The organism is Pedobacter sp. SAFR-022, from assembly GCF_051965375.1.
In the GTDB taxonomy this organism is placed as follows: Bacteria; Bacteroidota; Bacteroidia; order Sphingobacteriales; family Sphingobacteriaceae; genus Pedobacter.
Map to the genome: position 1 here is coordinate 115343 of NZ_JBQCME010000004.1, position 56823 is coordinate 172165.

The 56823-nt window shown below is 44.7% G+C and carries 56 protein-coding genes (3 of these 56 cut by a window edge); 29 read left to right on the forward strand and 27 right to left on the reverse strand.

Going from position 1 to position 56823, the window contains the following annotated elements:
* Positions 1–1962, forward strand: the 3' portion of a protein-coding gene (locus ACTHQF_RS11085; protein WP_440430282.1) for a TonB-dependent receptor. Its footprint begins 297 nt before the window's first position; the window shows 1962 of its 2259 coding nt (coding positions 298–2259); its start codon lies beyond the left edge, outside the window; the stop codon is at positions 1960–1962.
* A gap of 109 nt (positions 1963–2071) precedes the next feature.
* Here the strand turns inward: ACTHQF_RS11085 and ACTHQF_RS11090 are convergent, their stop codons facing one another.
* The 6 genes from ACTHQF_RS11090 to ACTHQF_RS11115 form a co-directional block, all read right to left on the reverse strand.
* Positions 2072–2296, reverse strand: a complete 225-nt coding sequence (locus ACTHQF_RS11090) for a hypothetical protein (RefSeq protein WP_440430283.1) — start codon at positions 2294–2296, stop codon at positions 2072–2074.
* An 84-nt stretch (positions 2297–2380) separates the two neighbouring features.
* A complete protein-coding gene (locus tag ACTHQF_RS11095) occupies positions 2381–3754 on the reverse strand; it encodes an NAD-dependent succinate-semialdehyde dehydrogenase (RefSeq protein ID WP_440430284.1) in 1374 nt (457 codons plus the stop codon).
* Between the two features lie 124 nt (positions 3755–3878).
* Positions 3879–4586, reverse strand: a complete 708-nt coding sequence (locus ACTHQF_RS11100) for a hypothetical protein (RefSeq protein WP_440430285.1) — start codon at positions 4584–4586, stop codon at positions 3879–3881.
* Positions 4583–4966, reverse strand: a complete 384-nt coding sequence (locus tag ACTHQF_RS11105) for a GntR family transcriptional regulator (protein ID WP_440430286.1) — start codon at positions 4964–4966, stop codon at positions 4583–4585. The genes ACTHQF_RS11100 and ACTHQF_RS11105 overlap by 4 nt, the downstream gene beginning before the upstream one ends.
* 1 nt (position 4967) lies before the next feature.
* Complete coding sequence (locus ACTHQF_RS11110; RefSeq protein WP_440430287.1) at positions 4968–5750, reverse strand: hypothetical protein; 783 nt, start codon at positions 5748–5750, stop codon at positions 4968–4970.
* Positions 5751–5754: 4 nt separating this feature from the next.
* Positions 5755–6585 carry an ABC transporter ATP-binding protein gene (locus ACTHQF_RS11115; protein WP_440430288.1) on the reverse strand — a complete coding sequence of 277 codons (831 nt, stop codon included), beginning with the start codon at positions 6583–6585 and terminating at the stop codon, positions 5755–5757.
* A gap of 211 nt (positions 6586–6796) precedes the next feature.
* Here ACTHQF_RS11115 and treZ point away from each other — a divergent pair, with 211 nt between their 5' ends.
* Positions 6797–8644 (forward strand): malto-oligosyltrehalose trehalohydrolase, encoded by a 1848-nt coding sequence (gene treZ, locus ACTHQF_RS11120; RefSeq protein WP_440430289.1) that lies wholly within the window; start codon positions 6797–6799, stop codon positions 8642–8644.
* Positions 8637–12659, forward strand: a complete 4023-nt coding sequence (gene treY, locus ACTHQF_RS11125; RefSeq protein ID WP_440430290.1) for a malto-oligosyltrehalose synthase — start codon at positions 8637–8639, stop codon at positions 12657–12659. Before treZ ends, treY begins: the two co-directional genes overlap by 8 nt.
* Here treY and ACTHQF_RS11130 read toward each other — a convergent pair.
* Positions 12656–13054, reverse strand: a complete 399-nt coding sequence (locus ACTHQF_RS11130) for a hypothetical protein (RefSeq protein ID WP_440430291.1) — start codon at positions 13052–13054, stop codon at positions 12656–12658. The two genes, treY and ACTHQF_RS11130, sit on opposite strands and share 4 nt — an antisense overlap.
* Positions 13055–13171: 117 nt before the next feature.
* On the opposite strand from ACTHQF_RS11130, the gene ACTHQF_RS11135 reads away from it, so the two are divergent.
* The 4 genes from ACTHQF_RS11135 to ACTHQF_RS11150 are packed head-to-tail and all read left to right on the forward strand — an operon-like array spanning position 13172 to position 16421.
* Positions 13172–13786: an HAD family hydrolase gene (locus ACTHQF_RS11135; protein WP_440430292.1), complete on the forward strand. Its 615-nt coding sequence runs from the start codon at positions 13172–13174 to the stop codon at positions 13784–13786.
* A gap of 2 nt (positions 13787–13788) precedes the next feature.
* Positions 13789–14991, forward strand: a complete 1203-nt coding sequence (locus ACTHQF_RS11140; RefSeq protein ID WP_440430293.1) for a DUF763 domain-containing protein — start codon at positions 13789–13791, stop codon at positions 14989–14991.
* A 9-nt stretch (positions 14992–15000) separates the two neighbouring features.
* Complete coding sequence (locus ACTHQF_RS11145) at positions 15001–15738, forward strand: AcvB/VirJ family lysyl-phosphatidylglycerol hydrolase (RefSeq protein ID WP_440430294.1); 738 nt, start codon at positions 15001–15003, stop codon at positions 15736–15738.
* Positions 15735–16421 carry an alpha/beta fold hydrolase gene (locus tag ACTHQF_RS11150; protein ID WP_440430295.1) on the forward strand — a complete coding sequence of 229 codons (687 nt, stop codon included), beginning with the start codon at positions 15735–15737 and terminating at the stop codon, positions 16419–16421. The genes ACTHQF_RS11145 and ACTHQF_RS11150 overlap by 4 nt, the downstream gene beginning before the upstream one ends.
* Here ACTHQF_RS11150 and ACTHQF_RS11155 read toward each other — a convergent pair.
* On the reverse strand, positions 16418–19006 hold the full coding sequence (locus ACTHQF_RS11155) for a phosphatidylglycerol lysyltransferase domain-containing protein (protein WP_440430296.1): 2589 nt from the start codon (positions 19004–19006) through the stop codon (positions 16418–16420). The two genes, ACTHQF_RS11150 and ACTHQF_RS11155, sit on opposite strands and share 4 nt — an antisense overlap.
* A gap of 20 nt (positions 19007–19026) precedes the next feature.
* Complete coding sequence (locus ACTHQF_RS11160; protein WP_440430297.1) at positions 19027–19482, reverse strand: ferritin-like domain-containing protein; 456 nt, start codon at positions 19480–19482, stop codon at positions 19027–19029.
* 156 nt (positions 19483–19638) lie between these two features.
* On the opposite strand from ACTHQF_RS11160, the gene ACTHQF_RS11165 reads away from it, so the two are divergent.
* Positions 19639–20646: an LLM class flavin-dependent oxidoreductase gene (locus tag ACTHQF_RS11165; RefSeq protein WP_440430298.1), complete on the forward strand. Its 1008-nt coding sequence runs from the start codon at positions 19639–19641 to the stop codon at positions 20644–20646.
* Here ACTHQF_RS11165 and ACTHQF_RS11170 read toward each other — a convergent pair.
* Entirely contained in the window at positions 20643–21242 is a 600-nt protein-coding gene (locus ACTHQF_RS11170; protein ID WP_440430299.1) for a hypothetical protein, read from the reverse strand. The two genes, ACTHQF_RS11165 and ACTHQF_RS11170, sit on opposite strands and share 4 nt — an antisense overlap.
* Before the next feature lie 208 nt (positions 21243–21450).
* Here ACTHQF_RS11170 and ACTHQF_RS11175 point away from each other — a divergent pair, with 208 nt between their 5' ends.
* Together ACTHQF_RS11175 and ACTHQF_RS11180 are read left to right on the forward strand one after the other, a co-directional pair.
* Positions 21451–21672 (forward strand): hypothetical protein, encoded by a 222-nt coding sequence (locus ACTHQF_RS11175; protein WP_440430300.1) that lies wholly within the window; start codon positions 21451–21453, stop codon positions 21670–21672.
* Between the two features lie 20 nt (positions 21673–21692).
* Positions 21693–21911: a DUF6965 family protein gene (locus ACTHQF_RS11180; protein ID WP_440430301.1), complete on the forward strand. Its 219-nt coding sequence runs from the start codon at positions 21693–21695 to the stop codon at positions 21909–21911.
* On the opposite strand, the gene ACTHQF_RS11185 is transcribed toward ACTHQF_RS11180, so the two are convergent.
* Complete coding sequence (locus ACTHQF_RS11185) at positions 21912–22679, reverse strand: hypothetical protein (protein WP_440430302.1); 768 nt, start codon at positions 22677–22679, stop codon at positions 21912–21914.
* 283 nt (positions 22680–22962) lie between these two features.
* Between ACTHQF_RS11185 and ACTHQF_RS11190 the strand changes: the two genes are divergently transcribed.
* Positions 22963–23361 carry a hypothetical protein gene (locus tag ACTHQF_RS11190; RefSeq protein ID WP_440430303.1) on the forward strand — a complete coding sequence of 133 codons (399 nt, stop codon included), beginning with the start codon at positions 22963–22965 and terminating at the stop codon, positions 23359–23361.
* A 15-nt stretch (positions 23362–23376) separates the two neighbouring features.
* On the opposite strand, the gene ACTHQF_RS11195 is transcribed toward ACTHQF_RS11190, so the two are convergent.
* From ACTHQF_RS11195 to ACTHQF_RS11205, 3 genes are all read right to left on the reverse strand, one after another.
* Positions 23377–24291 carry a serine hydrolase gene (locus ACTHQF_RS11195; protein WP_440430304.1) on the reverse strand — a complete coding sequence of 305 codons (915 nt, stop codon included), beginning with the start codon at positions 24289–24291 and terminating at the stop codon, positions 23377–23379.
* A 70-nt stretch (positions 24292–24361) separates the two neighbouring features.
* Positions 24362–24688, reverse strand: a complete 327-nt coding sequence (locus ACTHQF_RS11200; RefSeq protein ID WP_440430305.1) for a DUF3276 family protein — start codon at positions 24686–24688, stop codon at positions 24362–24364.
* Between the two features lie 69 nt (positions 24689–24757).
* Positions 24758–26548 (reverse strand): ABC transporter ATP-binding protein, encoded by a 1791-nt coding sequence (locus tag ACTHQF_RS11205; protein ID WP_440430306.1) that lies wholly within the window; start codon positions 26546–26548, stop codon positions 24758–24760.
* Between the two features lie 110 nt (positions 26549–26658).
* On the opposite strand from ACTHQF_RS11205, the gene ACTHQF_RS11210 reads away from it, so the two are divergent.
* From ACTHQF_RS11210 to ACTHQF_RS11245, 8 genes are all read left to right on the forward strand, one after another.
* A complete protein-coding gene (locus tag ACTHQF_RS11210; RefSeq protein ID WP_440430307.1) occupies positions 26659–27747 on the forward strand; it encodes a Glu/Leu/Phe/Val family dehydrogenase in 1089 nt (362 codons plus the stop codon).
* 95 nt (positions 27748–27842) lie between these two features.
* Complete coding sequence (gene nusB, locus ACTHQF_RS11215; protein ID WP_440430308.1) at positions 27843–28736, forward strand: transcription antitermination factor NusB; 894 nt, start codon at positions 27843–27845, stop codon at positions 28734–28736.
* A gap of 5 nt (positions 28737–28741) precedes the next feature.
* Positions 28742–29188, forward strand: a complete 447-nt coding sequence (locus ACTHQF_RS11220) for a DUF1573 domain-containing protein (RefSeq protein WP_440430309.1) — start codon at positions 28742–28744, stop codon at positions 29186–29188.
* Positions 29189–29206: 18 nt separating this feature from the next.
* Complete coding sequence (gene yajC / locus ACTHQF_RS11225) at positions 29207–29524, forward strand: preprotein translocase subunit YajC (RefSeq protein ID WP_440430310.1); 318 nt, start codon at positions 29207–29209, stop codon at positions 29522–29524.
* Positions 29525–29601: 77 nt separating this feature from the next.
* Positions 29602–30549 carry a CdaR family protein gene (locus ACTHQF_RS11230; protein WP_440430311.1) on the forward strand — a complete coding sequence of 316 codons (948 nt, stop codon included), beginning with the start codon at positions 29602–29604 and terminating at the stop codon, positions 30547–30549.
* Positions 30549–31145, forward strand: coding sequence for a dephospho-CoA kinase (gene coaE / locus ACTHQF_RS11235; RefSeq protein ID WP_440430312.1), 597 nt, complete (start codon positions 30549–30551; stop codon positions 31143–31145). Before ACTHQF_RS11230 ends, coaE begins: the two co-directional genes overlap by 1 nt.
* A complete protein-coding gene (locus ACTHQF_RS11240) occupies positions 31142–32083 on the forward strand; it encodes an exonuclease (protein WP_440430313.1) in 942 nt (313 codons plus the stop codon). The genes coaE and ACTHQF_RS11240 overlap by 4 nt, the downstream gene beginning before the upstream one ends.
* Before the next feature lie 22 nt (positions 32084–32105).
* Complete coding sequence (locus ACTHQF_RS11245; RefSeq protein WP_440430314.1) at positions 32106–32291, forward strand: DUF5522 domain-containing protein; 186 nt, start codon at positions 32106–32108, stop codon at positions 32289–32291.
* On the opposite strand, the gene ACTHQF_RS11250 is transcribed toward ACTHQF_RS11245, so the two are convergent.
* From ACTHQF_RS11250 to ACTHQF_RS11260, 3 genes are read right to left on the reverse strand one after another with little or no spacing between them, the layout of a single operon-like run.
* A complete protein-coding gene (locus tag ACTHQF_RS11250) occupies positions 32241–32978 on the reverse strand; it encodes a ZIP family metal transporter (protein ID WP_440430315.1) in 738 nt (245 codons plus the stop codon). The two genes, ACTHQF_RS11245 and ACTHQF_RS11250, sit on opposite strands and share 51 nt — an antisense overlap.
* On the reverse strand, positions 32979–33542 hold the full coding sequence (locus ACTHQF_RS11255) for a phosphatase PAP2 family protein (protein ID WP_440430316.1): 564 nt from the start codon (positions 33540–33542) through the stop codon (positions 32979–32981).
* Positions 33539–34270: a class I SAM-dependent methyltransferase gene (locus ACTHQF_RS11260; protein WP_440430317.1), complete on the reverse strand. Its 732-nt coding sequence runs from the start codon at positions 34268–34270 to the stop codon at positions 33539–33541. The genes ACTHQF_RS11255 and ACTHQF_RS11260 overlap by 4 nt, the downstream gene beginning before the upstream one ends.
* Positions 34271–34411: 141 nt before the next feature.
* Here ACTHQF_RS11260 and glmM point away from each other — a divergent pair, with 141 nt between their 5' ends.
* From glmM to ACTHQF_RS11275, 3 genes are all read left to right on the forward strand, one after another.
* Positions 34412–35800, forward strand: a complete 1389-nt coding sequence (gene glmM / locus ACTHQF_RS11265; protein ID WP_440430318.1) for a phosphoglucosamine mutase — start codon at positions 34412–34414, stop codon at positions 35798–35800.
* A gap of 2 nt (positions 35801–35802) precedes the next feature.
* Positions 35803–36951, forward strand: a complete 1149-nt coding sequence (locus ACTHQF_RS11270) for a cysteine desulfurase family protein (protein WP_440430319.1) — start codon at positions 35803–35805, stop codon at positions 36949–36951.
* Between the two features lie 148 nt (positions 36952–37099).
* Positions 37100–37408 (forward strand): hypothetical protein, encoded by a 309-nt coding sequence (locus ACTHQF_RS11275; RefSeq protein WP_440430320.1) that lies wholly within the window; start codon positions 37100–37102, stop codon positions 37406–37408.
* Between the two features lie 72 nt (positions 37409–37480).
* Here ACTHQF_RS11275 and accD read toward each other — a convergent pair whose 3' ends face one another.
* Positions 37481–38326 carry an acetyl-CoA carboxylase, carboxyltransferase subunit beta gene (gene accD / locus ACTHQF_RS11280; protein WP_440430321.1) on the reverse strand — a complete coding sequence of 282 codons (846 nt, stop codon included), beginning with the start codon at positions 38324–38326 and terminating at the stop codon, positions 37481–37483.
* Between the two features lie 150 nt (positions 38327–38476).
* Between accD and fbaA the strand changes: the two genes are divergently transcribed.
* Positions 38477–39556, forward strand: a complete 1080-nt coding sequence (gene fbaA, locus ACTHQF_RS11285) for a class II fructose-bisphosphate aldolase (protein ID WP_440430322.1) — start codon at positions 38477–38479, stop codon at positions 39554–39556.
* Positions 39557–39628: 72 nt separating this feature from the next.
* Positions 39629–40051: a GNAT family N-acetyltransferase gene (locus tag ACTHQF_RS11290; protein WP_440430323.1), complete on the forward strand. Its 423-nt coding sequence runs from the start codon at positions 39629–39631 to the stop codon at positions 40049–40051.
* Here ACTHQF_RS11290 and ACTHQF_RS11295 read toward each other — a convergent pair.
* The 4 genes from ACTHQF_RS11295 to ACTHQF_RS11310 all read right to left on the reverse strand — a co-directional run bounded on the left by ACTHQF_RS11295 (position 40032) and on the right by ACTHQF_RS11310 (position 45360).
* Positions 40032–40901, reverse strand: coding sequence for a hydroxymethylglutaryl-CoA lyase (locus ACTHQF_RS11295; protein ID WP_440430324.1), 870 nt, complete (start codon positions 40899–40901; stop codon positions 40032–40034). The genes ACTHQF_RS11290 and ACTHQF_RS11295 overlap by 20 nt on opposite strands.
* Positions 40902–41035: 134 nt before the next feature.
* Positions 41036–43969 carry a protein translocase subunit SecDF gene (secDF, locus tag ACTHQF_RS11300; RefSeq protein ID WP_440430325.1) on the reverse strand — a complete coding sequence of 978 codons (2934 nt, stop codon included), beginning with the start codon at positions 43967–43969 and terminating at the stop codon, positions 41036–41038.
* Positions 43970–44083: 114 nt separating this feature from the next.
* The gene (locus tag ACTHQF_RS11305; RefSeq protein ID WP_440430326.1) at positions 44084–44569 is read right to left on the reverse strand and encodes a dihydrofolate reductase; all 486 of its coding nucleotides are present in this window, start codon (positions 44567–44569) and stop codon (positions 44084–44086) included.
* Positions 44566–45360, reverse strand: coding sequence for a thymidylate synthase (locus ACTHQF_RS11310; RefSeq protein WP_440430327.1), 795 nt, complete (start codon positions 45358–45360; stop codon positions 44566–44568). Before ACTHQF_RS11310 ends, ACTHQF_RS11305 begins: the two co-directional genes overlap by 4 nt.
* 251 nt (positions 45361–45611) lie before the next feature.
* Between ACTHQF_RS11310 and ispE the strand changes: the two genes are divergently transcribed.
* From ispE to ACTHQF_RS11325, 3 genes are read left to right on the forward strand one after another with little or no spacing between them, the layout of a single operon-like run.
* Positions 45612–46415 carry a 4-(cytidine 5'-diphospho)-2-C-methyl-D-erythritol kinase gene (gene ispE / locus ACTHQF_RS11315; protein WP_440430328.1) on the forward strand — a complete coding sequence of 268 codons (804 nt, stop codon included), beginning with the start codon at positions 45612–45614 and terminating at the stop codon, positions 46413–46415.
* Positions 46416–46419: 4 nt separating this feature from the next.
* A complete protein-coding gene (locus ACTHQF_RS11320; protein ID WP_440430329.1) occupies positions 46420–46839 on the forward strand; it encodes an OsmC family protein in 420 nt (139 codons plus the stop codon).
* Between the two features lie 4 nt (positions 46840–46843).
* Complete coding sequence (locus ACTHQF_RS11325) at positions 46844–48010, forward strand: trans-sulfuration enzyme family protein (protein ID WP_440430330.1); 1167 nt, start codon at positions 46844–46846, stop codon at positions 48008–48010.
* Between the two features lie 266 nt (positions 48011–48276).
* On the opposite strand, the gene ACTHQF_RS11330 is transcribed toward ACTHQF_RS11325, so the two are convergent.
* From ACTHQF_RS11330 to tgt, 5 genes are all read right to left on the reverse strand, one after another.
* Positions 48277–48549 carry a lipopolysaccharide assembly protein LapA domain-containing protein gene (locus ACTHQF_RS11330; RefSeq protein ID WP_440430331.1) on the reverse strand — a complete coding sequence of 91 codons (273 nt, stop codon included), beginning with the start codon at positions 48547–48549 and terminating at the stop codon, positions 48277–48279.
* Positions 48550–48554: 5 nt separating this feature from the next.
* Complete coding sequence (locus tag ACTHQF_RS11335; protein ID WP_440430332.1) at positions 48555–51362, reverse strand: TolB family protein; 2808 nt, start codon at positions 51360–51362, stop codon at positions 48555–48557.
* A 1085-nt stretch (positions 51363–52447) separates the two neighbouring features.
* Complete coding sequence (locus ACTHQF_RS11340; RefSeq protein WP_440430333.1) at positions 52448–53341, reverse strand: DMT family transporter; 894 nt, start codon at positions 53339–53341, stop codon at positions 52448–52450.
* Between the two features lies 1 nt (position 53342).
* A complete protein-coding gene (locus tag ACTHQF_RS11345; RefSeq protein ID WP_440430334.1) occupies positions 53343–54446 on the reverse strand; it encodes an LptF/LptG family permease in 1104 nt (367 codons plus the stop codon).
* Positions 54447–55577, reverse strand: coding sequence for a tRNA guanosine(34) transglycosylase Tgt (tgt, locus tag ACTHQF_RS11350; RefSeq protein WP_440430335.1), 1131 nt, complete (start codon positions 55575–55577; stop codon positions 54447–54449).
* 128 nt (positions 55578–55705) lie between these two features.
* On the opposite strand from tgt, the gene ACTHQF_RS11355 reads away from it, so the two are divergent.
* A protein-coding gene (locus tag ACTHQF_RS11355) for a glycosyltransferase (RefSeq protein WP_440430336.1) crosses the window boundary here: on the forward strand, positions 55706–56823 show its 5' portion. Its footprint extends 4 nt past the window's final position; only the first 1118 of its 1122 coding nucleotides appear in the window; its start codon is at positions 55706–55708; the stop codon falls past the right edge of the window.
* Positions 56818–56823, forward strand: partial view of a 16S rRNA (guanine(527)-N(7))-methyltransferase RsmG gene (gene rsmG, locus ACTHQF_RS11360; RefSeq protein ID WP_440430337.1) — the beginning only. Its footprint extends 627 nt past the window's final position; the window shows 6 of its 633 coding nt (coding positions 1–6); it begins with the start codon at positions 56818–56820; its stop codon lies off the right edge, out of view. The genes ACTHQF_RS11355 and rsmG overlap by 10 nt, the downstream gene beginning before the upstream one ends.

The following is a 56823-nucleotide window of genomic DNA, read 5'->3' on the forward strand; positions in this document are numbered from 1 at the left end:
TTGCAGTTGCAGGATGTGGTTATTGCTGGTTACGCCGGTAATCCGTACAAAGCGATCAGCGAAACAGATATTCGCATGCGCGGCGTATCCAATTCTCAGGAAGTACTTCGACTGGTACCAGGGCTGTTTATTGGTCAGCATCAGGGCGGCGGTAAAGCCGAGCAAATCTTTTTAAGGGGCTTCGACAATGATCATGGAACCGACATCAGTTTACAGGTTGACGGTATGCCGATCAATATGGTATCCCACGCCCACGGACAGGGTTATAGCGACAGTCACTTTATTATTCCTGAAACCATTGGTAACACTACCTTCAAAAAGGGAAGCGCGGATGCTGAAAAGGGTAACCTTGTAACCTCCGGATTCGCAGAATTCCATACCCTGAACGCCTTAGACAAAAATACCTTTAGGGTAGAAGCCGGCCAGTTTAACACCTATCGTGCCTTGGGTATGCTGAACTTGCTGGGTAAAGATGCATTAGAGCATAATCATTCCTGGTATGCTGCTGGTGAATACCGGTATTCGGACAGCTATTTTGAACATTCACAGCGCTTCAAAAGGGCTAATTTTTTTACCAAATATCATGGTAAAATTTCCGATAACAGTACACTTTCTGCATCAGCCTCCACCTTTTACAGCGATTGGAAAGCTTCGGGTCAGATTCCCGATTATGCGGTAAATGATGGCACCATCGGGTTTTTTGGAGCACTTGACCCTAATGAAGGTGGTGTAACCTCCCGCTCCAATTTAAACGCAATCCTTTTAACCACGACGCCGGGAAACAACTTAGTTAAAAATCAGCTTTTCTACACCCGGTATGCACTTGATCTACATACAAATTTCACTTTCTTCCTTGAAGATCCGGTAAACGGCGATGAAATTAGACAACGTGAAGGCAGAGATTTATTTGGCTACCATGGTAGCTATACCCAAGACGATTATTTCGGAAAGCTGAAGTTGACTTCGCAACTGGGGCTTGACGTGAGGTTAGATGCCACCCAGAATTCTGAGCTATCGCATACCAGAAACAACAACATCTTATTGGACGCCATAAAACTTGGCGACATTACAGAACTGAATTCTGGCGTATTTCTGAGTGAAACACTTCGTTTTAATGAAAAATTCAGTCTCAATGCCGGGCTGCGGTTCGACCAGTTTTATTATCGTTATTACAACAAGCTTGATGAAGATCCGACATTAACTGGTGCAGGTGCGTACAAGGCACAGAACAACATTTTTAGTCCTAAATTCAGTTTCTATTATCAACCGACAGTAAGTACCCAGTTTTATGTAACCGCTGGAAAAGGCTTCCATTCCAATGATACCAGAGCAGTTGTGGCAGCTGAGGGACTTAAAACACTACCCGCGGCTTACACGACCGATTTAGGGACTGTACTCAAAATTTCGGATAAGTTACTGTTCAATGCAGCCATCTGGCAGATCCGACTGGATAACGAATATGTATATAGCGGCGACGGTGGCACGCTTGAATTCAGTGGCAAAACGCAGCGGTTGGGTTTTGACTTCTCCGCTCGCTATCAGCCGGTGCCTGCTATTTACCTGGATGCCGATTTGAATTATGCACATGGGCGATCCGTAGATGATCCTGAAGGTGAAAACTATATCCCGCTTGCACCAGTCTGGAGTAGCTCGGCTGGAATTACCTACATGAATAAATCGGGCTTTAACGGTAGTTTGCGCTACAGATATCTTGGCGATCGCCCTGCGAATGAAGACTACAGTCTTAGGGCTGATGGCTATTTCATTACAGACCTCGTGCTGAACTATACGACCAAGCGCTATGAAGTAGGTGTAACGGTAAACAATCTTTTTGATGTAAGGTGGAAAGAGACGCAGTTTGAAACTTTAACGAAGCTTAGGAACCGCGATGCGGTGAATAGTATTGCATTTACGCCGGGAACAAAGTTCGCTGCATTAGCACACTTTAGTTTGTTTTTCTAAAGGAGCTTTACTTCGACAGGGGGAAAGGAGAGACCAGGGCGTGCTGCAGCAATAAGGCTGCCTCAGCCCTGTATGTTTTTAAATCCAGTTCAAACAGATTTTGCTGCATTTAATTAGCAATAGTTAGTTTATTACTACTGCTCTTAAGGCTGTCGACGGTTGCTTTCAGTATGTTCATCGTCTCTTCCGGACTGTTTACAGGAAAAGTATATTGTTTCTTAGGTCTTGGTTGAACGTCAGGGGTCTTTAATCCGTCAGAAGCAGAGAAGATAAATGGAAATGCAACAATTATAACACCATAGGTAATCTGTTTTAAGTGTGGTAACGTTTTCATAGTATGCTGGTTTATAAATGATAAACCAAATTAAATGCCAAAAACATTTAGTTGCCATTTACAATAAAACCGGCATACTACCCTCTAAGCCATATAAACTGTTTTGATGTTCACAAATTCGTGAATACCAACCAAACCCAGCTCTCGTCCGTAACCCGAACCCTTGATGCCGCCGAAAGGCAAACGTGGATCTGATTTAACAAAGCTGTTCACAAAGCAGGATCCAGCCTGTAATTCCTCTTTTGCGATTTGTTCTGCACGTTCCATGTCACGACTGAATACTGCAGCACCAAGGCCGAATTTGGTATCATTGGCGATATAGATCGCTTCTTCCACACTTGCCGCCCTGATCATGGATGCTACAGGTCCAAAAGTCTCTTCTTCATAGGCTGGCATACCTTTTTTTACACCAGTTAAGATGGTTGGCGTATAAAAGGCATGGTTTCCTGCGTATTCCGGTATTTCACCACCAAGAATACATTCAGCACCTGCCTGAATATTCTTTTGTACTTCCTGATGCAGTTCATCCCTCAAGTCCTTTCTAGCCATTGGACCGAGCTGTGTACCTGCCTCCAATGGATTTCCCGTGATCCTGCTGGCCATCTTCACTTTGAAGATCGCTGTAAATTCATCGGCAATGCGCTCCAGCAATATAAATCGCTTGGCGGCAATGCAGCTTTGTCCGTTATTTATCAAACGGCTTTGCACACAGGTCTCCGCAGCGGCTTCAAGATCGGCGTCCTCAAGTACCAGGTAGGCATCGCTGCCGCCTAACTCCAGCACCGACTTCTTGAGCAGGCCAGCGGCTTGTTGTGCGACCTGCATGCCCGCTTCCGTGCTGCCGGTTAGGGTTACAGCACGTACCAGTGGGTGTTCAATCACTTTTTTTGTGGCCTTGCTGTCGATCAGTAAGGTTTGAAAGACATGCTCCGGAAAACCGGCCTCCAGAAGTACCTCCTCGATAGCGAGGGCACAGCCTGGAACGTTAGAGGCATGTTTTAACAATCCACAGTTACCCGCAATCAGGCCTGGCGCCAGGAAGCGGAAGACCTGCCAGAATGGAAAGTTCCAGGGCATAACGGCCAGTACAATTCCAAGCGGTTGATAAGCAATATAGCTTTTACGTGCTTCAGTTGGAACGAGCTGATCGGATAAATATTCCTCGCCATGCTGCGCATAGTATTCACAAACACCGGCACACTTCTCAATCTCACCTATGCCCTCTTTCAAGGGTTTACCCATCTCGAGTGCCATAAGCATGGCGAGTGCATCTTTACGCGTCCGCAATACTGCCGCAGCTTTCATCAGCAGATCTGCTTTTTGATGTAACGGCACCTGACGCCAGCTTCTCCAGGCTTCCTGCGCCTGTTTGATTTTGCTGTTTACTTCATTTTCGCTGTTTGCAGTATAAATCTGAATGATCTCACCGTTAACCGGGTTAATGGACTGTATAGACATAGGACCTGTTTTAAACAAAAAAACGGAGATATTTCGTCCGAAATACCCCCGTCTAAATTAACGCTCTCAGTTATATAGACGACATTTAAGTCGCATTATTGTATCAGGTGAAAAATAAAGAAAATTATTTCAGAATCTTCAATGCTGTCCCATTTAGTAGTACCGTAGCCTTTTCAGAAACGTTGTACGTAGCCTTCACGATCTCTGGGTTGTTCAAACCCAGGCCGCTTGCGCCAGGGATCGTAAAGTCTGCAACTTTGATCTTTGCATCCTTTTCTATGGTTAAGCCGGCACCACCTTCCTTATTACCGATGTTTGCTACTAAAGTATCTAACTGCACCTGCTCCAGGATCACCTCGCTCGTTTTACCCAGGTCAAGTTGTAAGCTGTTTTGTGTAAAACCTTTGATCAGCACCTGCGTTGCCGGATAAGATTTCTGGAACTTAAGCGGCACGTAAGGACTTGTTTTCAGGTGATCAATTTTGTTGAGCACGAGCACAAAACCCTCGTTCCGGAATGGAGCACCTTTTTTAGCATCTTCCGTGACTTCAAATTTTAATTTCCTTCCATTTTGAGTCCACTTTACATGTTCTTTAAACGATGCGCTGGTGTATAAACCTTCTTTTTCACCTTTTTCAATGGTTACCTGCATTTTATCTGCGTCTGCCAGTTCAATGTCTGTGACGCTTTTGATGGCAATGTATTCCATGCCGTAAAAACGGTTCCTCCAGTCGCCTTTGTTGTAAAAGGCCTTTTGAGTAAGGTTAAATGCAGTAAGTGCAATGACACTTGCCGCTACTGCAGCGATGATTAATATGGTGCTCACTTTCATGATTTCTTAGATTGATAATTTTCAGTTTTAAATTGTTCATAACGTTTCTCAAGTTCTTCCATCTTGATGTCCAGCAGATACATATTGCGGAACAGTTCGGGCAATTCCTGGCCTAAGAAGCGCTCCCTGCTATATAACTTAATTTTCTCGGCAGCATCGTCGGTGATGTAAAAACCAATCCCACGTTTATTATAAATCACTTCTTTATTTTGAAGAAATTCGTAAGCGCGGACCACCGTGTTAGGATTAACTTCAAGTTGTATGGCAAGTTCTCGTACAGATGGAATTTTCTCGTCCTTCGCCCATTTTGCGAGCAGGATATGCTCACTGATGTATGCTGCTATTTGCAGGTAAATCGCTTCATTTTCTCTAAATTCCATCTTACACCTCCCTTTCTTTAAGTTTGAAATACGCGCTTGTCCACAACATCAATGACATCACAATAATCAAGATCCAGGGATAGAATTCTGATCCCGGCGCTGGGTCCAGGGAAATGCCATTCTCACCTTCCATCATCCGGATGGAATCGAATGGAGGTGAAAATTGCGCCTGTCCACCAAAGATGATCTTAAGCAACGGCGCATTGATCAGTATAATACCGAGCACACTGCCAAAGAAGACGAAGCCGGTTTTGATAAAGTGAAGATTCCTGAAGAATATTGCCCCGAGAAAGAATACCGAATGGATAAAGGTAAAAATCATGAGTCCAGGGTAAAACTTAGAGTCTTCAACGGTAATGATGTTGACCACGTCGTTCTTTTGCACGGATGTCAGGTCGGCAATGCTTAATACCGCAAAGTCTACCAGGTAGAAGCACAAAGTATATAGCACTTGAAAAATCACATAAGAATAAATCCAGCCCACCAGGTAACGCTCCAGATTAGATACCGGTAAAGTAAACAGGGGAATGGACTTCTTTTTGTCGCCATAAGCACTGAAAACAATGCTGGTGAACATCGCTCCAGACAATATTTTAAATACAAGGTAGAAGGTTGCCTGTAGGTGAGGGCCCAGATAACCGTCATTTGCATAGGTTACAAAAGTCAAGAAGCTGCATAATATAGCAGCGAGCACGGCCAGTGAAAGCAGGTAGGTGCGGCCGTTTTCTTTGGTATGCTTAGATAGCAATAGGCCGAAGCGCTGTAGATCAAATGTGTTGTTCATGATGTTAGTTTAAATATTCCGTTACAGCCTTACTTTTGTTAGTTATCGCGTTAAAGAGTAGTTCCATATCTACCTTCGAATAGTTTTCAGCATTGTTAATGCTAATCGTATTGACACCGAAGTCCGATGCTTCCTGGTACAGAATACCACCTTTGTTCGCATGTGCTGCGGTACTGAAAAGAATCTTATCCGAGATTTCTTCAAGGCTTTTGTTCAATACAATCTCTTGATCATGTATCACCACTACGGTATCAATTAAGCTATCCAGATCCCGAACCTGGTGGGTGGAAATGATGATGCATCGGTCATCCGTAAGCGCAGCAGCAATAATCTTCCGGAACTGAACTTTAGAGGGGATGTCAAGACCATTAGTTGGCTCATCCATGATCAGCAAGCTCGTGTTGGTTGCAAGACCAAAAGCGATCATCACCTTTTTTTGCTGACCAAACGAGAGTTTGCTTAATATTTTATCGGAGGGTACATCGAATTCCCGAAGCATCTCGAAAAAACCCGCGTGATCAAATTTTGAATAAAACTGCCCGCTGCTGTCTACAAAGCTTCGTGCCGTCAGGCTCGGCAGGTAAACCTCCTCGGGAATAAAAAACAACTCCTGTAGAAAAGCAGGACGGCGTTCCGCAGCGTTGTAACCATTTACGCTGCATTGGCCGCCGGTCGGAAATACCAGTCCGGCCATATTTTTCAACAATGTTGATTTCCCTGCGCCGTTTTTTCCGAGCAGGCCGTAAATGTGCCCAACTTTAAGTTCAAGGTTCAGGTTTTTGAATAGTAGCGACTTTTTGCTGTAGCCAAAATTCAGGTTTGAAAGCTTTATCATAATGCGTGATTATTGGATAAACTGGTGTGTTAGTTATGTAGTACAGTACAAAAGTAACACAAGAAACGAACAATGCAACTTTTTCAGGAAAAATATTTTATTAACCTTCTGAGTGTTTGTACGTAGCACTCGTATCTGCCGCATTAAAATCGGGTATTGTTGGTGTACAGAATTTTAAAACATTTCCCCGGGCTTTGACATTGATGTAGATATGAAAGAAAGCGCTTACCTAAAACAAAGAAGGGTTGGAATTAACTTCAATGATGCACAGCAGGCGGAGATCTGCCTGTGGGCACCAACTGCTGAAAGCGTTGAAGTAGAATTAGAAAATGGATCGCTGCTGCGCCTTCAAAAACAAAACCAAGGCTATTGGCATGCCACAACAGATCAGCTCCAACCCAATGACTTATATAAATTCATTTTAGACGGTACAAAAAAGCTTCCTGACCCAGCTTCTTTGAGTCAGCCGAACGGCGTTCATGAAGCCTCAGCGGCTATAGACCTTAAAGCAGCAGAATGGTCGGACGAAGAATGGGAGAATCCTAAGCTAAATAGTTACATCATTTACGAAATCCACACCGGCACTTTCTCAACAGCAGGGAACTTCGATGGCATTGCAGAACACCTGGACCATCTCCTTGAGCTGGGCATTAATGCGATTGAGATTATGCCGGTGGCACAGTTCCCGGGCGCACGCAACTGGGGTTACGATGGCGTGTTCCCCTTTGCAGTGCAACATTCCTATGGAGGGGCAGCAAAGTTGCAGGAGCTGGTAAACACCTGTCACGCCAAAGGCATCGCGGTGATCCTTGATGTGGTTTACAATCACATGGGGCCTGAAGGTAATTACTTTGGTGAATTTGGCCCGTACTTTACGGACAAGTATCATACACCATGGGGTCAGGCAGTGAATTTCGATGATGAGTACTGTGACGGCGTTAGAGCGTATTTTATTGAAAATGTGCTGATGTGGTTCCGCGACTTCCATATTGACGCCTTACGAATGGATGCGGTTCATGCCATCAAGGATTTAAGTGCAGAGCATATCCTTCAGGCGATCCGGCTTGAAGTAGATGCGCTGATGGAGGTGACCGGACGAACACATTACCTGATCGTAGAATGTGACCTCAATGATCCCCGATTTTTGGATAGCCCGGAAAAGAATGGCTTCGGAATGGACGCACAATGGATTGACGAGTTTCACCATGCCTTGCGCATCAGTGCAGGCGAACCTACAACGGGGTACTATTCTGACTTTCAAGGCATCCGCCACCTGGAAAAGGCTTATCAGGACGCGTATGTGTACGATGGACAATATTCTGAACACCGGAAAAAGAATTTCGGGAAGCCAGCTAAGGATTTGCAGGGTTCAAAGTTCATCGTCTTCTCTCAAAACCATGATCAGGTCGGTAACCGTATGTTAGGCGAGCGGAGTTCGGAATTGTATAGCTTTGAAATGCAGAAGGTACTTGCCGGAGCGGTAATGATCAGTCCTTTCCTGCCAATGCTATTTATGGGAGAGGAGTACGGAGAGACAAACCCTTTCCTGTATTTTGTTAGCCATACCGATCCGGAGCTGAACAAAATGGTGCGCGAGGGACGCAAGGCTGAGTTCGCCGCGTTTCACGCTGAAGGCGAAGCACCAGATCCTGATGCAGAACAAACCTTTCTGCAGTCTAAGTTGCAGTGGGAGCTGCTGAGCAAGCCACAGCATCAAACCATGTTTAACTACTACAAAGCATTGATTGCCTTAAGGAAAGATAATCCGGCATTAAGTAATGGCGATCGTAGTCGCATCACAGCCATTAGTTATCCTGACAAAAATACCCTGGTCCTAAAAAGATGGGAACCACGACAACAGATTGTCTGTATCCTGAATTTCTCCAAAGAGAAACAGGCTGTTCCCGCAGAAGATTCAATTCACAACTGGAAGCTCCTTTTAAGTTCTGCGGATGAGAAATGGGGCGGCCCATGTACCGACGATGGTGCTTGTCAGGAAGTTAACAAATTAATTATTCAACCAGAATCAATATTAATCTACACCCGAAAAGATGCTTAACCCGATAGCAACCTATAGAATCCAGTTTAACAAGGAATTCAGCTTTTCCGATTTCAAAAATATCATACCCTATCTGGCTGATCTGGGTGTTCAAACGATCTATGCTTCTCCAATTATGGAGGCAAGTCCCGGCAGTATGCACGGCTACGATACCGTAAACCCACTCCGGATCAATCCGGAAATCGGAACAGAAGCCGAGCTATTGGAAATTTCCGCCATCCTGAAATCCCAGGGCATGAGCTGGATTCAGGATATTGTACCCAACCACATGGCCTATCACCAGAATAATCCCTGGCTGATGGATGTCCTGGAAAAAGGCGAAGCTTCTCCGTACTACAAGTTCTTCGATCTGAACTGGTCTGGTAAAGGTTTTGAACCGATTATGACACCTTTTTTAGGTGATGACCTTGAAGTTGTTATCGAGCGTGGGGAGCTAAAGGTCGTTAGAGAAGGGGACAAGTTTCAGTTCGACTATTCCGGCAACATTTGGCCTTTAAACGACGATAGCCAAAAGCAACTGCAACAGCAAAACCTGGATCAATTCAACAATGATAAAAATGCGTTGCTGGCCCTTGCCAACAAACAGCACTACAGACTTTGCAATTGGAAAGAAACGGATCGGAAGATCAACTACAGGCGCTTCTTCACGGTAAATAGTCTCATCTGTCTGAATATCCAGAATCCCGAGGTTTTCAAGGCCTATCATGAATACATCTTTGCGCTATTGAAGCGAGGTGTTTTCCAGGGCTTGCGCGTGGATCATATTGATGGCTTGTTTGATCCAAATGTCTATCTGGAATTGTTAAGGGAATCAGCAGGCGAGGATACCTACATTGTCATTGAAAAGATCCTGGAGCAAGGTGAAGAACTCCCGACTGCCTGGCCGGTGCAAGGCACCACGGGATACGACTTTCTTGCAACTGTAAATAACATCTTTACCAATAAGAAGGCAGAAGATGCCTTCTCCGCTCATTACAAAGATATCAGCGAAAGCACGGAAAGCATCGAAGAACAAATATGGGGTAAAAAGGCTGCCATTTTGAAAGACCATATGGGTGGCGAGCTCAACAACCTTGTTGATCTGTACTTTAGCTTAAACCTGCAGGAAGAACAGCCACAGCTTGATCCCGACCTACTGAAAGATGCCATCGCGGCATTACTGATCCATTGTCCGGTATACCGCTATTATGGAGGTACCTTTCCCTTGACCAAATCAGAAGCTGCGGAACTCAATGACCTCTTAGATCATATTAGTACTAAGAAACTTCAACCGGCTGTACAGGCATTGAAGCAAGTTTGGTTTGAAAGACCGAAAGCACTGAACAAAGAATTCAATAAGCGTGGAACGCTATTTTATAAACGTTGTATGCAGTTTAGCGGACCTTTGATGGCCAAGGGTGTTGAAGACACCTTGATGTATACCTATAACCGGTACATTGGAAAGAATGAAGTAGGGGACTCACCTGAGGGTTTTGGCCTAACGCCACAAGCCTTCCATGATTCTATGCAAACCCGGATCAAGTACTGGCCAATGGCATTAAGCGGCACCTCTACCCATGATACCAAGCGCGGGGAAGACGTACGCGCAAGGCTGAACGTGCTGACGGATCTGTCTGAGGAATGGCTAAATCTGGTAAATGAATGGAGCAACATCACCGCAAGGCAGGATAAGCCCGATCCAAATGATCGCTATTTCATTTACCAGACGCTGGTCGGCAGTCACCCCATGCCTGGTGTGGAAGAGCCAGACTACCAGGAGCGGATTGATGCCTACCTGCAAAAGGCCCTTAGGGAGGCTAAGCGGCATACCGGCTGGTCTGAACCTGCGACAGATTACGAGACAGCGGCACAGGAATTCAGCAAAAAGTTCATAGAGGCTAGTGGTCCATTTGTAGAAAGTTTCGGCCCATTTTTCAAAAAGGTAGCGGACTACGGAATTCTCAATGCCCTGGCACAGGCCACGATTAAGTTTACCGCACCCGGCGTACCTGATGTCTATCAAGGTACGGAACTCTGGGACCTTAGCCTGGTTGATCCCGATAACAGACGTCCGGTCGACTATGAAAAACGGTCGGCCTGGCTGGCTGAAATTAAAGAAGGCGCCGCAATGGAGCAGCTATGGGAAAGTCGCTACGGCGGCAAGATCAAACTTTGGCTGCAGTACCTTTTATTGCAGGACAGGAAAAACAACCCTGACGATTATAAAACCGCCGCTTATCTTCCACTGGAAGTGAAAGGAAAATATGCAGATCATATTCTGGCATATGCGCGTAAAGGTCCGCAAACCTGGACCATTGTTGTCGTTCCCCTGCATATTGCTGCAATATGTGAATCGGAAAAATCAGACATTCTCTCCATCAACTGGAAGAATACCCGCATCGAAGTTCCAGCCGGAGCACCTGAAGCATGGAGCCATCTTTTTAGCCAGGAAAAAGGAAAAGTGAAAGGCAGTGTGATCAAAATTGAAGAAATCTTTAAAGCGCTACCCTTAGCAGTGTTAAAGCTGGAGCAGCCGGCAAATAAAAGAGGAGCGGGTATCTTAATGCATATTACATCGCTGCCTTCAGCTTTTGGTATCGGTGATATTGGTAAAGAGGCTTACAACTTTGTTGATTTTCTTAAAAAATCAGGACAAAGGTACTGGCAACTGCTGCCACTAAACCCCATCTCGGAAAGTCAGAGCTACTCTCCATATAGTGCCTTGTCTAGCATGGCTGGAAATGTACTGCTGATCAGTTTAGAAACCTTAAAGGATGAAGGGCTTCTAAGCGAAGAAGAGCTTAAGGCAGAACTACCTTCAGGCACGGAACAGGTCGACTATCCTAAAGTGGAGCAACATAAACTGCCGTTGCTGGAGCGGGCCTATCATAACTTCATCAGAAAAGGTGAGGATGCAGCTTATCAGGAGTTTTGCAGTAAGGAATCCTTTTGGCTTGATGATTTTGCGGCATTTATGTTGCTTAAAGCTAAGTACGAACAAAGACCCTGGAACGAGTGGCCCGCTGAGATCCGCAAGCGAAAGTCAAATGCCCTGGCCAAGGTTGTGAAAAGCGGCCAGGCTGAACTAGATCAGATCAAGTGGCAGCAGTATATCTTTTTCAAGCAATTTGCAGCATTGAAGCAGTATGCACACGAACACCGGGTGCAGCTGATCGGTGATCTGCCTTTTTACATCAGCTACGATTCTGTAGACGTATGGGCGCATCCACAACTCTTCAAGCTGGATGAAGAAGGCAATAACGCCGGCATCGCTGGGGTTCCACCAGATTACTTCAATGAAGAAGGGCAGTTGTGGGGCATGCCCGTTTACCGCTGGGAGGTCATGGCTCAGGAAGGCTATGCCTGGTGGAAGCAGCGCCTCCGGAAGAATATGGAGCTATTTGATCTTTTGCGTCTGGACCATTTTCGAGCATTCGCTTCTTACTGGGAAGTGCCTGCAGGCGAGGAAACCGCGGTCAATGGTACTTGGAAACCTGGTCCCGGTGCTGAATTCTTTGAAGTGATGCGCGAGGAACTTGCTGAGCTGCCTTTTATCGCTGAAGACCTCGGTGATATTGATGATGATGTGTACCTGTTACGCGACCAGTTTGCAATGCCTGGTATGAAAGTCCTGCAATTTGCCTTCGGCGATGATATGCCTTGTTCGATACATATCCCACATCAGTACGACACCGAAAATTGTATCGTTTATACTGGAACGCATGATAATACCACCACCAAGGCATGGTTTAAATCAGAAAGTACCAAAGAGAACAGGAAAAACCTGGAATGCTATCTTGGGCGGCCGGTCACAAAAGACAATGTTCATTACAAGCTCATTCGCCTGGCTTATGCTTCTGTAGCACGACTGGCAATTATCCCCGTTCAGGATGTTCTTGGCCTTGGAAAAAAAGCACGGATGAACACACCATCTTCTATCGAGAACAACTGGGCCTGGCGGCTTGGTCCTGGCGAGTTGAAGCAGGATCATGGCAAAATGTTGCGAGAGCTAAGCAGAATTTTTGGAAGACTTTAGTCTTCCTTTTTCTGTTCCTTGAGTCTGTTTTCTTCCTTTTTGGAGATTAACTTGCCTGTTTTCAGGTCGATACGGATCTTGTTGTATATGCTCATGTAGAAGTTCGCGATCCAAACCAGGGAAAACCCGGAAAGTATATAGCCGCGCCAATCATCATGGTACAACTTGTAATTGGTTAAGAGCAGGATCAGTACGGTAACGTAGTGGCTGAAGCAGAACTCACAGGTGAAAAGGTAGAAAAACTTGCGCTTCAAAAGTCTTGGCGCCTCTTTGGATTGCCTGACGCAATACTCCCTTGGCTCCCGAAATACTTCTTCATGTGTTACGGTCCAGGCAATACTTGCAACGGGTATGGCGAGTATAAAAAGCCAGAATAATTCATGCTCTTGGTTCATAATAGTATTACAAACGGCACAAAGCTTTGTTTTATGAAGCTTGACATTCAGCAGACGGCACTGGCACTGCCAGGATGATAATTGTCGTAATTTTGAGGCAAAAATTAAAACTTACGTATGGAGCAATCCAAATTTGATAAATTATGTGAACTCACTGCAGGTGATTACCAGGCCTTTCTTTATGATTGTGATGGTACCCTTGCTGATAATATGGCAGCACACACGGAATCTTACGTTGATGCTGCTAAGGAACACGATGTAATATTCGATCCGGCGATCATTGATGAACTTGCAGGTTGGCCTATTGCCAATGTGGTTGAAGAAATCAATAGCAGGTATAACTGCAGCCTGGTGCCTGCAGCATTCAAAGCGCGGAAGGCGGAGATCTTCGCCAGCAAGTATCTGGAGGAAATACAACCCGTAGAACATGTTGTTGCGCATCTACGCGCCAATGCAGGTAAAAAACGCATTGCAGTGGTTTCCGGCGGAGATACCGCGGCGATTGAAAGGACATTGGAGGTCCTGGGCATTCGCGACTTGGTGGAGGTGCTGGTTTGCGCCGGAGATACCGAGCGTGGTAAGCCTTATCCCGATCCATTTTTAAGAGCTGCGGAACTTCTTGGCGTAGCAGCTGAGCAGTGCCTCGTTTTTGAAGACGGACGCCCGGGGGTGCAAGCCGCAGAAGCTGCAGGAATGCACTGGGTGCGTGTAGATCAGTTGACCTTCGGATAAAGATGAAACGTTCAGGCTCAGCAGACCTACCGCTACATTATGGACACGTGCCCATGTGGCTGGCGGAGCGTATGTCTAAGTTGGGCTTTGCCATCACTGAAGCGATTGTTGAAGAGTTTGGCACTGCCGCAGTGCTGCAACGGCTAGGTGACCCATTCTGGTTTCAGAGCTTCGGCGCCGTTATGGGCATGGACTGGCATTCCTCCGGCATCACCACCTCCGTCATGGGGGCATTAAAGAAAGCGATAAACCCGCATGCCAAAAGCCTCGGACTTTACGTTTGTGGCGGAAAAGGTAAACAGTCTCGTGAAACGCCTGCGGAACTGATCCGTTACGGCGACTTCGTGGGCATCGACGGAGAAGCACTTGCCAGATCAAGCAAACTCAGCGCGAAGGTAGATAATACGGCGGTACAGGATGGCTTTCAATTGTACCTGCACAGCTTTATCGTAGATCAAACCGGTCAATGGACCGTAGTACAACAAGGCATGCGCCCGGACAGTGCTACGGCTCGCAGGTATCATTGGCATTCTGCAGCGCTAAAATCTTTTGTATCCGACCCACATTCTGGTATTGCCGGTCTGAATCAGGGTCAGATCATGAATTTGGCGGCTAAAGCATCGTTGCCTGCACAGCAGGCCATGCTTTCCATGACCCATGAGGATCCTCAACGTATGCTAGCGGAGATCCGCCACCTGAAAATGCCCGATCACCACGAGGTAACAGCCAAAGACCTGGATCTGAAAAGGCTTGGAGCAATGCTTTGGCTGACGCATGAAAAGCAGCCGGCAGACTTTGAGTCTTTACTAATGCTGGAGGGGATGGGACCACGTACACTACAGTCAATGGCTCTTGTAAGCGAAGTGATTTATGGTACAGCTTCCAGATTTCAGGATCCCGCACGGTTCTCCTTTGCTCACGGCGGCAAAGATGGTCATCCCTTCCCGGTTCCTCTTAAAGTTTATGACGAAACCATCGCTGTACTTGGCAGGGCCCTGCAGAAGGCCAAGGTGGGGCAGTCTGATAAGCTGCAGGCCATCCGCAAACTTTCCGAGCTGTCCAGAATGGCGGAGCAGGGATTTACGCCCAACCAGAACTTTGAGGCGTTGCTGGAAAAAGAACGCCGTGAATCCTGGAAGTATGGTGGCAAGACCGTCTCCGGTGATGCAAAGCCGCCAGTGGATCAGCAATTGAAATTATTTTAACCTATTTACATGAAACGTTGGATACCGGTGCTGGGCATCGCCTATATACTCTTGCTGAGCAGCTGCAGCATCATGAAACGAAATCGTTTCAGTAAACATCAGGGTGAACAAAGCAACGAGCTTGACCTGCCTGTGGTAATATACCCTGCTGAAAACCAGGATTCCAGACGCTTGCTATTGTTGCTATCGGGTGATGGCGGTTGGCTGGAGTTTAATGATCAGCTTGCCGCAGGCTTCGCTAAAGAGGGCTATCATGTTGTTGGATTAAACTCCCGAAGCTACTTTTGGGAACAACGCAGTCCTTCCCAAACCGCAGATGATATCAGACGCCTGATCCTGCATTACGCGGAACGTTATCATGCCAGCCGGATCTATCTCGCCGGCTACTCCTTCGGTGCAGATGTAATCCCCTTCATATACAACAGGCTCCCTGCGCCTACAAAACGTGCCGTAATTGCCATCGGACTCTTTTCTCCTTTTGCAAGCACTGATTTTATGGTTCATACAACCGATCTTCTGAATTTATCGGCTGATGATAAAACCTTCAAGGTGCTGCCGGAGCTACAAAAGATCCGGATCCCTGTTTACTGTTTTTATGGTGAAAGGGAGCAGCCGAAGGCCTTGGCAGAAGTTAAAAGGCGAAACTTTCATTTAACATTGCTCGCTGGAGACCATCATTATGAAACGGCGGAATGCCAAAAAATTATCACTATTTTCACAAAAATACGTTCCCTGAAACTACGATGAAATTATCCCTGACCGCCTTCCTTTGTAGCCTTTTGCTCATCATTAATCCTGCAGCTTTCAAGGCAAGGGCACAAGATGGACTTCCATTGCACACCTTTCCAAAAGCAGGGCACAAGCCGATGTTGGTGTACCTGACTGGAGATGGCGGCATGAACAGCTTCTCGAAGAATTTGATCAAGACACTGAGCGACCAGGGCTATGCCGTGGTGGCACTCGATACCAGGAAGTACTTCTGGGAGAAGAAAACACCGGCACAATTCGCAAACGACGCAGCCCGGTTTATAGATCATTATAGGAAGCAATGGAATAAGCCCAGCTTTGCGCTGTTGGGCTACTCCTTTGGAGCCGATGTAGGTGCTTTTTTACCGCCTTTATTCCCGGAAAATACAGCCGCACAGCTGAAATCGGTAATATTGCTCTCACCCGGCTTTTCCACCGGCTTCGTCACGAAGATCAGCAACATGCTCGGCATGGGGAGTACCGATAAAGATCCCTACAAAGTTTATCCACAACTACTAAGAAGTCCGGCGCCGGTACTTTGTATCTTTGGCGCAACAGAAGGCAGTGATTTTTATCCCGCCATTAAACCTAGTGCAAAGCTCAAGAAAGTGCTCGTGCCGGGCTCGCATAAGTACAATGATGATGTTCATCTGCTCGCCCGGACGATTATTCAGGAACTCTAGTTCCCTTCGGAAACCCGCTTCAAGGCTCTTGGTACCTGCAATAAATGATAGTTGTGGCTGAAGATCAGATATTTCTTTTCCCAGCGCGGCAGGAACTTTTCTTTATAGCGCCTCAGGCCTTTAAATTGGCCAAAAATCCGGAAGTTTTCGTAGGCGTACTTGATCGTTTTTTGCGTAACGTTCACGTCCTCCATACCCGACAATGGTGCCAGTCCCATGTTTACCGTTTGATAACCTTCCTCTTTCAAGTATAAAAAGGTCATGGAAAGCAGCATATCGAGGATGCCATTCGGGGCATCTGTGACTTTCCGGATCAGGTCGTAGGTGGCTTCACCCGGAGCATAGTCCGGGATAAGGTTCAAAAACGCATAAACCTTCTCCTCCTGGTCCTCGATGGTTAGTATGGTTTGTTCTTTCAGTATACTTGCATCAAAAACGCCTTGGGTAAAAGCAACTTCCTTTTGATTGAGCTCCCGTAGCCATTCTTCAGAAACTTTCTCCAACTTCTGCAACATCCCCAGTTTCACTGGCGCCTGATATACTTTAAACTGAAAGCCTTCAGCCACCAGGCGGTTCACCGCACTTCTGGTCGTTTTCATCTTTCCGCCCTGCATGGTGAAGCTTGTGAGATCTAGAATGGCCTCTTCTCCGATGGGGATGGATTTGCGCCCCAGCGATTTGTAAAACTCCAGCGACGATTCCGGAACCCGGTAATATGCGCTGATGAATCCATTTTCCTGGCAGAATAACTCAAACTGGTTCACCATTTCCTTTTTAATCCGGTCGTTCGCCGCCACCGGGTCTTCCAGTACAACGGCAAAGTGCCTGGTGATCTTAAAGCTGAGAAAAGCACTTCGATCATCATTAAAAAACAGCAGCTTATCCGGGTAAGTTTTGAAGTAATCCAGGGCAGACTTGCCGAATTCTTTCAGCAGGCCATTGGCTTTATCAAAGTCGTCTTGCGTGTTATAGGGTTTAGAAAAATAGGGCTTCAGCAGACTAAAAATGATGAAGAGTATCAATGTGGCGCCCGCAATGTAAACGGAATATTCAAACCGTTCACCAAACGGGGTTTTCGGCGCAAGTGCTTTATCATCAATCAGGAACAAGAGTTTCAGTACTGCTTTAACAGCCTGATCAAAGTGGAAGTCAATACCGAAATGGCGTTTGTCTATAAAGTAAAAGCCTAATACACCGTAGGCGAGCACAGCAAGTGCAGCATAAATGATCACCAGATAGTTGAATGATACAAATCTTGGATTCGGCTTCAGCTTATAAAAACTGCGCGTATACCACAAGGTTGCACCAGCAGTAAAAGCAAGGATTGCCTCTTCATAGTCGGCAGCTTTCAGCAAGTGACCGAAAAAAGAAAAGGCGGTGATTGCTACCGCGGCATACCAGGCTCGTTTGGAGCCCTGTAGCAGGAAAACGCTCATCATTACCAGCACCAATCCAAAAACCAGTACCAAGGCATTACTGGTTACGATCAGGTCGTCCGAAATCAGGTTCTGCATCAAACGTAATCTTACGGGAATGGCAGGTGTAATTGCGGAAACTATATTCACGATGCCCAGCATTAATATAATGAAGGCAGGGAGTACCCGTAAAATCAGATTGTCACGCTTGGTGATGAAGCTCAGGATTCCAGCAAATAGCGGTAACCAAAACTCAAAAAATCTAAAAAGAAGTGTTATTGTCGCTGCCGCTACAATCGGAAAGCCAAATTGTTGCAGGATGAAAGTTAATGATAGTTCTATGGTACCTAGGCCCCGCAGAAAAGGGGAGGCAATGAGGAGCACAACCATTACCATATAGCCGATGATGGCTGCTGGCCAACTCGCATCAAGGCCTAAGGCGAGCATGGAGATATAAAGGTGGACAATTCCAATAACCTCTATACCGATCGATACCAGCAGGGTGTTCCAGAACTCTTTCCTGCTCACCTTCTGGTCGATCATATCATCTAAAATGGTGGTAACCGAAGGGCGAATCCTGGAAAGCCATCGGTAGGCATAACCTTTTTTGGAAATAGAATAGATTAATGCAATAAGCGCGACAGTTAATAAGAGCAGGAAAACAAAGGCCAAAAGTTCGGTCTTCCCAAGGCTTGTGAAGAGTAGCGCAATGCCCATAACCGGGATACCCACAAGTACGACGGACAGAATTCCGCAGAAACCGAAAAGGGTAGAGGCCAGGTGGATGTTTGATTTAGAGATCCCACGATCTTCAATTTGCCGGGTGAAGAACACCAGTGAGGAGAAGCCACCTGCGGGCAGGAATATGCTGACGAGGTTTCTCTTTAGAAAAAGTGATAAGGCAATGCCCAGCGGAACATCTTTGTTGAGGGCCCGGAAGCTGTGCACGTACATCTGCGCCTGTGCAAGCACATACACCACGGTCAAAAGGATGCCCGCTATGATGTACACCGGACTGCTACGTTTAAGCTCTTCCTGAATCCGGATTAATTCGATGTGCTGTTCCCGGAAGAAAAAAACTGCCATTCCCAGCATGAACGCAGCAACAAAGAACTGCCAGAAGAACTTATTGTAAACGAGCTTTGAAAAAAACTTTGTAGCGTTCTGCATACTGGCAAAGATAATGGATCTTAGCCCTTTTGCCTGCTCATCATCTCATATACCGATTCCATAGCATCTACAATTCCATCGCGCTGCCTGCGCAGCAGGTCAATGTGATCTGCGTGGTCGTCAAAATCCGCAATTAACCTGTTGTATCTGTCCAGGGCAACACGTTCACCACCAAGCACCGCGTTAAGTATCGCCTTATCTTCCTTGCTGCTTAGCGCTTGTTTGATATCGATCCAGGTGCGGTGCAGTGCGCCTGCAAGGTCGCCCCGTTCATTGTCGGCCTTACCGCCATGTTTCTCGATATGTGCTTTAAGTTCACTGGCATACAACGCGCGCTGTGCAGAAAACCGAAGGAACAATCCCTTAAGTTCAATCTTGTCCGTTGCTTCACTTGATGTTTCAAATCCTTCCTTACCGTCGTTTACAAGTTCCAGAAGCTCTTTGAGTTCATTGATGATTTGCCTGTTGCTTTTCATAATCATTTTTGTTTATAGTCATAACCGTTTCAAATGTATTATAGTTTTAACGCTGCTGTCTGTATTCAATGTCATAACTGGTGCAGGCGGTCAACGGCCAAACTAGATAATCTTTAATTTTGTTGTCAATCAGCAAAAAATGTTGATGACCGATTTATGAGCGATAAACAATTAAAAGATATACCCTATTCCGTTTTAGATTTAGCAACTGTTATTGAAGGTAAAACACCTGCAGACACCTTTGTGAGTAGCCTTGATCTTGCCAGGCATGTCGAGACCTGGGACTATACACGTTACTGGCTCGCCGAGCACCATAACATGATCAGTGTAGCCAGTTCTGCTACCTCGGTGGTTATTGGTCATATTGCCGGCGGTACAAAAAAGATCCGTGTAGGCTCCGGCGGTATCATGCTGCCAAATCACTCTCCTTTAGTGATTGCAGAACAATTCGGGACGCTGGAATCGTTATACCCTGGCCGTATCGATCTGGGTCTTGGCCGGGCACCGGGCACGGATCAGCTTACCGCTATGGCTATCCGTGGCGATCGTTTTGCTGCGGTAAACAACTTCCCTCAGGAAGTTAGGAAGCTGCAGACCTACTTTTCAGCAGAAAATCGCTACGCGAAGGTAAGAGCAATTCCCGGTGAAGGACTAGAAATCCCGATCTGGATCTTGGGGTCAAGTACTGACAGTGCACACCTTGCGGCAGCCATGGGGCTTCCTTACGCTTTTGCAAGCCACTTTGCTCCGGCGCAGTTCCTTACTGCGATTGATATCTATCGTAAAGAATTTAAACCATCGGAGTACCTGCAGGAACCCTATGTGTTATCCTGTGTAAACGTTATTGCTGCAGATACTGATGCGGAGGCCAACAAACTTGCCACCTCCCTGTATCAAATGTTCAGAGGTATCATCACCGGCGAAAGAAACCTTTTGCAACCACCTGTCGATAATATTGGCGATGTACTCAACAGCTACGAGGCGGAGCAGATCAATCAGATGCTTGCCTGCACTTTTGTGGGCAGCAAAGCGCTTGTGAAAGAAGATATGGAGTCGTTCCTGGCTCAAACGCAGGTTGACGAGATCATGGTCAGCGCACACATCTATGATCATCAGGCCAAGCTGCGGTCATACCAACTTTTTGCAGAATTGATGCGGGATTAATCCACCGCAGCAATTCCTGCAACCAAACCTTTCCATTGTGGGTATGAAGCGCCAACCTTGGCGCCTAAGCCCACCATGGTATTGCGAATGTTATCGACAATATGATCCGTGTGTGTATTCGGCGTTTCATTGCGTCCATGTACCTCAGCGGTGACTACATTACCAATTTTCCTTACCTGGAAGGTAGATGTTGCGGCATCATCAAAGAAGTGTGCAACCGCTTCTTCCGGCGATAGCGGGTTATCTGTAGGCCTTACCCGGAAACTCATGGTGTCTGCGCCATCTTGGTGTTGTTCTTTAATAAACTCCACCTTCACCCAATCATAACCATCACCCGTGCTGGTGCCGGGGCCTGGTATATCAATTTTCAGGAAATCCCCAAGTTGAACATCCCTGCTGACAGGCTCTCCCGAAGGGCCGCACAAGATGAAGGTAGAAGAGGGAACCTTAGCGACCTCATCCCATTTATTAACATTCAGGAGGCGCTGCTTAGCAATCTGATAAAATGCATTCGCCTCTTCTGGTGTATTAAAAGTTGCTTCCTGTACGGCATTCATTTCACTGCCGCTTTCCTGAGCCGGTACTGCGTTTTCCATAACTGTGATTTTCTAAGCTAAACAGCTAAAATTCCAACAATGTTGTCAGAATATGTAAAAACCTTTCCCGAACCTTGCTTTGAACCTTGCTGGGCCTGAAATCTGTAGTCTTCAATGCACAGGTGGAACCCCGCGCTGATTTCCCCTGCATGCGGGTGCCAGCAAACAATCGGCTTAAAACGATGTTAAGTACCAAAAAACTACACCTATGGACACATTCGAAATTGAAGTAGCAACTGGTGGATCCAGCATCACCTATACCATTAAACCCCTTGAGGATGGAAGCTTTCAGGTTTCCCAAAAGGATGACCTTGTAGGTATCGTATTCCCGAATACCAGGGAGAAAGGTGTTACCTGGACCACCGATGACGAGATCGATGATGATCTGTTGGAAAATATCGGCAGGGCTATAGAAGCGGAAAAACTGTAATATTCCATACCTTTGCGGCTATGACAGCAGAAGAATTGGAAGGTTATTTCACCGGCATCAACTTGCCATCGCAAGTTGATATTGATAGCGGGGTAACCATCGTTGATGTGCCTTTATTCATCGAATCACACTTAAACTATATCAAAGCCAATGACGGTAAAAAAGGGACGGAAGTTTACTATGACCGTTTGAACCGGCTAGTAGCATTTATGGAATCGAACAAAGAGCAGGAGGCATAGTTATTTTCTTGCCACCTGGTTTTTGTATCCATGTACCATGGTATTGATGACTACGATTGCAGTTACCGCAACCGCGGTGTAAGCAACAAGCTGGTTGGAGCTCCAGTTGTTCATACCGATTGCAAATATGCCCCAGGATCCTGCAATTGCGTACTCCCGCATATTTCTGCTCCAGATCATCACCGTAAATATCAGTCCTGCAATGAGCAGCACCAGCACCGCCCAGAAGCTTTGCGAAAATGGTGCACCATCCCAGCCAAGCGACCGGAAGTATACAGCAAGGTTCGCGATCAGCGCGACATTCAGCCATCCAAAGTAAAGGCTAAAGGGCCACCAGATGAAGAATATGGTTGACTTTGGTGCATCCCAGCGTTCCATATTCAGGTTCACTACGATCTTGAGCAGCGAAACGAAAAACACCAACATCAGGATCACTGATAAGCCGATGAGGTCGTTGGTAAAAGCGACGATCCATCCTGCATTTACAAGGTTAGAAATGATAAACCAGGGACCGATCTTCAAAACAAAATCATCATCAGCCTTTGCCGAAACAAGACTTCTTGCCTGGTAAATGGAAAATAGAAACACCATCAGGTAAATCAATCCCCAGATCGAAAAGGCATAACCGGCAGGTGTAAGCAGGTTTTCGTATTTGTCGGATATTTCCCCGACGGTGTTTGGCGCATTGCTGCCTGTATTGTAGAAGTAGTTGATGGCTACAGCGGCGAGGAATGTGATCAGGTTTAGAATCTGCAATGTTCGTTTCATCTTGCGTCCATTTGAGGTTTACCTTAACAAAAGGATCAGAAACAAAAAAAGTTTCAACTGGTTGAATGTTGAGTTGTTTGAAACCAGGTCCTAACAAGGGGTTGACAGGGGGTTGACCTGGCTTCAGCCTTGTCGGGGCCTTGTCAAGGCCTTGTCAACCCCCTGTCAACCCCTTGTTAACCTCAAACCGAAAGCCTGGCATTTCTGCCATATCAGCGACACAATTACAACTAGGAAAAACAAAGCGGTGCTAAAAAGGCTTTTACTGATATTTAATTATAATATGGACAGATTAGTAATAGAATCAATATTGGCCGACGCAAATGAAGTCGCTCTAGTGGACACACAAAGCTCTGTTCCATGCATTTGCCTTGGCTTTGAAGACGCAAACATGGAACAGGTAAAACATGCCTTTGAAGAATTAAAGAAGTTGACGGCCAACAAGGACGTGTCGTTAGTGATATGTGAAACCCTCGTAAATGGCATTTATGATATGGAAATCGTGACAGATGCTCTAGATGAGCCTGTAAGAATATGCAATAAAGTTGTGGAGCAGCAAACACTTAAGGACATTCGTGAAATCATGGATAAACATCCATCTTTGATCTTGGCGGTGCGCGGCGCAGAGGCGGATACGGAGTTGAAGATTAACACCGCAACCTACAAACCACATCAGTTGTAACGAAGGCTTAAAGCTCTAGTGGTGGAATTTTTCCATGCCTGCAGCAGGTTTCCATCTTGAATCCGGTTCGAAGTAGTTCCAGAGCAACTTGCTTAAAGATTTGATCAATACCCATCCCTCATTGCTTTGTTCCCAGGAAATATCTTTCTGGTTTTTTGTCGCAATGCAGAAAACGTAATCTCCATGGGGTGCATTCACGAGCAGTACTTCTGACCGGGCATCATCTACCGCACCAGACTTAGAGGCTGCCTGAACATAGGGCGGAATTTCCGATAATGCGTGGCTGTCGTAGTATATTCTGATCAGGTTTCGATAGATGCGTTCTGAAGCAGCCGGGCTGATTAGTTCGCCATTACGCACTTTTGTCACTAAAGTCGCCATCTCGTGGGGAGTGGTTTGTCCCCAGCCATATTTCAGCTGTTTTGCGCTGCGGCCCGCGGTTCTGGAGTTTACCCTGGTGTGCTGTAAACCTTCCTGCGCCATAAGTTCATTGATGGCCTGCCCGCCACCAGCAAGCGACTGGCACCAGAGGCTCGCGGTGTTATCACTCGTGGTGATCATCAGCATCATCACCTTACTTAGCGCGATTTTTTCACCATTCTTAAAGCTGCCCAGGATATCTTCGCCGGCATAAAGCAGGCTATCCTTGTAGGTCAAGATACTTTGGTAGTCCAGCTCATTTTTAGCCACCTTATTCATTACCCCGGCTGTAATCGGAACTTTGATCATGCTCGCTGTTGGAAAGATGCTGTCGCCTTTGTATTCCGCAACTTTGCCCGTTTTCAGGTTTTTCACATAGATGCCTATATCACCGTTGAATCCCTGTACCAGGTCATGGATAATTTTATTCAACTTCTTGTCGGTTTTTACCTGTGCTGAAGCACAAAGGCTGAGGTTTAGGAGTATTAAGAATACGCTAAGCTTTTTCATTGGAAATTAGGGACAAAATAAAAGCCTCATAGGTTGAGGCTTGATATTTATAGTTCGGAACGTCTTTTATTTAATAGTTGAATTCGTCTGGTGTTTTACCTACCGGGCTGTCCTGGTTTTCAGCAAACTCATAACGTTTTTCTACCACGTCCTGGTGATTTTTAATGTAGTCGACCGTTTCATTTAGTCCCTCAGCAAACTTTTCGAAATCCTCTTTGTACAAAAAGATCTTATGTTTAACAAAAACCCCATCCTCAAGTCTTTTCTTGCTTTCCGTAAGTGTAAGGTAAAAATCTCCGGAACGGGTGGCCTTTACATCGAAGAAATAGGTTCTTTTACCTGCGCGCACTTTCTTAGAAAAAACTTCTTCTCTCTCTTTGTTGTCAAATTCTGCCATATTATTGGAACTAGTCTGTTTTGGTTTCCGTAAATATAAAGCAATAAAATTCAAACTTCAAAATAGAAATTACAGCGAATGGTTTTCCTCCTCAAGTAATTGGTTTTGATACATTTCGGCATATACACCCCCCTTGTTAAGCAGCTGGTTGTGTGTGCCTTGTTCTATGATTCTTCCTTCTTCCATGACGATGATTTTGTCGGCATTTTTGATGGTTGAAATCCGTTGTGCAATAAGTACACTGGTCCGGTTTTTCATGATGCGGCTGAGGTTGCTGAGAATTTCCTCCTCCGTCCTGGTGTCCACAGCAGACAGGCAATCGTCGAAGATCAGGATCTTTGGCTCGTTGATCAATGCTCTCGCGATTGATACCCTTTGTTTTTGTCCTCCGGACAGCGTTATACCCCGCTCGCCGAGCATGGTTTCGAATTTAAGTTCGAAGTCCATGATGTTGTTGTACACTGCGGCATTCTTTGCTGCTTGCTCCACTTCATCGCCTTTGATTTCATCAAGACTAAAAGCAATGTTGTTTTTAATACTTTCTGAAAAAAGAAATACTTCCTGCGGAACGAAGCCAACCTGGCTGCGGTAGGTGTTAAGGTCAATTTCGGTGATGGGCGTATTGTCTATGCGGATCTCACCATCGTTGACATCGTACATGCGCATGATAAGGTTGGCCAAAGTTGATTTCCCGGAGCCTGTTCTTCCGATGATGGCGACAAACTCGCCAGCTTTCACTTCAAAACTCACCTCTTTTAATGCTTGGATACCGGTGTCGGGATAAATGAAGTTTACGTTTTTAAAGCTGATATCACCTTTAAGGTTGTTTAATTTAACCTCACCGGGAAGAATATCAGGCTGCAGCTGCAAAAATTCATTGATCCGTTTCTGCGAAGCCGAGGCACGCTGAATGAGGGTAGTTACCCAGCCCAGCATGGTCACCGGAAAGGTAAGCTGGTTTACATATACGATGAATTCCGCAATGTTACCTGCTGAGATGGATCCGTTGAGCACCTGCCTGCCGCCAACATATACGGTCAAGATGGTACTTAGGCCAACCATAAGCAGCATGGTCGGGTAAAAGAATGCCTGTACACGCACTAGACTCATGGAGTTGCCTTTGTAGGCTTCGCTTTCTTCTGCAAATATCTTGCGGGTATAACCTTCCCTGACGTAAGACTTGATCACCCGTATTCCGGAAAAGCGTTCCTGTACAAAGGAAGAAAGTTTAGATAACTGTTCCTGGATGCGCTCGCTTCGGACGTTAATTAAGGTATTTACATAGTATATGGTCACTACCAGCACCGGCAGGGGTAGAAGGCAGAAGGTGGCAAGGGTGGCATTTACGGCATACATCGAAGAGATGATCAGCACAAAGAGTACTGCCGTGTTGATGGTGTACATGATGGCGGGGCCTACATACATCCGAACGCGGTTCACGTCTTCAGTCGCACGGTTCATCAGGTCTCCCGTATTGTTCTTTCTGTAAAATCCAAGTGTTAGCGCCTGGTAGTGATTATAGATCTCGTTCTTCATGTCGAACTCAATGTGCCTGGACATCAGGATGATGGTCTGACGCATGAAGAAAAGAAAGAGGCCGCGGATGAGGTACAGCACCAGCACAAGGGCTCCGAAAAGGAACAGGCTTTCGCTGAAAATATTATAAATCAGAGCTTGCTTGTTAAAGCCTTCAAACAGTCCGTAGATCTGGATATTTTCGGTGATCAGGTTGAAGGCATGTCCTATAACCTGAGCAGGAATAACGGCGAATATGTTGGAAATGATGACGAAGAATATGCCTGGAATTATCCACCACTTATATTTAAAGAAATACTTATTTAAAAAACGGAGCTGCTTCATGAATGTGTAAAGTTATGCAAAGGGGCCTGTTTTTTTTTAGAGTTTAGTTACAAGCAGGTAAAAACTTGTTTTTTTGTAGTACTTTTGCGGTACATCTCATAATCAATTTTATGTCTGATAATAGTTCTGCAATAAATTCTGTTTTAGATCAATTAAGTGCGCAGGGACACAAGAAAGTGGTTTTCTGCAATGATCCGGATACAGGACTTAAGGCGATAATTGCAATTCACGATACAACCCTTGGTCCGGCAATTGGCGGAACAAGAATGTGGAACTATGATACCGAAGCAGAGGCACTTGAAGATGTGCTCAGACTCTCCAGAAGCATGACCTATAAAGCCGCCATCACCGGGATTAACCTTGGTGGAGGTAAAGCTGTTATTATCGGTGACTCGAGGAAGGGCAAATCTGAGGCCATGATGCGCAGCTTTGGCCGTTTTATTAAAAATCTTAATGGTGAATTCATTACTGCTGAGGATGTTGGTACAACAACGCGCGACATGGAGTTCATCAGAATGGAGACCAGCCATGTAACTGGCGTACCAGAATCGATTGGCGGTGCGGGCGATCCTTCGCCATTCTCAGCCAAAGGGGTGTACCTGGGCATCAAAGCTTGTGTGAAGGAAGTGTTTGGCACGGATATGCTTGCCGGGAAGTCCGTTGTGGTACAAGGCATTGGCAGTGTGGGTGAACATTTGGTGGAGCTGCTCAGAAATGAGAACATGCAGGTTTACGTGAGCGACATTAATGAAGAACGCTTGCAGCAGGTTGCTGCCAAGTATAAGGCTAAGCCGATCAGTGCCGACAAGATCTTTGGGACTGGAGCAGATATTTATGCGCCTTGCGCCTTAGGTGCAACCATCAATGATTACACGATCGACAAATTAAACTTCTCGATCATTGCAGGTTCTGCAAATAACCAGCTTGCTGATGAAGCAAAACACGGTAAAATGTTGCATGAAAAGAACATTCTTTTTGCACCGGATTACCTGATCAATGCCGGCGGACTGATCAGCTGCTATTCTGAACTTACCGGCTTTGGTAAGAAACGGACCATGCAGCTTACCGAGCATATTTACGATGCGACACGCAACGTTATTAAGATGTCTAAACAAGAAAACATACCAACAATAATCGCAGCCAACAGGATTGCGGAACAACGAATCATTGATATCAAAAAAATTAAATCGTCATTTTAGTAAACCCGGTATTTAATATACCACTCGTTCTTATATAGATGTTAAACAGAAGGCACCTTAGAATCAAAGCTTTGCAGAATATTTATGCATGGCAAATGTCAGACAAAAAAGACTTGGTTAGTTCCAAAAAGAATTTGATGACCAGTATCGACAATGTATACGAGATGTACATCAGAATGCTGGCGCTTTTGTCTGAGATCACAGAGTACACAGCGGTGGACGCCATTGAACGCTCCAACAAACACTTTCCGACCGCGGAAGATTTGAATCCAAATCAGAAGTTATTACACAACAAGTTTATCGTTACGCTGCAGAAGAACCCCGATTTCCAGGCGGCAGTGAACAAGTATCAGGTAAACTGGAATTCCGAGCCTGACTTCTTAAAGACGATTTATAATAAACTTAAGTCGACTCCTGAATATGCTGCATACCTTGCAGATCCGGATGAAAGTTTAGAGTCTTCGAAAGAGATCATCAAGTTCATCTTCCGTAAGATCATTCTTAAAAGCTTGAACATTATCCAGGCTTTCGAAGATAAATTCATTAACTGGTCTGTTGATAAAGAAGTGATGCAGGGAATGGTTGCCAAGACCATCAAGAACTTCAGCTCAGAAGATCCGTTTAAAAACAAGCTTACACCGATCAGTGCAGACTGGGAGGAAGATAGCAAGTTTGTACAAGACCTGTTTGCATACACGTTAAGGAACAATGAGGCATATCAGAAAATGATTGCTGAACGTACCAAGAACTGGGAGTCTGAAAGGATTGCTTTAATGGACACCATCTTGATGAAGATGGCCATTTGTGAATTGTTGAATTTCCCTTCAATTCCAGTTAAAGTTACCATCAATGAATATCTGGATCTATCTAAAGATTACAGTACACCGAAGAGTAATTCCTTTATAAACGGTATCTTGGATAAAATTTTAGGTGATCTGAAAAGAACAGATAGCATCCATAAAATTGGAAGAGGATTAATAGAAGAATAATTACGATGAAAAAAATGTTAGTGATGGCACTTGTTGCCATGTCTTTTGCTTCATGCCAGCAATCTACATCTTCAGCGGCTGGTGCTGCAGATTCTACCGGGACAGAAGTGTCATCCGCAATGGCAGCTACTGATGCTCCGGTTATGACTTTCGAAACCATCAACTATGATTTCGGTAAGGTGAAAGAAGGGGAGAAGGTGCAGTATGAATTTAAGTTCAAAAATACGGGTAAGAGTCCCCTAATTATCAGCGACGCAACCGCAACTTGTGGTTGTACCGTGCCGGAGCCGCCAAAGGAGCCTATTAAACCAGGTGCTGAAGCGGTGATTAAAGTTGTGTTTGACACGATGGGAAAAAGCGGATTACAGGATAAAGTAGTTACCATTACATCGAACGGTAATCCTTCAATTAACGATGTACATTTAACCGGAGAAGTTGTTCCAGCTTCTTAATAACAATAAATAAAAGATATGAATACAGCAGTAATTTTACAAGCCGCGGCAGGTGGCAACATGTTAAGTACTTTGGTGCCTATGGTATTAATCATGATCGTGTTTTATTTCTTCATGATCAGACCACAGGTTAAAAAAGCAAAAGATCACAAAAAGCTTGTTGCAGAACTTGGAAAAGGTGATAAAGTAATCACAACCGCTGGTATACACGGCCGTATCGTGGATATGAATGAAACAACCTTCCTTATTGAGGTTGAAGGCGGTACAAAGATCAGGTTTGAAAAATCAGCGATTTCTTTGGATGCTACAAAAGCAACGACAACTACTAAAGCGTAGTTGAATGAAAATCATGGAGCCGCTTCAGACCTGAAGCGGCTTTTTTGTTTGAGCAATTTTTAAGTAATTTAGACACGATGTCACTTGTTAAACTAACCATACCCGAAAGGAAGCGGATTATGATCCTGATCTCCTGTTTCCTGCTGGCCATTGCCGGATGGTTGTTTATGGCATTGAACAATAAATATGTCTACACCGCTAAAACGGTACTTATCTACAAGAACTTCCCACAGAATAAGGCTTTTCATCCTTTACAATCTGATACGGTAGATCTGCAGGTGGAGGGAACAGGCTGGCAATTACTTTTTGCGCGGCTGCGTGTGAACCCACAATCGATAGACATCAGCCTGGATAATCTGAAAAATAAAAATTACATCCTGTTCTCTGAACAACTTTATAGCGTGAACAATCAGCTGGAAACCTCACAGAAGATTATCTCCGTTAGGCCAGATACCATATATTTCGATTTTTCAAAAAGAACAGTAAAACGTGTACCTGTAAAGCTACTTTCAAACCTGCATTTTGCGAATCAATACGGCATCTCCGGAGATGTGGCGATTACACCGGCCTATGTTACCGTGTCAGGTCCAACAGCGGATCTGGAGCGAATTGAGGAATGGAATACAGATACCCTGAAGCTTGAAAATATGCAATATACGACCACCACGAGGATCACGATGATGCATAATGAACGTAAGAACGTGAGCATTTTTCCGAACAGCGTAGAAGTGAAGATCCCAGTGGATGAGTTTACCGAGAAGACGGTTGAAGTACCCTTGAAGGTAATTAATAACCGGGAATACCATAATGTGAAAATATATCCTAAGAAGGCTAAAATCACATTCCTGGTGCCGCTTTCGAGCTACGATCTTGTGAATGAACGCTATCTGGAGGCCGTGTTGGACTTGAACGAGTGGAAGCAACTCGGGCATGAGACCCTAAGGGTCAACATTACCCGTTTTCCGGATTTCTGCAAGTTTGTTAAGACCAATCCAACGAAGGTGGATTTTATTATAGAAAAATAATGTTAAAAGTAGGAATAACCGGTGGGATAGGTAGCGGCAAAACAACTGTTTGCAGGATATTTGAAGTGCTGGGTGTCCCGGTTTTCTATGCCGATCTGGTTGCTAAAGAGATTATGGTCAAAGACCTGATCCTGATTGAAGGGGTTAAGCAGGCCTTCGGCCAGGAAAGCTATTTCGAGACTGGGGCTTTGAACAATAAGCATATCGCGGCCATTGTCTTTAATAATCAGCAGGATTTAGAGAAGCTAAATGCCTTAGTGCATCCGGCAGTATTTCGAGCTTTTGACCGCTGGGTGGGAGAAATCCCGGCCAATACGCCCTATATCTTGAAGGAAGCGGCTTTACTTTTTGAAAGCGAATCTTATAAAATGTGTGACACCAGTATCCTGGTTACTGCACCCAAACAAATGAAACTTAACCGGGTAACCGCACGCGACGGCGTAAGTGCCGAGCAGGTGCTGGCCCGGATGGACAAACAATTTACCGATGAGCAAAAGCTGGCGATGGCCCAACATCACATTGTGAATGATGAGTCCGCTCCATTGATTTTGCAGGTTCTGGAACTACACCAGACCTTTTTGAATGCTACAGCATGATTTTAGACGACTTCCTGATCCAAAATGAAACCGGGCTCTTTTGTGCCTATGGCAACTTTTACCTGGATCCCAAATCTCCCGTGCCGAATGCGGTGATTTCACATGCCCATGGAGACCACGCTTGCAGCGGCAATCAACATGTTTATTGTACCCGGGCGACCTCCCTGTTTATGTTGCACCGTTACAAGAAGTTCGCAGCAGGGGAGTTCTTTCTTAAGGCCTATCATGAAAGTTTTATGCTCCATGGGGTGAAGATAACCTTCATTTCTGCCGGGCACATGATCGGCTCCGCACAAGTGCTGATGGAATTTAAAGGCGTTAAATACCTTTACACCGGTGACTATAAGCTACAGGCTGATCCTACCTGTGAGCCGATTGAGTTCGCAGAAGCAGATGTGCTGATTACAGAAACGACATTCGCTGATCCACAAACCCAGCATCCAAAAGCAGAGGCAGAGATCAAAAACCTGGAGTCAACTTCAATTAACATCATGCTTGGTGCCTATGCTTTGGGCAAAAGCCAGCGTATCATCAGGCTGATCAATGATCACTGTCCAGACAAGCGGGTGCTCGTTCATCATAGCATTATGCCTTTTGTAAAGCTTTATGAAGCGCTGGGCGTAGATCTGGGCAAGTACGAGCCCTATGATCGTAAGGTGATGAAGCAAAACTCCACAGGCCTGGTGTACTTAGTACCGCCTATGGTATTTAAGAGTTATATCAAAGCGATCAATGTGGTGCGGGTTTTCGCCAGCGGCTGGAAGCACTTGCAGTCTTCCAAGGGTTTACAGCTTTGTATTTCCGATCATGTAGACTGGAACGATATTATAGAAACCATCCAGCAGGTGAAGCCGAAAGAAGTATGGACCACACATGGGAATGGCCTGCAACTTAAAGCCTACTTTGAGGATCAACTGGTTGTAAAAAGTCTGAACTAAAGCTCTTTGTAAAAACTCCAATATGATTGAAGGTATAGACTTTTATTTCAATGAAGATGGGTTGATGGTGTTTACAGAAGCCTACCATCGTAAGCGCGGTACCTGCTGTAAAAATAAGTGCAGGCACTGCCCATGGGGTTATGGGCGCAAAAAAGGATCAGTGCCCGGTGTGCCCACCAGTGTAAAATCCGATAAGGGCGACGGCTAAGCCAACCATAACAGCAATCATCTTTCTGCGGGTGAACTTGTGATCTACACTGCTTTCGAAGAGGATGGTTGTGGAGATATGCAGGAAAATCCCGATCACAATGCCCATCATTTTGTTGAAATACATCTCGATGCCGCCAATGCTGCCTGTGCTGATGCCATAACTTAGCAAGAAGCCTAAGGGAGCCATAATGGCGAAGATGCCTACGTACAGGAGCAGGTTAGCTGCTTTGTAGTGGTTCTGCAACAGGATACTTGCCAGGGCGAATGCTGCAGGGATATGGTGCAGTGCAATGCCGAAAATCAGTTCATTGTGATGTTCTTTAGCCAGGGGCATACCTTCAAGGAAAGCATGCAGGCAAAGGCTGATCATGATGCCATAAGGGAACACCTTGTTATGCCCATGTTCATGATGATGGTGCATGTGGCCGTGTTCCACGCCATGCGAGAACTGTTCCAGGAAAACCTGGATCATAAAACCTATGAGAATATAAATACCAATATCGTGTGCGTCTACACCGCTATAGGCGTCTGGAATCAGGTGGAGTACCGTAATGGCAAACAGGTAAGCACCGCTGAAGGAAAGTATAAGCTTGAGTAATTTCGACTTGTCACTTTTAACAAGAAAAATGGCGCAGCCGCCAAGAAAAGCACAAAAGAATAGTACTAATATTTTCCAGATTTCCATTTAGATGTAAGGTTGTAGCTTATGATAAAGGGTGCCGGTGAACATACCAATAGCAGTGCCAAGTGCGGCGCCCACGATGGTATCGATCGGGTAGTGTACGCCCACATAAACCTGCGAGAAGGAGATGATGAAAGCCCAGGCCAGCCCAAGCGGTAAGATTGGTTTCCAGCGACTATAAAACACAAGGATCAGAAACACAGCGATGGCGAAATGGTTTGTAGCGTGTGCCGAGGGAAAACTGTATCCAGTGCCACAATGTACCCGGTGGATGATATAACTGGAGAGCTGAAAATCATTGCAGGGGCGTATTCTTCCGATAAATGGCTTGATAAGTCGGGAAGCAATCAAATCGCCCATGGCAAATGTCAAAAGGAGGAAACCGATCTGGTACAAGCCTCGTTTTTTGTACTCGCGAATGCAGAAAATGATGATGAACAGGTAAAGGGGCGCCCAGAAGAAACGGTTTCGCATCAGCGGAAACAGCCAATCGAAAAACCCATTGGACATGTCCCGGTGAATTTTAAGAAAAAGCTCGAAATCAAACTCCTGGATACCTAAGATCATGCTTTTTTACAAACTAATATAAGACGGTCTGACTTGATTTCATCATAAGGTTCCAGTGCATAGCTTCCGAAGGTCTGCGCAATCTGGAGCCCACTGTTGTTAAACATGCGTTCGAAATCTGCAAGTTGAAAAGCCTGCACGCGTTCTTCAAAAGCATGTACCTTATTGCGGTGTTCGAAGTTGATGTGTTTAATGATCTTACCCTCTGAAACGAACTTGCTGATGTGGAATTCTATTCCATCGACAGTTTTAATTTCCTGCTTGGTCAGATTCTTCTGAATTTTATTGCTGTTGAAGTAATCCAATACCAGGACACCATCTGCTTTTAAGCCTTTCCGGAAAGCTTTCAGGGCGTTTACGTGCTCTTTTTCAGTTTCGAAATAACCGAAGCTGGTGAACAGGTTGAATGAAAAATCAAAGTAGTTGATGAAGGATAGTTTGCGCATGTCGTGCACAAAGAAGTGTAGGTGCCGCTGTTCAAACTGTCTCGCATACTTAATGCTTTGTTCTGAAAGGTCGATCCCGGTCACGTCATAACCTTTTTTGTTCAGGTAAACGGCGTGCCGTCCGCGTCCACATGCGATATCCAAGATGCGGGCATGGGGAGCAGGCTTAAGGTATTCTGAAAGGTTGTCAATCAGAAATTCAGCTTCCTCATCATTACGCTGACTGTAAAGTATGTGGTAATACGGTGAGTTGAACCAATATTGAAACCATTTACGCTGCATAGAGCTCTATATAATAAATATTGTAAAAAGCACAAATATAGTATTTCTGAAATCAACGATAGGATAATTAAAAAGGCTTTGTGCTTAATTAAGTACCCTAGATATATTTTTCTTATTTTCGCGCAAGCTAATCTTAATAAATTGACCTTAATCAAATCAATCTCAGGAATACGAGGCACAATCGGTGGTAAAGCAGGCCAGGGCCTGACGCCGATGGATGTTGTCAAGTTTACCGCTGCATACGGCAGTTGGGTAATAAAAACCACACAGATCAGGAAAGTCGTAATTGGCAGGGATGCACGCATTTCTGGCGACATGGTGAACAACCTTGTAGCTGGAACCTTACAGGGGCTCGGCATCGAAGTCATTAACCTGGGTCTTTCAACAACACCAACGGTGGAGCTGGCAGTACCGCTTGAGAAAGCAGGGGGTGGAATTATACTTACGGCGAGTCACAACCCGAAACAATGGAACGCCTTGAAGCTGCTTAATCATAAGGGTGAGTTTATCAGTGATGCTGAAGGGCAGTATGTTCTTGAACTAGCCGACAGCGGCGACGTAGAATACGCGGGTGTAAATGATCTGGGGAAGGTTATTCATGATGATTCTTACTTGCAGAAGCATGTGGACCATGTGCTTGCATTGTCATTAGTGGATGTTGAAGCGATTAAAGCCGCCAATTTTAAGATTGCGATTGATTGTGTAAACTCTACGGGGGGTCTTTTTGTTCCTGCTTTGTTAAAAGCTTTAGGCGTGAAAACCATCTATCCCTTATACTGTACTCCAAATGGGGACTTCCCTCACAATCCGGAGCCGCTACCTGAAAATCTGACTGAGATATCTAAGTTGGTGCAGGAGAAGGATGCAGATTTGGGAATTGTTGTGGATCCGGATGTCGACAGACTTTGCTTTGTGTGCGAAGATGGTTCCATGTTTGGCGAAGAATACACGCTTGTTGCTGTTGCAGATTATGTATTGAAGCATACGCCAGGTAATACGGTTTCTAATCTATCCTCAACACGGGCCTTGCGTGATGTAACGGAAAAAGCCGGTATGGAATATCATGCGGCAGCAGTTGGTGAAGTCAATGTGGTAAATAAAATGAAAGCATGCAATGCCATCATCGGTGGCGAGGGCAATGGCGGGGTGATTTACCCAACGTCGCATTACGGCCGTGATGCCCTGGTTGGTATCGGACTATTCCTTACCCACCTGGCAAAATATGGTAAATCTATTTCCATGTTGCGCAGCAGTTACCCGGACTACCATATTTCTAAAAATAAGATCACTTTAACAGCAGACATGGACATTGATGCGCTGTTGCTTAAAGTGCAGGAAAAATATAAAGCTCAGCCACATTCTACCCTCGACGGATTGAAGATCGAGTTTGATAATGAATGGGTTCATCTAAGACGTTCGAATACGGAGCCGATCATCAGGATCTATAGCGAGGCGCAGAATGAAACCGTTGCTGAGAACCTTGCCAGCAAAATCATCTCCGACATAAAAGAAATACTAAAACTAAACTAACCATGGAAAGAATCTATTTGGACAATGCTGCAACAACACCTCTGGATAAAGCGGTCATTGCTGAAATGGTGAAAGTGATGGAAGGCTACTATGGGAATCCATCTTCAATACATGCACAAGGCAGGGAAGTACGTACTTTCATTGAAAAAGCTCGTAAATCTGTTGCCAATCTTTTGAATGCAGTACCTGCTGAAATCTTTTTTACATCTGGGGGAACAGAAGCTGATAATACCGCTATTGTTTGCGGTGTAGGCACCTTCGGACTTAAACATGTGATTACTTCGAAAATTGAGCATCATGCGGTGGAGCATACGCTTGATAACTTGCTGAATAAAGGTGTTATTGATCGCGTGAGTTATGTTGATATTGACGATAAAGGTAATATAGACTATGATCATCTGGAAAAGCTGCTTCAGCAAAATCCAAGATCATTGGTAAGTTTGATGCATGCGAATAATGAGCTGGGTACACTGACCGACATCTATCGTGTAGGCGACCTATGCGAGCAGTATGACGCGATTTATCATTGCGATACCGTACAGACCATGGGCCATTATGTACATGATGTGCGCAAGCTGAAAGTGCATTTTCTAGCCTGTGCAGCCCATAAGTTGCACGGTCCGAAAGGCGTGGGCTTTCTATATGTAAACCACAATATCAAGATTAGTCCGCTAATTTACGGTGGCGCGCAAGAGCGTAACATGCGTGGGGGTACTGAAAATGTTTATGGCATTGTGGGACTGGCGAAGGCTTTTGAAATTGCGCATGAGCATATGGAAGAGCACCGCATCCATATTCAGAATCTGAAAAGCTACCTGATTAACCGCTTGCAGGCGGAAATTCCCGGAGTAATGTTTAACGGCGAGATCGATCCTGATAAGAGCTTGTACACGGTACTGAATGTTTCTTTCCCTGAGATGGACATGGGCGACATGCTCTTGTTTAACCTGGACATCAACGGCATTTCTGCTTCAGGTGGCAGTGCTTGTTCTTCAGGTTCCAATATCGGATCTCATGTATTGAATGAGATCAACGCAAATGCTACGCGTCCATCGGTACGTTTCTCTTTCAGCAAACATAATACCCGCGAAGAGCTGGATTATGTGGTAGAGAAGCTTAAACATATCGTAGAGCAGAACATAAACGTATAGTCTTTCTGGTAGCCGCTGCATAAAGCGATACCGGATTTTAAAAGAAAGGGACCCTGAATGATCTTCAGGGTCCCTTTCTTTTTTTCGAGAAACAAAAGATCGTGCTTACTGTTATTTATGGACATCTATTTACTAAAACCTTTAAGCTATGATAGTTCCAGAAAACAATAACCTGAATCAGGATAATTTAAATGAAAACGAGCTGAACAATCTGAACCAAAATGACATTGATCAGAATGACGGGGATCAGGAGGAAGGAAGAGAAGACCGTGCAAACAGAAAAACGATATACAAGGAAACCGCTGATCCGGTGAATGAAGACAAACCTGACTACGGGGATTCCTCGTCAGTTCCGGAAACCGGTCGTACCGACCTGATCAACCGTCCGCATAGAGATAATCCGTCTTTAGGTTCAGGCCACGAACCGGGAACCATGCCGGGTGGAAACAACTTCTAAGCGTAGAAACATTATGCTTCTATAAGCAAAAAGCCACATCCTTTTAGAATGTGGCTTTTTTATGTTTTTTGATTACTTCTTTAACATTCTGATGAATTTGGCAATTTTAGACTTCATCGCTCTACGATCTACGATGAAATCGAGGAACCCATGTTCAAGCACGAATTCTGCAGTTTGGAAGCCTTTAGGAAGATCTTTCTTGATGGTTTCTTTAATAACACGCGGTCCTGCAAAGCCGATCAGCGCGCCTGGCTCCGCAATGTTGATGTCCCCAAGCATCGCGTAAGAGGCTGTTACACCACCTGTAGTAGGGTCGGTAAGTAAAGAAATGTATGGGATCTTTGCCTGGCTCAATAGGGCCAGCTTTGCTGAAGTTTTAGCCATTTGCATGAGCGAGAACGCCGCCTCCATCATCCTGGCACCGCCAGATTTAGAGATCATCATGAAAGGTATGTTGTGCTCAATACTATAATCGATCGATCTGGCAATCTTTTCACCTACAACAGAACCCATCGACCCACCGATAAAAGTAAAGTCCATACAGGCTACAACCAGGTCTTCACCCTCAATTTTACCATGTGCAGCGCGAATAGCATCATTCAAGCCAGTTTTGGCAATGCTGTCTACCAATCGTTCGGTATAAGGTTTAGAATCTGTAAAGTGTAATGGGTCTCCTGATTTCAGGTTAGGGAATAGTTCAGTAAACTGGTTGTCGTCAAATAGTACCTGAAAGTATTCTTTGGAACCAACTCTTATATGGAAGTCACAGTAGTGACATACGTATTTGTTTTCGGTGAGATCAGCACTGTGTAACGCTTTTTTGCAGTTTGGACATTTGTTCCATAAACCATCGGGCGCTTCTTTCTTTTCTTCGGTTAGTGTACTGATACCTTTTTTTTCTCTTTTAAACCAAGCCATGTTTTTTGTTCAAAAATGCGTGTACAAAGAAACAAAAAAAAATTAGAACAGATAACCTTAGTTTATGGCTAAACTTTAGGGTAAATAAAGGCGCATTCTTTGGCGTAAAAGCATATTTTTCCTAACTTCGGCTGTACAAATACTAAAAATATGAGTTTAAAAGGCTACAAAGGTGTAATTTATGGAGATGCTGTTCAGGAGTTATTTGAGCAGGCTAAAAAGCACCAGTTTGCATTACCTGCAGTTAACGTAACAGGAACCAATACGATTAACGCTGTGATGGAGACTGCTAAAGCGGTTAATTCGCCAGTGATGATCCAGTTATCAAACGGTGGAGCACAGTTTTATGCAGGTAAAACATTAAATAACGACAACCTGAAAGCATGTGTATTAGGTGCAGTTTCTGCAGCTAAACATGTTCATTTGTTAGCTGAGCACTACGGTGTAGCGGTAATATTACATACTGACCATGCAGCAAAAAAGTTGTTACCTTGGATCGACGGTTTGTTGGATCATGGTGAGCAATTCTTTGCAGAGACTGGTAAACCGTTGTTCTCGTCGCATATGTTAGACCTATCTGAAGAGTCTATCGAAGAAAATATGGAGATCAGCTCGAAGTACTTTGAGCGTATGTCGAAAATGGGCATGACCATCGAAATTGAGCTTGGTGTAACCGGCGGTGAAGAAGATGGCGTAGACAACAGCGACGTTGATAGTTCAAAACTATATACCCAACCTTCGGAAGTGGCATATGCCTACGAAGAGCTAAGCAAAATCAGCGACAAGTTTACCATTGCAGCTGCTTTCGGTAATGTGCACGGCGTATACAAACCGGGTAACGTGAAGTTACAACCGGTTATTTTACACAACTCTCAAGAGTTCGTAAAAGAGAAGTTCAACCTTACTGCTGAAAAGCCAATCAATTTCGTATTCCACGGTGGATCAGGTTCTTCACAGGAGGAAATTCGCGAAGCGATCTCCTATGGTGCCATTAAGATGAATATCGATACTGATATGCAATGGGCATTCTGGGAAGGTATCCTTGATTATTATAAAGCCAATGAAGGTTATCTTCAAGGCCAGATCGGTAACCCGGATGGTGAAGATAAACCAAACAAGAAATACTACGATCCACGTGTTTGGTTGCGTAAAGGCGAAGAAACTTTCGTTAAGCGCTTAACCCAGGCTTTCGAAGATCTGAACTGTAGAGACGCTAACGACAAGTTGTAAGCATCTCTTTCAAAAGAAAAGGTCATAGGTATTTGCTTATGACCTTTTTTTGTACTTAGAAAAATGATTCACATGAATAATATTGAAGTAAATAAAGTGACCAGCGAAGATGTGCTGGAAAAGGTATTCAACATCCGAAGAATTGTGTTTGTGGATGAGCAGAACTGCCCGCCCGAGTTGGAGTGGGAGAATGAGGATGTGTCGACACACTTCCTGGCTACCATTGACGGAACGCCTGTAGGTGCCTGCAGATGGCGTAAAACCGATGCCGGCTACAAGTTGGAGCGCTTTGCAGTATTAAAGGCTTACAGGGGCCGTAAAGTAGGGCAGGCCTTAGTTGCTGCGGCACTTGCTGATCTTCCGGAAGATGCATCTTACATTTACCTGAATGCACAGCTGGACGCCATGAGGCTATATGCAAAGTTTGGCTTTGTAGCAGAAGGCGAGCAATTTGAGGAAGCCGGCATTCAGCATTTTAAAATGGTGAAGCACTAAAAACCCTGGCCGAAAATGCCATCGCTTCGTTAAATTTCTCTATGTTCAATCCGGTATGGATCTGCTGCCCCTGAAGGTACTGCAGAACGTCTTCAGTGGCCATATTGCCTGTAAGATCATCGGCGGCCATAGGGCAGCCACCATAGCCCTTAATTGCACTATCAAAACGAGTACAGCCGCTGTCAAAAGCGGCTTTTATTTTTTCAAACCTTTTTTCCGGCCTGCTGTGCAGGTGCAAGCCAATTTCTGCAGCAGGAAAGCTTTTGTTGAGCATAGGCAGCAGTTCAGCGATTTGCTCCGGCGTAGAGACGCCTGTGGTGTCGGAGAGTGCAAGGATCTCCACGCCTTTATCGACCAGTTGTGCTGCCCAGTCCTGCACAATGGCTGCGCTCCATTCGTCGCCATAAGGATTTCCAAAGCCCATGGAGAGGTAAACCACGGCTTTCTTTTCAAACCGGTTACATAAGGCAAGCATTTGTTCCACCGTGTCCAGTGATTGGGCAATACTCGAGTTTGTATTCCGCTGCTGAAAGGTTTCTGATATGGAAAATGGGAAGCCCAGGTATGTGATGGCGGTGTGTTTTACAGCCTCCTCTGCACCTCGCAGGTTGGCAACAATGGCCAGTAGTTTGGTTCGGGTCTGACTTAGATCCAATGCCTCAAGCACTTCTGCAGTATCACGCAACTGCGGGATCGCCTTTGCTGAAACGAAACTTCCGAAATCAAGGGTGTCATAACCCACCTGCAACAGCAGGTTCAGGTATTCAGCCTTAAGTGCTGTCGGAATAAAATTATGGATGCCTTGCATCGCATCTCTCGGGCATTCGATCAGTTTTAGTGGCTCTTGCATCAAGGTAAATATACAGGATATAAATCAATCGGGACAAGTCAACCGCGATGGAGACAAGCCGGTCGTTTTCAAAATGTGGCAAAACGAAAAAAGGTGCCCTTTTGGGGCACCTTTTAGCTGCAAAGCAAGTATTATTATTTGTTCTTTCCTAGATCGACAACGATCGGCGTAGAAATACATAGAGATGAATATGTACCAATTACACGACCAATCAACAAGGCGAAGATAAATCCTCTGATGCTTTCTCCACCGAAGATGAAGATTACAAGGAGTACGAAGAATACCGTTAACGAGGTAAGAATGGTACGGCTTAAGGTACTGTTCAATGCGAAGTTGATCGTATTGTTACGCTCTTCACCATGAATATCTTCTTTACCAGTTTCAGCAAGTTTCTCACGAATCCTGTCGAATACGACAACCGTTTCAGTCATGGTGTATGACATTACCGTTAAGATCGCAGCGATGAAGTCCTGACCAATCTCCAGGGAGAATGGAAGTACACCGTCTAAGATCGTGTAGAATGACAATACCAGCAAAACGTCGTGGAATAATGCGATTACTGCACCCAAGCCATAGTTAAGTTTCTTGAATCGTACGATGATGTAGATAAACATTACTAAACATGAGAACAGGATCGCACCATAAGCGCTGTATACCAAGTCGCTGGCGATAATAGGACCAACTTTCTGGTTACTTTCAATCGTATATTTAGTACCCGTTTTGTTCAAGCCTGCTCTTAATGCATCCTCAACAACTTTATCTGCAGAAGTTGCAACATCTGCAATGTGGTAAGTGGTTGTAATCTTAAGCTCGTTTGCGTTACCTGCAGTTTTAACTTCTGGTGCCTCATTTCCGAATACTGGAGTTAATTGCTCCTTCACAGTTTCGGTATCCATAGGCTTATCGAAGTGTACGATGTAGTAGCGTCCACCTTTGAAGTCGATACCCAGTCTTAAACCGCCGTTTTTGAAGTAGAAGATGGTACCAGCAATGATAATTACCGCGGAGATGGCATAATAGATCTTTCTGCGACCTACGAAGTCAAACGCGATGTCTCTGAAGGCGTGTAAAGTTGCTTTGTTACCGAAAGTGATATTTGAGCTCTTGTTCAACATGCTGTCGAATACCAAACGGGAGATCAATACCGCACAGAACAAGGAAGATAGAATACCGATACAAAGTGTAGTTGCGAAACCTTGAACCGGACCGCTACCGAAGATGTAAAGGATGATACCTAAAATTAAGATGGTAACGTTAGAGTCAATGATTGAAGGCATTGCATGCTTAAATCCTTCTTTAATTGCCAGAGCGGTCGATTTACCATGTAGTAACTCTTCACGCACGCGTTCAAAGATCAGAATGTTCGCATCAACCGAAAGACCGATTACCAGGATGATACCTGCAATACCAGGCAGTGTTAATACTGCACCAAGGGATACCAGGATACCCATGATGAAGAATAAGTTGATCACCAAGGCAAGGTTAGCAACCCAACCAGCTTTGTTGTAGTAAAGCGCCATGAACACAAGGATCACAACGAAAGCAAGGCAGAATGATAATAGACCATTATCGATTGCAGCCTGACCCAATGATGGACCAACTACGAATTCACCTACGATTCTTGCAGGAGCAGGTAATTTACCCGCTTTAAGAATGTTTGCTAAATCTTGTGTATCGTTTACAGTGAAGCTACCGGTGATTGAAGAAATACCATTTGGAATTTCATTTTGAACAGTAGGCGCGGAGTATACGTTGTTATCTAATACGATAGCAATAGATTTTTTGTTGTTTGGATCTGCAGATGCTTCAGCAGTGATTTTTTTCCATTTAGCAGCACCGTCACCAGTCATGTACATGGTTACCTCAGGTCTGCCTTTCTGGTCATAGTCAGCACGGGCATCGCTGATCGCTTCACCACCTAAATCAGGTGCATCGTTCGCGTCAACATCTTTGATGGCATATAGCTCGAATACTTTGCTGCCTTCCATCGGCTTAACGCTCCACATGAATTTGAAGGTTGATGGAATAACTGGTGCAATTTCAGCTCTTTTAAGGTAGCTGTTAACTTTAGCAGTATCTTTTTGTGCAACCCAGCCTACAACTGGACCTGGACGTAGCGCCGGGCCATTTGGTCCCTGGTAAGTAGGGATGGTTAATACAGCGAATAGTGGATTGTTTTTTGCAGCTTCTAAACGTTGAGCGGTTGAATCAGCAGTATTTGCTTTTTTACCCAAGCCAGCAAGCTTACTTCCAGCGGTAGCGGTAGAATCTTTCGCTGCTGCAGTAGAAGTAGTGTCTTTAAGGGTAGTAGCTAAGGTTTTGTTGATGTTTTCTAATAAAGAATAAACTTCTTCATTCTGATATACTTGCCAGAACTGAAGTTCTGCTGAACCTTGTAGTAATTTGTGGATCCTTTCTTTATCCTGAACACCTGGCATCTCAATCAGAATACGGTTAGTACCTTCTTGTTTCTGCATGTTCGGGCTCACCACACCAAAACCGTCAATACGGCTACGGATGATGATGAATGAACGGTCGATAGCACTTGTAGCTTCTTTAGACAAGTAATTTCTTACTTCTGCATTGCTTGCATTCGCTTTAAGTTGCTGTGCATTGTCCTGATTTGCAAAATAATCTGCAAGTTTTACATTAGGGCTTAGCTTTTCGAAGTTATTAACGAAGAGGTTGATAAAATCTTTACCGCCAGCATTAAGTTCGGTTTGTGCATTTGCAATAGCCTGATTGAAGTTAGCATCGTCAGGGTTTCCAGCCAGTGATTTTACCAGTTCAGCTAATGAAATCTCCATGGTAACGTTCATACCACCTTTTAAATCCAGACCAAGGTTGATTGATTTGGATTTACAGAATTCATAGTCAAATCCGAAGATCGGATAAACGGGTACGGCGGACATGGAGTCCAGATAAGCTTTCTCCTTCTCAGGATCGCCTTTCGCGTAAGCTTTCGCATTTTTCTCTACGTTCGACGTAACCAGATTGAACGAGAGGGAATACACACAGACAATACCTAAGAGTATTGCCATAAATTTAATAAAACCTTTACCTTGCATTTGTTGTTTGTAATTATTGTCTATATGCTATAAATTTTTTTTAACAAGTCGGCAAATCTAATTAAATTTTTAATTATTAGGCCACTTATCAAAGTTTTTCTTGGTGGTGCTCAACTATTTACTTTCGAGCGTAATGAAGGAAAAATCAATTGGATTTTTCTCGTCTGCCTGATGATCTTCGCGCGCAACTTCCAGCCATTTTTCCGGGTCTAAATCCGGAAAATAAGCATCTCCCTCAAAGTTCTGATGCACCCGGGTGAGATATATCCGGGATGTTCTATCGAGTGCTGCCTTGTAAATCTCGGCACCACCAATCACGAAAACCTCTGCCTCATCGCTGCATTTTGCCAGCGCCTCATCCAGGCTTTGCGTCACTTCTGCACCGTTGATCTTTAAATTCTCATTTCGGGTGATGACGATGTTCCGGCGATTGGGCAACGGCTTACCCATAGAGTCGTACGTTTTACGCCCCATAATAACCGTGTGCCCCGAAGTGATGGTCTTAAAATGCTTCAGATCTGTCGGAAGTTTCCATAGTAGCTGATTGTCTTTTCCAATAGCATTGTTCGCAGCTGCAGCGACTACAAAAGTTACGATCATACAGCAACCTCTCCTTTAATGTGCGGGTGCGCATCGTAATGCTCGAGGCTGAAATCCTCATAGCGAAATTCAAAGATGTCTTTAACTGCAGGATTGATCTTCATCTGCGGCAGCGGCTTAGGGTCCCTTGTGAGCTGCAGCCTGGCTTGCTCAATATGGTTATTATATATATGCGCATCACCCAGGGTATGGATGAATTCACCTGCTTTCAGATCACACACCTGGGCAACCATCATGGTCAACAGGGCATAGGAAGCAATGTTAAAAGGAACACCAAGGAAGATATCCGCGCTGCGTTGATACAACTGGCAGCTTAACTTGCCATCAGCTACGTAGAACTGGAACAGCGCATGGCAAGGCGGAAGTTTCATATTTTCGATTTCTGCAACGTTCCAGGCAGAAACCATGATCCTGCGGGAATCAGGGTTCTCTTTGATGGTTTTAATTATCTGGGCAATCTGGTCAATGTGCCGGCCGTCAGCAGTGGGCCAGGAGCGCCATTGGGCACCATACACTGGTCCCAGGTTGCCATCGGCATCAGCCCATTCGTCCCAGATGCGGACATTATTTTCCTTTAGGTATTTAATATTGGTGTCGCCCTTTAAAAACCAGATCAGTTCATGGACGATGGATTTAAGGTGGAGTTTCTTGGTGGTGACGATTGGAAAGCCCTCCTCCAGGTTGAATCGCATCTGGTGCCCGAACACGCTTATTGTACCAGTGCCCGTACGGTCGTGCTTTTGTGTGCCATGGTCCAGCACATGTTGCATCAAATCTAAATATTGTTTCATTTCGTTATGGAGAGAACGATGGGAGCATCGTAATCTTATATATTGGAATTAAGTAAATGTTGATTTTTAAAATAAGTAAAGCCGGTTTGTACAAATGTTAAATGCTGTTCTTACAAAACTATCATAAAAAACGTTAATGTGTGCCCTCTATGCTTTTAATTTCAAGAAGGGCAGACATCGTGGAGTTGATTACGCTACAGCTTTAATAGTCTTTTTGTAAGTTTGCTTTATTCAAGAAAAAATCAGAGCTCATGCTTGCATTTGCAAATGCTAAAATTAATATCGGCTTAAACGTGACAGAGAAGCTACCGAGTGGCTATCATAACATTGAGACGGTATTTTATCCCATAAAAATTCATGACGTGGTGGAGATCACCGATGCTCAGCTCATCAGCTGCAAGGTGGCAGGTATCGACATCGAGGGTAATCCCGAAGACAATCTTTGCTATAAGGCTTTCCGGTTACTACAAAAAGATTACAATTTTCCAGCGCAACAAATTACCCTGCTTAAGCAGATCCCAATTGGCGCCGGACTCGGTGGAGGCTCTTCTGATGCGGCGCACCTGATTAAGGTTATCGATCAGAAGTTCAACCTTGGCCTAAGCGTTTCGGAAATGGAGCAGTATGCCGCTCAGCTTGGCGCAGACTGTGCGTTCTTTATCCAGAACAAGCCGGTTTATGCTTATGGGAAGGGAGATCAGTTCATGCCGCTTACCCTGGATCTGTCTGCCTATAACATGGTATTGGTAAAACCGGAGATTCATGTCTCCACCGCGGAAGCCTATGCTGGGATGATTCCGCAGGCTAGTGACGCAAACCTGATTGAATTGGTGCAGCAGCCCCTGGAGCATTGGAAGAATCATATTAAAAATGATTTTGAACGGATGGTCTTCGAGCAATATCCGGCAATACGTGATGTTAAGAATGCGTTATACAGGGCGGGTGCCTTATATGCTGCAATGAGTGGCAGCGGTTCTTCGGTATATGGCATCTTTGATAAAACAATCTCGCTCCCGGAACTTGAACAAGAAAATAAAGTGTACTATAACCTATAATAATATGATGGAGATCAACCTGGTCCGTAAAAACCAAAAGTTCAACTTTGAAGCAGTGAATCCTGCGGGCCAAACGGTAGAAATAGATGCTAAACCGGAGATCGGTGGTGAAGGCAGAGGTTTTCGCCCGATGGAAATGCTGCTTGTCGGTCTGGGTGGCTGTAGTGGTATTGATATGGTAAACGTCTTGCAGAAGCAGAAAGAGCCTTTGACTGATCTGAAGATCAACATCAAGGCGAGCCGCCGGGATGAAGAGATGCCACCGATTTTCGAAGAGATAAACATACACTTCGACCTTTACGGTCCATTGAACCAGCAGAAAGTCGAACGCGCATTGGCGCTGACTTTCGAAAAATATTGCTCTGTTTCCAATATCCTTGGACGCTCAGCAACTTTGAAATATACATACACCATTCATGCCTAATATAATGTCAGAAGAAAACTTCGAAACCATTGCCATCCGCCTGCAAGCGGAACGCAGCCAGTACAAAGAACACTCCGTGCCACTTTATCTAACTTCCAGCTATAAATTTGACGATGCAGAAGATATGCGCGCCCTGTTTGCCGCAGAAAAAGAAGGTAATGTTTATAGCAGATATGCCAATCCAAATACCTCAGAACTCATAGAGAAGATGGCTGCACTTGAAGGTGCGGAGACCGGCTGGGTAACCGCTACCGGTATGGCGGCAATTTTTACCACCATGGCAACTTTCCTGCAAAACGGTGATCATGTGCTTTCCAGCCGCGCTGTATTTGGCTCTACCCACCAGTTACTTACCGGTATTTTTCCGAAATGGGGCATAGATTACGCCTATGCTGATTTGGATAAGCCACAGCAGTGGATCGATGGTATTAAAGCAAATACAAAGATGATCTTTGTAGAAACGCCTTCAAATCCCGGGATCGAGATCATTGACCTGAAATGGCTGGCTGATCTGGCTAAAAAACACAACTTATTGTTAGTTGTTGATAATTGCTTTGCTACACCTTACCTGCAGCAGCCGCTAAAGTTAGGTGCAGATATCTCTATTCACTCGGCAACCAAATATATCGACGGACAAGGCCGTACCCTTGGCGGCATTATCCTGGGTTCTGCCGAGCTGATGAAGCAGATTGAGGGCTTTGCAAGGCATTCTGGGCCTGCAATGTCACCTTTCAACGCCTGGTTGTTATCTAAAAGCTTAGAAACACTTGCGGTGCGGATGGACAGGCATTGCGAAAACGCACTGAAAGTTGCCAGTTTCCTGGAAAGCCAAGCCAACGTTGTCAAAGTGATGTATCCTTTTCTGGAATCCCATCCACAGTATGAAATTGCGAAAAGGCAGATGAAACAAGGTGGCGGCATTGTCACTTTCGTGATTGAAGGTGGTGTGCAGGCTGCTGCCGGCTTCATGGACAAGCTAAAGATGTTCTCTATTTCGGCGAATCTTGGCGATACCAGATCCATCGCAACGCATCCGGCAACCAGTACACACTCCAAACTTACCGAGGCCCAACGCCAGGAGGTGGGTATTGAGCAAGGGACCATTCGCTTGTCCATCGGTCTGGAACATATCGATGACATCCTTAAAGATATTCAGCAGGCGCTTAGTTAAATTTGCGCTCCTTGTTAAAGAAGCTGTTCGGTTTTGCTGAACAGCTTTATTTTGTGCCCATTCAAAATCTGAAAAAAGAAAGCTATGCAGCATAGTTGCAGCAGACCTCAAAAACACCTGACACACATTTTGCGTGGGTGAGGTGTGGACGAGGTGTGCGCCAGGTGTGTCTCAGCTGTGCTTAATTCTTGTATTTTGGTATAAATAAAAAGCGCGTGGATCTCCTGTGAGACGCACGCGCTTGGACGTAATATTGGGTGTAAATTTTAGCTGATGTAATTGCGATCTTCTTCGCTAAGGTGATCCTTGTTCGGGTCATTGGAATCAAAACGATCATCATAGGTTGTGACCGTAGTTCTGGGCTTTGCAACGAAATAGCCCAGTACAAATCCGATAAATGTGCAGACACCAATCACGACCAGCTTCGAAACTTCCGCTGTGGTGAAAATGAAATTGAACTCCACTGCATCGGTGTTGATGACCAGGAAGACTGTAACGAGTGCCGTGAAGGCAATGATGAATAAGGTTTTTGCACGCATGAGGATTAGAAGCTATAATTTAATAATAATTCAAAAATAGGATTATGCCGGTAAGTGTGATTAACAAACACAATTCTTGTGCCCAGGTCTATGTTTGGTTGATAGCGAAGCACATTCATGTCGGCATGAATCTCGACCCCGTAAGTTTTAGGCTGAAAAATGGAAGTTTCTAATCCAATGTTCTCGTAATGCGAGAACACTCCGCCGCGGAGGTTGCGAATATAGGCAATCGGGCCAAGTTCTGCGTCAGGGAAGGCGATAGGGAACCTGTAGTTTAACAGGAAGGTATTTTTCAGTCTGCTCCTCGCCGGGATGTTGTTGTATCCGTAAACCGTGTTGATCTCCGTATTGTATTGCCTTACGCCTGAAGCCTGCTGATGGTTGAAGTTTGCCAGGAAGCTATGATTTCTTCCGATCCCCGGGAAATAGGCGAAAGCTTCGGTAGAGAACAGATCCCCCTGAAGCCTGGAATCAAATGGCTGATGAAAATATTTCAACCGGAGAATCTGTCCCCACCTAGGTGCTACGTCGCGCTCGGCCTGTCTGATGCTGTGCTGTAAAGTTAGGCCGTAGTTTAACGGAAAGTTGAGCCTGGTGTTGAAGCTGGATGGCAGGTTCTCCAGCATGTAACGCTTGGTATAACTGGTGCCGATGTTTGCAGATATGTTGTAGTTGTCGTTAAGGGCACTGAAGCTGATTGGAATCCTTGCGTTCAGTCCGATGTAGTGCTCCCGCCAGTCGCCCTGTCTGATCACCCTGTTCGCGTTATAGAAACTCCGCCTTGGCCTATTTTCATAGTTTACCGTAAACACGGGAAGAAAGCTCTTGATGGATATACCGGCATTGTACTCGAAACGGTTCAAATCCCGGTGATAATCCAAACCGGTAAATAAACTTACGGTATTCAGTAGATTGTCTGACTGCAGCTGCAGTCCTCCGGTATAGCTGTCCTCAATCGTGGGAATTATGCTGTGAAAATTGAAGACATGCTGTAGCTTGCTGAAGGGACGGGACTGGTAATTGCTGTCGGGAATTTCGGCGAATAAATCCCAGATATTTTCCTGTGCTTTGGCTGCCTGGCCAAAGAAAACGAAGTTGTCTGCTTCCACTTTTTTGGGATTAAACGTTTGTGTTGCGACCTCGAACCCCTGCGGATTGTAGTTGTTGAAAACGAAAGTCTCGTCATTTTTACCCGGAGCAAGGTTAAAAGCGCCGAATTTAGAGGCGCTCAGCGCCCTTATCTCCTTCGAGTTGAGGTCTAAGTAGTAAATGTTATCTAAACCGCTGTAATGGGCGTTAAATGCGATTCCTTCCTTGTAAAACACCGGTTTGCTGATCTGTTGCCGTGTTTTTTTGATCAATTCCAGCTTTTTGCCTGATTTTTCCACCAGCCACAAGGACTTGCCTTTTTCTGATACACTAACGTATGTGATGGCATTACCATCGGTATTGTAAGCTGGTGTCTGTAGAATTAGGTTGTCATCATTCTCATGTTTATCGAGAATTTCCCCGGTATTTGCATCCAGTTCCACGAGGTTAAACTGATTACTTAAATCAACCTGAACCGCAATAATTTTCTTGCCATCAGCAGAAAGGGTAGGGGAGAAGAGCCTGGATTTAAAAGTCAGTTGTTTGTAGGTTTTGGTGGAAATATCGTAGCGGCAAATAACGCTGAAACTTTCCTGCCGGAAGCGTGGGTTATATCGAATTTCATCCCATACTATGATGTTCTTAGCAAAGCTAAACCAGGGCTGTTCCTGATAGCCGATTTTAAGTATGGTTTGTTCGTTTTTATTCTTGTCAATAATGACGAATTCTGGGGTGATTGCCTTGCTCTTTTTTAATGTTAATAGGGTTCCGTTTTCCATGGTAACCGGTAATAAATAGTCGGTCGAAAACTTCGGAGTTTTGGTGTGTGCCTGGTACATTTCATAGTTGGATAAACTGTCTTGTTTCTTCCACTCATTTTGAAGTAATGAAACGGTTTCTTTGTACCACTCCTGTGTTCCTTTTCCGGTATATTTTTTCAAGCTATTAGAGAAAGGATAAAGTCGTAATGGACGTCGTTTAATGTCGGTGAGTACGCTGTCGAAAATACCCGTTCCAAATTGCTTTCTGATGTTCGAACTAAGTAGGTAACCAAGTTGATAATATCCAGGTGTTACGTCCTTTGAGGATCCAAAGTTTGCCTTACTGTAGTTGTACGTTTTCCCGCTGAGTAAGTTGGCGCGATAGGGCATGATCCAGGCCGGTTGTCGGCCACGTCCGGAATTGGTTAATGCAGTCTCTGTGGTAACGGCATCACCTTCAAAGAACCATAGCGGGATGGAGGCACCCATCCAGGCAAAGTATACCAGCTCAGGGAATGGCCGCTTTCGCCCAGTAAGCTTATCATACTGCACCGCATGACGTAGCTCATGCACGGCCAGGTTGTTTAGCCAATCCTGACTGTCAAAGGCCTGTGGTGGGGTAGTGAAGAACTCAGATTTCTTCGGACCAAGTTGTACAAATCCATTTGCGATGACGCCACGGTTCTGGAGCACGATGGGCAGCTGCGTTCCTGACACGCCTAAACTGTATCCCTCCCGGGGATAAATGAAGCTGATGGTGTTGGCCATGCGTTGTGCCTCAGTTTCGATCTCTGCTGGAAAGATGATCTTAAAGCCATTTGCATCTATTTGACGCCACTTTACACTAAGTGGGTTCTGTTCTCCATTGAAAAGTTGTGCTTGTGCTGGTGCTAATGATACGATTGAACATATCGAGTATAAAGTACTGATAAATAATATTCTATGTAGTTTTAAAATGGGCATATAACTTTAATACTAAAAAAATTAGTTATTTTCTTGTGTAAAATCTTAATCTATATTAAGTAAAGATTTTCAGATATTTGGTAACGTATTGATAATCATAGTGCTATTACTTGTAAATGCATGGTCGTATTTACTTGAAATATCGTCTCGAGCTTGGTAATTTTACGTCTTTTAACCTTAAAAATCTAATTCCAAGATCTAAAAGGAGTTTGCTCGTAATATACACTAATCAGTTGTAATTGAACATCAGAATTTTTGATTGTCGGAAAAAATTGATGCGGGTAGCACCGGTTAGCGCTCTTCTGATTGTTCATCACGATTGTACTTTTTATCAAATTCTGGGCACGTAAAAACAAGATTTTTGGGTGCTGTGCATTCCCCTATTTAAATCATTGTTGATCTTTCAGCGCTGAAAAAACTGAAGTTTATCGGAGGTATATAACCGACTTAGGACGCTCAGATACCGGTAATTTTGTGCTGTTTGAAGTGAATATTTTAGCCCTGGTCGGGTGCTTTTCCTCGCATTTTGATCTTTGATTTATACGCCGCATTTTCGTGTTTCAATAGCGATATAGTACCTGTCACTCCTGTTATATACAGGCGTATAATGACATAAGTAGGTCGTCTTGAATAGCGCTGTTAGATGCTATTTTCAGTTAAATAGGGGTGATAAACTGACCGTATTCTGAGTGTAATCTGTTCTGTTTGTTGTGTTAGTTTAGAACTTAATGAAGGGATCTTACTGCTATTCATTTACCTGATTTGGTAATTTATATTTTGTAGATTTTCGTTTTTTTAAAGCTCATAAGGTGAATAATTTGATCTTTAAAATTGAATTAAGCTGGCCCTAATTGTGTCTTAAAGATGCTGGTAGATGTTCGATAATGTTTAATTATACGGACCTATTTTTATCGCAGGTCTGGATATAACTGCTATGTAAGTGGAATTATTTGTCGGTTTGACTAGCTGAATAAATGCACGATAATAGGTCGACATCTAAGTGTTTTGATTACAAAAAATCCAACCCATGTTGCAGCATTTGGATGCAGTTCTTGCACTAATTCGAGCAGTTTAGCTGCTGGATCCTACTGTAATTTTTTGCGTGTTTTATAGATCGGATATAGGAAAACTGCACCCAGAATAAGCACTGCGCCTATGTAAAATCCCAGGGTCATCTTCTCCTGTTTGCCAAAGAAAAGGAAGGCTAATAGGATGCCATATACAGGCTCAAGATTGGTGATCAATGCCACCCTGAATGCTGATAAGGTACGCATAACAGATACCCCTGCGACATAGGCTAAGGCAGTGCATATGGTGCCAAGGAACATCAGATAGATCCAATCCATTCCACTCAGATTGAACGTCTCAGTTTGCAATGTTCCATCAAAAAAACGGTAGATAGTGATCCAGAAAAATGCGCCTGATATCTCGTAAAAACCAATCACCTGTGGTTCGGTTTTCTGCACGAGTGTGGAGTTGAAAATATTGAATACACTTGAAGCTAGTGCTGCGGAAAGCCCGAATATGATACCTAGGGTATACTGACTTTCAAATTTGAAGATGAGGTAAATTCCAAGGATGATGATAAGCCCAATCACGATGTCTGCAACCAGTATTGGCTTCCTTTTTATCAGTGGCTCTAATACCGCGGTAAACAAGGTAAAAGAAGACAGGCATACCAAGGTCACGGATACGGTCGAAACTTTAATCGCATGGAAGAATAAAATCCAGTGCAGCGCAACGATACTCCCGATGAAGAAAAACTGCAGGAACTGCTTTCTGCTAACTTTCAGATTGACCTTAGCAATGCTGAAGTAAATGAATAGCGTAATGCTCGCAATAAGCACACGATACCAGACCATCTGAACGGCATCTATAGAAATTAATGCGCCAAGGATTCCGGTAAATCCCCAAACGAAAACGGTAGAATGCAGAATCAGGAGATTTCTTTTTTCAGTAGCAGGCGTGATGTCAGACATGTTATTTAGGTGCTTTTTTTAGCAGTATATAGCCTAAAATTCCGAAAAGGATGGTTGGGAGCAATACCGCAAAAAGTGGGGGTATGCCACCCTTGATGGAGAACATTTTTGCGAATTGGTTCAAAACGATATAGCCGAAGCTCAGGAAGATTCCAATTCCAAGCGGTAAGCCAACGCCTCCGCGTACTTTCCTTGAGGACAAGGCAACACCTATTAAAGTTAAAACGAACGCGGAGAGCGGCTGTAGATAGCGCTTATATTGCTCAAATAACAGATCGTTCATGATCCCTGAACCGCGTGTGCTTTCCTTTCTTATTTTTTCGGAAAGTTCCCGGTTGCTCAGGTTCTCGTAGATATTGTCATATGCGGAGAAGTCGTCGGGACGCATATCCAGGATGGTGTCTTTTTTCTTGTCACCCCCGGTAATGAAAGTTTCCTTGAGCCCATCGATATTACGGATGGTGTAGTTCGACATCTTCCAGGAACGCTTGGTAGAATCCCAGGCAATTGACTCGGCTACAATCTTTTTCCGCATCACATCACCCTCGAAATTATCCAGGATGAACTTTGTGCCGATTTTGGTTTTGTTGTCAAAGCCCTCAATGTAGATATAGGTGTTCTTATCCAGTTTCATGTGGATCTGCCCCTTTACTGAAGGACTTCCCTGCTTTACATAGGTGTTCTCAAAGGTATTTTTGAGGGTGTTGGTGTAAGGTAGAATGTAGAGGTTTGCCGCAAGGTTAACCGCAAAAATGATAAATGCAGAAATAAAATAGGGGCGTAAGAACCTGTTGAAGCTTACGCCACCACTTAGAATGGGTACAATCTCGGTTTGGTCAGCCATCTTTGCGGTAAAGAAGATCACTGCAATGAAGTTGATTAAGGGTGAGAGCATGTTCACATAAAATGGAATGGAACCTGCATAATACAAGGAAACAACCTGCCAAAAGGTAAGGTTGTTCCTTAGAAAATCGTCCAGCTTCTCAGAAAGATCAAAGATCACGATAATCACCACGAAGATGGTGAGGGTATAAATGAATGTACCCAGATACTTGCCAATAATATGGCGGTCTAAGATTTTGAGTCTGCCTGTCAGGAAGTTCATTTATAATTTCTGTCCTAATACTTTCACCATCTGGTTTTTCCACTCATAAAACGTTCCATTTATGATCCGTTCTCTGGCTTCTTTAACCAGCCATAAGTAGAAATTAAGATTGTGTAGTGTTGCAATCTGGGCGCCGAGCATCTCCTTGGAGTGCATCAAATGTCTCAAATATGCTTTTGAATATACCTGATCTGCAAACAAATCGCTATCTGCTTCAATAGGAGAAAGGTCATCTGCCCATTTCTTATTGCCAATATTGATGATTCCATTTTTGGTAAACAACATCCCGTTACGTGCATTCCTGGTTGGCATCACGCAGTCAAACATATCTACACCTAAGGCGATGTTCTCCAGGATATTGATCGGTGTACCAACACCCATCAGGTAGCGTGGTTTCTCTTCAGGAAGGATGTCGCAAACCACTTCGGTCATGCCGTACATCTCTTCTGCTGGTTCTCCAACGGATAAACCACCAATGGCATTACCTTCACGGCCCATGCTGGCGATGAACTCTGCTGATTTTACCCGAAGATCTTTATATACAGAGCCCTGCACAATTGGAAAAAGGGTCTGCTCATAACCGTATTTAGGCTCGGTGGTGTCCACGCGCTCACAGCAGCGCTTAAGCCAGCGGTGTGTCATCTGGATGGACCTTGCGGCATAGCGGTAATCGCATGGATAAGGGGTGCATTCATCGAACGCCATGATGATATCCGCACCGATGGTACGTTGGATATCCATTGCATTCTCCGGAGTAAACAGGTGTTTGGAGCCATCGATATGGGAGCTGAAGGTTACCCCTTCTTCCTTAATCTTCCGCACTTTGCTTAAAGAATAGACCTGATAGCCACCACTGTCGGTTAGGATCGGACGATCCCAACCTATAAACTTGTGCAGTCCACCTGCTTTTTCAAGAATGTCCAATCCCGGACGGAGGTATAAATGATAGGTGTTTCCTAAAATAATCTGTGCCTTGATGTCATCTTTGAGTTCCCGCTGATGAACCGCTTTTACGGTACCTGCTGTACCTACCGGCATAAAGATTGGGGTTTGTATTTCGCCGTGTGCTGTTGTAACTGTCCCTGCTCTTGCTTTTGAAAAGGCATCACGTGCCTCTAAACTAAACTTCATATATTAATTTGCTCGCCAAATAATTCGTCAAAAGTAGCAAAAAAGGCGCTATTAACCCGTTTAAATTTTTATCAACATCAGGAACATTACAGATTATTAATCAGAAATTTGGCCACCAAAAATACACTGTGAATTTATCCTTAATAGCGCTGGTGCTGCTTGGCGCTTTCCTCTTTTGTTTCCTGGTTCAGCTTTATTTTAGCTTGTTTGTACATCTTAAACTCGCCAAATTCCAGGTTCAGGAACTTCCACCAGCGAATGTTAGCCCAGTCACAGTTATCATATGTGCACGTAATGAGGCGGCTAATCTTCAGGCTAACCTGCCAGCCATCCTAGACCAGGCATACCCTGACTTTGAGGTTGTGGTCGTAAATGATCGTTCCTGGGACGGTACAAAAGAAATCCTCCGCGACTTTGAGGCAAGGTATCCAAACCTGAAGGTGGTTACCGTACCAGAAAGCGCTAAATACATTGCTGGAAAGAAATTTGCCGTAACCATGGGTATTAAAGCCGCGAAACACAATTGGTTGGTGTTCACTGATGCGGACTGTAAACCCGAGTCAGCAAATTGGCTTGTTGGTATGCAGCAGCCTGCAGACCCTTCTACTGAAATCCTTTTGGGGTATTCTCCATATACGAAGAACAGAGGCCTGCTCAATGCATTGATCCGCTTTGAAACATTCTTTACTGCCGTTAATTACCTTTCTTTTGTAATCAAGGGGATGCCATACATGGGGGTAGGCCGGAACATGGCTTATAAAAAAGAGCTGTTCTTTAAGAGTAAAGGCTTCGCATCCCACATGCATATCCCCTCTGGTGATGATGATCTTTTCGTAAATGCACATGCCAACGCCTATAATACTGCAATCCAGATCCATCCGGATACCTTCATGCATACTGATCCCAAAAGAACCTGGGCTGCATACCTGAAGCAGAAAAAACGTCATTTCGGAGCAGGAAAGCTTTATAAAGCCAAGCACAAGTTTATTCTATCAGCGCAAATCATCATTCAGTTCCTATTCTATGCCTTGCTGGTCGCCCTATGCTGTTTTAGAGAAACTCAGCTAATTGCCGGAGGACTTTTCCTACTGAGCCTGTTGATACGCTCGCTCATCTACCCAGGACTGCTTAAAAAGCTCGGTTACCCGGGATTACGCTGGTGGTTCCCTCTGCTAGACATACTATTGTTCATTTTTTTAGTGTTTAATGGCATTCTGTCTATCTTTGTTAAAAAAGTACAGTGGAA

Coding starts and splice junctions, on each gene's coding strand:
- ACTHQF_RS11150 (WP_440430295.1), top strand. CDS start 15,735: ATGAAATTATCCCTGACCGCCTTCCTTTGTAGCCTTTTGCTCATCATT.
- ACTHQF_RS11205 (WP_440430306.1), bottom strand. CDS start 26,548: ATGAAGCAGCTCCGTTTTTTAAATAAGTATTTCTTTAAATATAAGTGG.
- ACTHQF_RS11295 (WP_440430324.1), bottom strand. CDS start 40,901: ATGCAAGAGCCACTAAAACTGATCGAATGCCCGAGAGATGCGATGCAA.
- ACTHQF_RS11345 (WP_440430334.1), bottom strand. CDS start 54,446: ATGAACTTCCTGACAGGCAGACTCAAAATCTTAGACCGCCATATTATT.
- secDF (WP_440430325.1), bottom strand. CDS start 43,969: ATGCAAGGTAAAGGTTTTATTAAATTTATGGCAATACTCTTAGGTATT.
- ACTHQF_RS11220 (WP_440430309.1), top strand. CDS start 28,742: ATGAAAAAAATGTTAGTGATGGCACTTGTTGCCATGTCTTTTGCTTCA.
- ACTHQF_RS11290 (WP_440430323.1), top strand. CDS start 39,629: ATGAATAATATTGAAGTAAATAAAGTGACCAGCGAAGATGTGCTGGAA.
- ACTHQF_RS11190 (WP_440430303.1), top strand. CDS start 22,963: ATGGACAGATTAGTAATAGAATCAATATTGGCCGACGCAAATGAAGTC.
- ACTHQF_RS11110 (WP_440430287.1), bottom strand. CDS start 5,750: ATGAACAACACATTTGATCTACAGCGCTTCGGCCTATTGCTATCTAAG.
- ACTHQF_RS11095 (WP_440430284.1), bottom strand. CDS start 3,754: ATGTCTATACAGTCCATTAACCCGGTTAACGGTGAGATCATTCAGATT.
- ACTHQF_RS11175 (WP_440430300.1), top strand. CDS start 21,451: ATGGACACATTCGAAATTGAAGTAGCAACTGGTGGATCCAGCATCACC.
- ACTHQF_RS11130 (WP_440430291.1), bottom strand. CDS start 13,054: ATGAACCAAGAGCATGAATTATTCTGGCTTTTTATACTCGCCATACCC.
- ACTHQF_RS11170 (WP_440430299.1), bottom strand. CDS start 21,242: ATGGAAAACGCAGTACCGGCTCAGGAAAGCGGCAGTGAAATGAATGCC.
- fbaA (WP_440430322.1), top strand. CDS start 38,477: ATGAGTTTAAAAGGCTACAAAGGTGTAATTTATGGAGATGCTGTTCAG.
- ACTHQF_RS11140 (WP_440430293.1), top strand. CDS start 13,789: ATGAAACGTTCAGGCTCAGCAGACCTACCGCTACATTATGGACACGTG.
- ispE (WP_440430328.1), top strand. CDS start 45,612: ATGCTTGCATTTGCAAATGCTAAAATTAATATCGGCTTAAACGTGACA.
- ACTHQF_RS11160 (WP_440430297.1), bottom strand. CDS start 19,482: ATGAAAAGCAACAGGCAAATCATCAATGAACTCAAAGAGCTTCTGGAA.
- ACTHQF_RS11260 (WP_440430317.1), bottom strand. CDS start 34,270: ATGCAGCGTAAATGGTTTCAATATTGGTTCAACTCACCGTATTACCAC.
- ACTHQF_RS11105 (WP_440430286.1), bottom strand. CDS start 4,966: ATGGAATTTAGAGAAAATGAAGCGATTTACCTGCAAATAGCAGCATAC.
- treY (WP_440430290.1), top strand. CDS start 8,637: ATGCTTAACCCGATAGCAACCTATAGAATCCAGTTTAACAAGGAATTC.
- ACTHQF_RS11250 (WP_440430315.1), bottom strand. CDS start 32,978: ATGGAAATCTGGAAAATATTAGTACTATTCTTTTGTGCTTTTCTTGGC.
- ACTHQF_RS11275 (WP_440430320.1), top strand. CDS start 37,100: ATGATAGTTCCAGAAAACAATAACCTGAATCAGGATAATTTAAATGAA.
- ACTHQF_RS11325 (WP_440430330.1), top strand. CDS start 46,844: ATGTCAGAAGAAAACTTCGAAACCATTGCCATCCGCCTGCAAGCGGAA.
- ACTHQF_RS11240 (WP_440430313.1), top strand. CDS start 31,142: ATGATTTTAGACGACTTCCTGATCCAAAATGAAACCGGGCTCTTTTGT.
- ACTHQF_RS11145 (WP_440430294.1), top strand. CDS start 15,001: ATGAAACGTTGGATACCGGTGCTGGGCATCGCCTATATACTCTTGCTG.
- ACTHQF_RS11245 (WP_440430314.1), top strand. CDS start 32,106: ATGATTGAAGGTATAGACTTTTATTTCAATGAAGATGGGTTGATGGTG.
- ACTHQF_RS11310 (WP_440430327.1), bottom strand. CDS start 45,360: ATGAAACAATATTTAGATTTGATGCAACATGTGCTGGACCATGGCACA.
- ACTHQF_RS11320 (WP_440430329.1), top strand. CDS start 46,420: ATGATGGAGATCAACCTGGTCCGTAAAAACCAAAAGTTCAACTTTGAA.
- ACTHQF_RS11335 (WP_440430332.1), bottom strand. CDS start 51,362: ATGCCCATTTTAAAACTACATAGAATATTATTTATCAGTACTTTATAC.
- ACTHQF_RS11135 (WP_440430292.1), top strand. CDS start 13,172: ATGGAGCAATCCAAATTTGATAAATTATGTGAACTCACTGCAGGTGAT.
- tgt (WP_440430335.1), bottom strand. CDS start 55,577: ATGAAGTTTAGTTTAGAGGCACGTGATGCCTTTTCAAAAGCAAGAGCA.
- coaE (WP_440430312.1), top strand. CDS start 30,549: ATGTTAAAAGTAGGAATAACCGGTGGGATAGGTAGCGGCAAAACAACT.
- ACTHQF_RS11165 (WP_440430298.1), top strand. CDS start 19,639: ATGAGCGATAAACAATTAAAAGATATACCCTATTCCGTTTTAGATTTA.
- ACTHQF_RS11090 (WP_440430283.1), bottom strand. CDS start 2,296: ATGAAAACGTTACCACACTTAAAACAGATTACCTATGGTGTTATAATT.
- ACTHQF_RS11155 (WP_440430296.1), bottom strand. CDS start 19,006: ATGCAGAACGCTACAAAGTTTTTTTCAAAGCTCGTTTACAATAAGTTC.
- ACTHQF_RS11185 (WP_440430302.1), bottom strand. CDS start 22,679: ATGAAACGAACATTGCAGATTCTAAACCTGATCACATTCCTCGCCGCT.
- ACTHQF_RS11270 (WP_440430319.1), top strand. CDS start 35,803: ATGGAAAGAATCTATTTGGACAATGCTGCAACAACACCTCTGGATAAA.
- ACTHQF_RS11330 (WP_440430331.1), bottom strand. CDS start 48,549: ATGCGTGCAAAAACCTTATTCATCATTGCCTTCACGGCACTCGTTACA.
- ACTHQF_RS11115 (WP_440430288.1), bottom strand. CDS start 6,585: ATGATAAAGCTTTCAAACCTGAATTTTGGCTACAGCAAAAAGTCGCTA.
- nusB (WP_440430308.1), top strand. CDS start 27,843: ATGTCAGACAAAAAAGACTTGGTTAGTTCCAAAAAGAATTTGATGACC.
- ACTHQF_RS11305 (WP_440430326.1), bottom strand. CDS start 44,569: ATGATCGTAACTTTTGTAGTCGCTGCAGCTGCGAACAATGCTATTGGA.
- ACTHQF_RS11100 (WP_440430285.1), bottom strand. CDS start 4,586: ATGAAAGTGAGCACCATATTAATCATCGCTGCAGTAGCGGCAAGTGTC.
- ACTHQF_RS11340 (WP_440430333.1), bottom strand. CDS start 53,341: ATGTCTGACATCACGCCTGCTACTGAAAAAAGAAATCTCCTGATTCTG.
- yajC (WP_440430310.1), top strand. CDS start 29,207: ATGAATACAGCAGTAATTTTACAAGCCGCGGCAGGTGGCAACATGTTA.
- ACTHQF_RS11195 (WP_440430304.1), bottom strand. CDS start 24,291: ATGAAAAAGCTTAGCGTATTCTTAATACTCCTAAACCTCAGCCTTTGT.
- ACTHQF_RS11180 (WP_440430301.1), top strand. CDS start 21,693: ATGACAGCAGAAGAATTGGAAGGTTATTTCACCGGCATCAACTTGCCA.
- ACTHQF_RS11230 (WP_440430311.1), top strand. CDS start 29,602: ATGTCACTTGTTAAACTAACCATACCCGAAAGGAAGCGGATTATGATC.
- ACTHQF_RS11255 (WP_440430316.1), bottom strand. CDS start 33,542: ATGATCTTAGGTATCCAGGAGTTTGATTTCGAGCTTTTTCTTAAAATT.
- accD (WP_440430321.1), bottom strand. CDS start 38,326: ATGGCTTGGTTTAAAAGAGAAAAAAAAGGTATCAGTACACTAACCGAA.
- treZ (WP_440430289.1), top strand. CDS start 6,797: ATGAAAGAAAGCGCTTACCTAAAACAAAGAAGGGTTGGAATTAACTTC.
- ACTHQF_RS11200 (WP_440430305.1), bottom strand. CDS start 24,688: ATGGCAGAATTTGACAACAAAGAGAGAGAAGAAGTTTTTTCTAAGAAA.
- ACTHQF_RS11210 (WP_440430307.1), top strand. CDS start 26,659: ATGTCTGATAATAGTTCTGCAATAAATTCTGTTTTAGATCAATTAAGT.